Here is a 53328-nt window from a genome sequence, read left to right on the forward strand (position 1 = left end):
ATCTCTCTGTTGAGCAAGCAAATTCTATCACTTTTGTGTTGTCTCGGATGAAACTTTTTAAAAGTTATCCCCATGAAATGATGGATAGGCTGTTTCACAAAATCTTGGCCATTCTCCAGGGTGATGGTTTTAATGCTTTATTCAATGCAGCAAAAGATTCTCTATCTCAAGACTTGCGAGAAGCAGCCTTTGCAGTAGCCACTGATTTTGTCTTAGCTGAAGGGATTGTAGCTGAAGAAGAAAAAAACTTCTTAAACGATCTATATCAAGCTTTAGACGTTTCTAGTGAGAGAGCAATGCAAATTGTGCAAGTAATCTTAATTAAAAACCGGGGATAGAGCGATAAAATATATGCTTAATTAAACTATATAAATAGCTTATAAACAAAGTGTGCCAAAGAAGTTAAACTTCTTTGGCATTATTTTTGATGTTCTTGTGGCTAGGCTTAGATTCGCAACTTTTTCGAGAAGTTACAAATTTAGGAATTAGGCACAATATATTCCCCAACCCCTTAAAAACGAGGATCTAGGTTTCAGATTTTCAGTGCGTAAATCCTGAAATCTTGTTGTTCAATGTACTATTGTGTCATAATCCGATTTTCTAATTTTGAACTTTAAATTGTAAATTACTTATGCATTGTTCTGCTACCCTAACCCAACTGCTTGAAGTTCTTTTGGCCAGTCCGATAAACCTATCTGAAACTGCTTTAATACAAGTAAGTAGCGGTATACAAACAGATAGCCGCGCCCTAAAGCCGGGTGAAGTATTTTTAGCTTTGCGAGGCGATAAATTTGATGGACATGAATTTGTGCCAATTGCGATCGCAAAGGGTGCAATCGCTGCAATTGTAGATTTTGAATACGAAAATCCCGGTTTACCGGTATTACAGGTAAAAGACACCCTCAAGGCATATCAGCAAATTGCTAGATGGTGGCGCGATCGCTTTAATATTCCTGTAATTGGTGTAACAGGTTCCGTGGGTAAAACTACAACCAAAGAATTGATCGCCGCAGTTTTAGGAACAAAGGGGCGAGTTCACAAAACTTATGGAAATTACAACAACGAAATTGGTGTCCCAAAAACTCTTTTAGAAATTGGTGCAGAAAATGACTACGCCGTGATTGAAATGGCGATGCGGGGTAGGGGACAAATTGCCGAACTAACCCAAATAGCGCGTCCAACAATTGGAGTAATTACCAATGTGGGGACGGCACATATTGAATTACTGGGTTCTGAAGAAGCGATCGCTGAGGCAAAATGTGAGTTGTTAGTCGAAATGTCTGCTGATAGTGTGGCAATTCTCAACCACGACAATCCTTTATTAATGGCCACGGCGGCAAAAGTTTGGCACGGAGAAGTTTTAACTTATGGCTTTTCTGGTGGGGATATTCAAGGACAATTAATTGATAACGATCGGGTGGAAGTTGCCGGAATCCAACTACCTCTACCGCTACCCGGTCGTCACAATGCGACTAATTTCTTAGCAGCTTTAGCGGTGGCAAAGGTGTTGGAGATCGATTGGGCAACCCTTAAAGCAGGTGTGGAGGTGGATATGCCCACAGGACGATCGCAGCGATTTAACTTAGCTAATGATGTGATAATCTTAGATGAAACTTATAATGCTGCACCAGAAGCTATGATGGCAGCGTTGCAATTATTGGCAGATACACCCGGAAAGCGGAAGATTGCCGTGTTGGGTGCGATGAAAGAATTAGGGGAGCGATCGCAGCAGTTGCACCAGCGAGTGGGAGAAACAGTACGAAAATTGAATTTAGACGGTTTGTTGGTTTTGGTAGATGGAGAAGATGCCGAAGCGATCGCTCAAAGTGCCGAAGGTATCCCATCGGAGTGTTTTGCAACTCATACCGATTTGGTGGCTAGGTTAAAGACATTTGTGCAAACAGGCGATCGTTTATTATTCAAAGCCGCCCATTCTGTGGGGCTAGATCGGGTTGTCAATCAGTTACGTGCAGAATTTCCCAAATGAATCTACCGCTACAAACCCAACGTCTCATACTACGAGGGTTTGTAGTAAGCACTTTAGTGCTTGGAAAAAAGAACTCAAGTCCTTTACTACAAACTTGGTTATCCATCAATTTAAACTTGACAGACTACTAGCTGTTTATCAATACGCTAGCGATCGTGAGCATGAATGGAGGAGTCTAGATTTTAGGCGTTGTTGGAAAGACTAGGGCTGTTAGTATAGTGTCTTTGGTAAAGAATTGCTCCCAAATTAGTCACCAAACACGTAATTGCTAGCCACAGCAAGATGTAAGTAGGAGCCATAACCACGCCAATCATGAACCAAGTATATACGTGCAGGATCATTACAGAAGCGAAAAACCCGGCAATTCCAGCAGATTGCCACACTTGATAGGATGGGCGACGTAAGGCTACCAGACCAATTGTTAAAATTGTGACAAGTAAGTTTGCTGGTACGAGAAACGCACAAATACCTATGCAGTTCCCACGAGAGAACTCTACTAAGGTGTTAAAATCGAGCATTAATTTTTCGGGATAGATGTTAGGTTTTTAGGAACTTAATTTATTTTAAAATAACTAAATTTACATTAACAGATGAGTGAGTACTCACATTGCAAACATAACATAAATTAAAACATTGAGTCGCGTTTTGATACTACTCAATAGTTAGTTAATTATAAAGATTTTGGATAAGTAGGGTGGATGTTTTCCACCCTGGCTGAATTAACCGGGTAAAATCACGGTATCGATAACGTGTACTACGCCATTATCAGCTTCGATATCTGCTGCTAAAACTGTGGCATTTTTAACTTCAAAACCATCTGAAGAATGAATTTTAATAGGTGAACCTTCCACAGAATTAACCGTACCGAGTTCTGCCAAATCAGCCTTTAGCAGCTTTCCTGGAACGACATGATACTTTAATATCCGCGTTAGCTGGGGAATATTCTGCAACAGAGTTTGGATAGTTCCGGCTGGTAATTTGGCAAAAGCATCGTCATTTGGTGCAAAGACAGTGAACGGGCCAGGACTTTTTAATGTTTCTACTAAACCAGCAGCTTGTACAGCCGCTACTAGTGTTTTGAAAGACTCAGCCGTAACTGCAATATCAACAATATCAGCCATATATGTTACCTAAATTTCTGCAAAATATTTTAAAGGATAATAAACCTATTTGAAGTTTTATTAAACAAAATAAATTTAAAATCAGGCGTTGAATAAACCTGACGTAGACGCATACTTCACAGTCAGACATCATCTTATGATGTTTATATAAAAATTCCTATTTGGTTAAACACCCGATCCATGAAGTGGCAGCAGGGAATTATTAGCGATCGCGTCCTTCAAACAATGCTCGGTTATCCTATCCAGATGAAGCCTTACCGCCCAGCATAAAAATTGACTACACGAAGCAGTCTAGGATAAAACTCATCACTTCGCAAGTCAAGTAAGTAGGTCGGTGTAATTAAAGCGGTAGTGGGGGCTGTCATTTGTCCTTTGTCATTGTTGATTAGTAAGAGTTTCAAACCTGTTTACGTTTCGTAACATAGTTTGATTTATTTCCGCCGACTTACTTACGGATGTTTGACAAACACGCCTTTGCTAGCCCTCTATCGAGGAAACTGAACTACCTAACTCTAACTGTTTTCTATCTCTTCATCAGCAGTACTAAGTAAATTTGGGTAGTATAAATAATAAAAGTTTGCCTTTCCTTGTTATTCAAGGTGAAGCGAATAATCTTGCTAAATCCTTGACCCCAGTACGTTTCATACAAAATAAAAAAATAGTATTCATCCCATTCTAGTGTAAATGATGACACCATTACCAAAATGAGTTACAAATGAGCAGTTATTGACTTGGAAAGTGAACATCTAGTCAAAAGACACTAGAACTATTTGTTGGGAAAAATTCTTTTCATCGAAAGGCAGTACTTGCAGCGAGGGTTATTCATGCCCTGGCTACTCTGTGATTTTCATATTCGCATCAAACAAACAGCAACATCTTTAGGAGACACTAACTGATGGACTATCAAAGCCCTTTAAGCAAAAATTCCTCTCGCCGTGCGCTAATAGTGAGTGGGGCAGTCGGTGGTATGGCGACTGCATTGGGTTTGCCGATGATTGCCCAAAAAGCTGATGCTCGGACAACAACTTCTGGACGAAACGATGCAAAAATTCTGAACAATGCTCTTTATTACGAACACCAGGCGATTTGGGCTTATGGCGCTGCTGCTGGCAAGCTAACTAGTACTGAGGTTGGTAAAGCTGTTTTGGCTTTAGCGCTCCGCAACCAAGCGGATCATAAAAACCATCGGGATGCTCTAGCAGCTACTATCACCAGTTTGGGTGGAACTCCAGTAAAAGCAAAATCTAGCTATGATCTTTCATCATACATCAAAAAGGGTGAGGGAAACTTGGATAGCGATGTGAATATTGCCAAGCTAGCTTTAGCTTTGGAGACTGATGCTGCGATCGCCTATAGCCAAGAAATTGCTAAGTTGAAAACTCCAAAATTGATTACTATCGGGGCGAGTATCGGCTCTACTGAAACTGCCCATGCTGCGGCTATTCGTGCCACTTTCAAAGCCCTTGGAGTAAATGTCGAAATTGTACCAGCGCCTTTTCTTAGCATTGAAAATCGTGAAGCCTGGGTGTTGAAAGTATAGATGGGGAGCAGAGGGCAGAGGGGCAAAAGATAAAAGTTAAATTCTTTCCCAATGCCCAATGCCCATTAATTCTGATTAGCTTTCCAGTTTGCTAGATCGGTTAAAGAGCGATCGCGGTAACGTCCATAACGCTCTGGTTTACTTTTGATTTTCATTCCTAAATCGGGAAAAATCCCAAAATTGGGCGGCATTGGTTGGAAATGCTTCGGCGAAGCGGAACTTATAAATTCCACTAACGCACCCATCATTGTTGTTGCTGGTAAAACCAAAGCTTCTTTACCCAAAGCTAGCCGCGCTGCATTAATTCCCGCCAAGCAGCCACCCGCCGCCGCCGCAGTGTAGCCTTCAGTACCAATCAACTGTCCAGCAGCTAACAATGTCGGACGCTCTTTAAATTGCAGAGTTGGATGCATTAGCTGAGGTGCATTAAGAAAAGTATTGCGGTGCATCACTCCCAACCGGACAAACTCCGCCTTTTCCAAACTGGGAATTAGCTGAAATATCCGCTTTTGCTCACCCCAACGCAGATTAGTTTGAAACCCTACCATATTCCACAGTTGACCGGCTTTATCTTCTTGTCGCAACTGCACCACAGCATAAGGACGTTCCCCGGTGCGAGTATCTGACAATCCTACTGGTTTTAAGGGGCCGTAACGCATGGTATCTTCGCCACGCTGTGCTAGTTCTTCAATGGGTAAACAGGCTTCAAAAAATTTCGCCGTTTCCCGTTCAAAACCCTTGAGTTCTGTTTGTTCCGCTTTGCAAAGTTCTTCCCGAAAGTGCAAATACTGCTCTTTATTCATTGGGCAGTTGAGATAAGCGGCTTCACCTTTGTCATAACGTGATGCCATAAAAGCAACGTCACGGTTAATCGATTCTCCCACAATTATCGGACTCGCGGCATCAAAAAAGCTCAGGTATTCCATCCCCGTAAAGCGCTGCAAATCTTCGGCTAAGTCGGGACTGGTTAAAGGCCCAGTTGCCAAAACCACAATTCCTTCGGGAATGGCAGATACTTCACCCCGGCGAAATTCAATTAAAGGATGGCTGGCTAAAGTTTGAGTCAAGTCTTGGCCAAATTGTCCCCTATCGACGGCTAGCGCCCCACCAGCAGGTACGGCGTGTTCATCAGCTTTAGAAATGACGATAGAACCTAGTTGACGTAATTCTTCGTGTAATAATCCCGCCGCGCGATCGCTTGCCATTGCCCCAAAGGAGTTACTACACACTAATTCTGCCAAATGTTCTGTATGATGAGCAGGGCTAAAACGTTTTGGACGCATTTCATGGAGAATTACCGGTACTCCAGCTTGGGCTATTTGCCAAGCTGCCTCTGTCCCAGCTAGTCCACCTCCAATTACTTGTATCGGTTGTTGTTCCATAGTTAAATTTTTAGTTTCTATATCAATAAGTATCACAGAAGTAAAATTAAATAAAAAAAGGCTAACTTATGACTACTTCTGTAAATACGACAGCAGCAATTACAAATTATCTGTATCAATTCCTTTTTCTTGGAGTTTAGCTAGCAATTCTTGATAGCGCTCGCGCTCTTTTTCTAATTCTTGTAAAGCCGCTTCCTTTGCTAGTGAAGCCGCTTCTAATTCTTGTAAAGCCGCTTCCTTTGCTTGACATTCCCGTTCTGCACGTTGGCGTTCTTGTTCCCGTAACTGGTCAATTTCTCCGGGGCTTAAAAACTTTTGTCCGGTGGAAGAAACAATTTCCAGGGTATCCGGTGTTAGTGTAAAATGGATTCCCAAACGCGGACTTACCCAGCCATTCATCTCTTCGATAACTTCAAAACTATCCTCAGAATGGAGTAAGCCATTTAAATCATTCTTATCGGGATCATAAATATAATATTCTTCAACGCCGTAACGCTGGTAAAACTGCAATTTTTTAGCCATTTCTTTGAGGGTGTTACCTGGCGATAGAATTTCAAATACTACCTGTGGTGGTATATTATCTTCATTCCACTGTAAATAGGAACTCCGTTTTCCTTTTGGTCTGCCAAAAACTACCATCGTATCGGGCGCTTGTTTAATATTAGGGTTTCCTTGAACTGGATACCAAAACAAATCTCCGGCGATAAATACATCAGCTGGCGATGGAAATAGGATTTCTAAATTTTCTTTAATTTTGACAATCCATGCAAATTGTTCTGTATTATCCGCTATTGGCTGTCCGTCGCTTTCTGGGTAGATGACTGCGATTGTGGTTTCTGGTGTGACTTGTTGTACCATTGCTGCACCTCAAAATATGGGGTTTTTAGCTGATATTTCTAGTTTAGATAGCGAGACACAAAGCGGCTTGTCGGCAGAGATCGCTTTGTCTGAACTTATTCACATAGAGGCTTTTGCTGTACTACTTGCTGGACTTGTGCAACATCCAAATCTAACGCCTGTGCGATCTGTTCCACACTTAAACCCAGTGCTAACAGTTTAGGTACAGCTTCTAACTTTGCCTCAAAACGACCTTCTTGTTTGCCTTCTTCTTTACCTTCTTGTTTACCTTCTTCTTTGCCTTCTTGTTTAGCTTCTTGATAAACCCGTGTTTGCTTCAACTCACTTAATCCAAACATCGCCTCTATCTCCTCTCGACTTATGTTAGGCAATTTATAAACCAGAATCGTCTCTATTAATTCTAGTAATTGTTTTTGTGGCAGTTGCAAATTTACCGCTTGTTTTGTACGGTTAATTAATTCTCTGGCAGTGGCAATAGTTGTATCTTCATTCTCAATTACTAATTTTAAGGTAGCAATACCTATTGGTAGTGATGCTGCTTCGCCTAGTTCATCCAAGTAAATTATACTAATACGATCGCTGTTGAAGAATTCGTGGCAATCTTGTCGTTCACCAGTATCTATACTCCTTCTGGGATAAATCACCACTCCTCGCCAAGAATTTTTAGATTTCTTTTGCCGCAAATAGAGAAATGTTTCTGAAACTAGGCGCAAATAAATATCTGAGTCTGGTTGAAATTGGACTTCAACGAAATAAAGCGGATTTTCTTCGTCTTGAGTGGGAAGAAATACACCATCTATTCTAAAAGCTGTTTGTTTGATTTCAACTGAAGAGAATTGATAGGTATTTGCAGTTTCGGGAGGATTCCCAATCAGTTCAAAGAAGATACTGGGAAATTCTTGAAATAAGCGATAAAATATGCTGTCAGTTTTCACTCTGGATGTTGTAGCACAGTTTTTAACTTCAGTAATTTTATAATGCGCGGCTCTCTGATTGCCTAAATTATCCCAGATGAAAAACTAGCTATTTGGCAGCTTTTTGTATTTTTTGATCGTAAATTCCATGTTTATGGAAATTTGCGATCGCGCACTTCTACAGCATAATCTTGTACAGCTTTAGTAATCGTCTCCCGCAAATTGGTGTAAACCTTAGCAAATGGTGGATGCTTCTCGGCAAGTCCGATTACATCTGAGGTAACTAAAACCTGTCCATCGCAGTGAGTTCCTGCACCGATACCAATTGTCGGAATCGTCAGTTTTTGTGTAATCTGCATTGCCAAATCTGCGGGGATATGCTCTAAAACTAGAGAAAATACACCTGCTTGTTCAAGAGCGATCGCTTCTTGTAGAATTCTCTCACCCGCTTCTTGGCTTTTCCCTTGTTGTCGCAAACCGAGTTGATGTACTGATTGCGGTGTCAAACCTACATGACCCATTACTGGGATTCCAGCTTCTACCAAACGAGTAATAGTTTCTGCGATCGCTGGATAACCACCTTCCAATTTTACCGCTTGAGCGCCCGTTTCCTTCAGTACCCGCCCAGCCGAGTGCATTGCTTGTTGGAGACTTTCTTGATACGTCAAAAATGGTAAATCTACAACTACCAATGCCCGTTTAACCCCACGACGCACAGATTTGGCGTGGTAGATCATCTCATCCAAAGTTATCGGCAGTGTTGTTTCATACCCTAGAACTACTGCCATAGAGTCACCCACAAGGATTAAGTCTACACCAGCTGCATCGATGAGTTGAGCGATCGCATAATCCCAGGCGGTCAATGCCACAATTGAACGTCCCTGTTGTTTCCATTGAATTAATTGCTGGGTAGTGATTGCCATTTTTAATTAGGGGATAGGGGATAGGGGATAGGTGATAGGGGATAAGTGATAGGGATAGGTGATTAGCTATTAGAAAGAATTCAGTTCCCTGTACCCTGTAACCTGTCCCCTAATCCCTACTTAACAGCGCGACTGAAAGCAATATGGGGTTTTGCACTGTTCGTTTTGGGCATTAACCAAGCTAGACCTTCACTAGTGCCGATCCATAATTTACTAGCGATATCAGGTACAAGGGCAAGAACTCGACTAGAAGGAAGTCCAGCAACTTCTGCATCTAACACAGCGCCTGTATTTGGATTTAATCGTAACAAACCATTGTTAGTTCCAACCCAGACACTACCATCTTTAGCAAAACGCACCACCTTCACGTCACGCCCACGTAAACGAGTTACAGACCGTAACACTGCGCCAGTTTTTGGGTTAATAACTAACAAATTATTCGGCATTCCCGCCCAAATTAATCCTTCTGGACCGATAGCTAAAGCTTGGACAGTTGTCCCTGGCAAATCGGCAATCCGCTTCATAATCCCAGCAGTAGCGGTATTTACCCGCACCAATCCATCAAGAGTGCCAACCCACAGTTGACCTTCAGCATCTAAGGTTAGAGTGTTAGCGCTGACACCAGGCAGATTTTTTACTGTTGTCATAATCAAGCCTTGGTCGGGACTAATTAGAGCTAAACCGCTATCAGTTCCAGTCCACAAATAACCCCGTTTGTCAAGTAACAATGACAAAACCCTTTTGGAAGGCAAAAATAAATTCTGCGCGGTTATTTCGCTAGTGCGGGGGTCTACTCGGAACAATCCCTCATAACTTCCCACCCACAAACGTCCTACTTTATCTTGGGCTAAAGCACCAATGGCAACATTCGGTAAGCTAACACGAGAAATAATTTTGCCGGTTTTAGGATCGATCCGCGACAATCCCCGCCAAGAACCTACCCAAAGATTGCCTGTAAAATCTTCCAGCAAGTTACCGACACGATAATCAGTTACTGGCGAATTTTCTTGCACTCGACGCTCATCGGGTAATGGTTCTACTCGCGGTGGCGGTGCAGAAGGTGGGTAAGCAGGGGTTAGATCGGATGAATTAATGTCAGGGGTTTTTTGTGCCCATCCCATACCTGGCACAGCTATCAACCCCAGCAAGATAGAAGTAATCAATAAACTAGTACGCTTGCAAAACAATACCACGGTGACATTTCCTTTGGAGACAATACCCATAGCCGTTACCTAAACTGGCTTTGGGTTAATTTCAGTGTTCCCTTAGCTGAGATTTTTTAAACGTCATCTGGAATTTTTCTCAAATTTTATAAGTTTTGGGGATTGGGGACTAGGGATGAGTTTTGCTAACCCAATACCCAGTATCCAATCCCCAATCCCTTCACTACATTGATTGATGACACTTTGTAAAGTATTTGTAACAAAATGTTTAAATCTTTATGTAATAACAAAATTAAATAGATAAGTTAAAAACTTTCAAAGAATAACTTATCGAATTATTGATATATTGTGAGACAAGTTACAAATTTAAGTGGCGTGCAATTTTTTATCTTTAGCTCACCACTCTGCTAAATCTCTGTCAAGTAAATTCTTTTATGGTATCTTTTCCATCAACGGGGAAGATAAAAGGAGTATAAAAGCGGAAATGTGTGCCAGCCAGCCCAGTTCCCTGAATACCTCCATTTGTAGGGAAATTATCTAAATGCTAACCGCGAAAAGCGGAAGTTTTGGTGAAATTGAGAAGGTTTAGTCGGGTGCAAAGAAGAGGTAAAAAAGAATTTTGATTTGTAACAAGAGGAAACAGTAGAAGCGCTAGGTCGTGTACCCCTAGAAGGGGATAGCACTGGTGACGAGGGCTACCACCGCTACCAAAGTGTGCGCCGCAAAAAAACTGCTACCTTTTGCCAAAGACAACCCCTAACAAAAATTTTTCCTGAATCTTCCTCTCACTTAAGGGGGGAGAGAAGCGGGTGGGGGGAAGTTGCACAAAACATGATTTGATAATTAACAAGAGTGATTTCAGGGAAGGATAAAATATGTCTTACGCTCAAACGAAGACTCAGAGCAAATCTGGGTATAAAGCCGGGGTTCAAGATTACAGACTAACTTATTACACACCCGATTACACACCAAAAGATACCGATCTTCTAGCTGCGTTCCGTATGACACCTCAGCCTGGTGTTCCTCCCGAAGAAGCAGGTGCGGCTGTAGCGGCTGAGTCTTCCACAGGTACTTGGACAACTGTGTGGACAGACTTGCTCACCGACCTCGATCGCTACAAAGGTCGTTGCTATGACATCGAACCAGTTCCCGGCGAAGACAACCAGTACATTTGTTACGTTGCCTATCCTTTGGACTTGTTTGAAGAAGGTTCTGTAACCAACGTATTGACCTCAATTGTCGGTAACGTATTTGGTTTCAAAGCTCTGCGGGCACTGCGTCTAGAAGACATCCGTTTCCCAGTAGCTTATATCAAAACTTTCCAAGGGCCTCCTCACGGTATCCAAGTTGAGCGCGACAAGTTAAACAAATACGGTCGTCCTTTGTTGGGTTGTACCATTAAGCCCAAATTGGGTCTTTCTGCTAAGAACTACGGACGCGCTGTATACGAGTGCTTACGCGGTGGTTTGGACTTCACCAAAGACGACGAAAACATCAACTCCGCACCATTCCAAAGATGGCGCGATCGCTTTTTGTTCGTAGCTGAAGCTATCAACAAAGCTCAAGCAGAAACCGGTGAAATCAAAGGTCACTACCTAAACGTCACCGCTCCCACCTGCGAACAAATGTTGCAACGGGCTGAGTACGCTAAAGAACTCAAAATGCCCATCATCATGCATGACTACCTCACCGCAGGTTTCACCGCTAACACCACATTGTCTCGTTGGTGCCGCGATAACGGTATCTTGCTACACATTCACCGGGCGATGCACGCTGTAATCGACCGTCAAAAGAACCACGGTATCCACTTCCGTGTATTGGCTAAAGCCCTACGTTTGTCTGGTGGCGATCACATCCACACTGGTACAGTAGTTGGTAAGTTGGAAGGTGAGCGCGGCATCACAATGGGCTTCGTTGACCTGTTGCGTGAAAACTACATTGAGCAAGACAAGTCTCGTGGTATCTACTTTACCCAAGACTGGGCTTCTCTACCTGGTGTAATGGCAGTTGCTTCTGGTGGTATCCACGTATGGCACATGCCCGCGCTGGTAGAAATCTTTGGTGATGACTCCGTACTACAATTCGGTGGTGGTACTCTGGGACACCCTTGGGGTAACGCTCCTGGTGCAACCGCTAACCGCGTCGCCTTGGAAGCCGTTGTTCAAGCTCGTAACGAAGGCCGTAACTTGGCTCGTGAAGGTAACGATATCATCCGCGAAGCAGCCAAGTGGTCTCCTGAACTGGCTGTTGCTTGCGAACTGTGGAAAGAAATCAAGTTCGAGTTTGAAGCAATGGATACCGTCTGATCTGGGTTAACAGTTAAGAGTTAAGAGTTAGAAGTAGAGACGCGATGAATCGCGTCTGTACAGGAGTTAGGATTTGCATTAATTCATAACTCATAACTCATAACTCATAACTCTTCAGGGCTGGGGTCAAGCATGAATCTTAAGCAAATTGCGAAGGACACAGCCAAAACTCTCCAAAGCTATCTGACTTATCAGGCTCTAAGGACAGTATTGGCACAGCTAGGCGAAACGAATCCGCCATTAGAACTTTGGTTGCATAACTTTTCGTCTGGCAAAATTCAAAATGGTGAGTCATTCATTGAGCAACTGCTGAGAGAAAAACCAGATTTGGCTTTGCGAATCATGACTGTCAGAGAACACATTGCGGAAGAAATAACGGAATTTTTACCGGAAATGGTTCGCACTGGCATTCAGCAAAGCAACATGGAACAGCGTCGCCAGCATTTAGAACGCATCACACGAATAGACACATCTAACCCCAGTCTGCAACCAGAACAGCAAGCAACTTCAGATCCGAATTTGGATAACTTATCCAATTAGTTCGATCAATTTAGTAGTAAAAAATCGCAACCCATTATCAAAAGCTATGCAAACTTTACCAAAAGAGCGTCGTTACGAAACCCTTTCTTATCTGCCCCCCCTGACTGATGCTCAAATTGCCAAGCAGATCCAGTACATTTTGAATCAAGGTTACATTCCAGCGATCGAGTTCAATGAAACTTCTGAGCCAACAGAATTGTATTGGACAATGTGGAAGTTGCCTTTGTTCGGTGCTAAATCCACTCAAGAAGTATTGAGCGAAGTTCAAGGATGCCGTTCTCAATTCAACACCAGCTATATCCGTGTTGTGGGTTTTGATAACATCAAGCAGTGCCAAATTCTCAGCTTTCTTGTTCACAAACCTAACAAAGCTAACAGATACTAAAGCTAGGGAGCTTTCAGTAATTTAGTTTATCGCCGTAGGAGAGGTAGAATCATCTGCCTCTCCTATTTGCTAGATTTTTTTTGAAATGCAGAGGGACGCGGAGTTATTCTCTATGTACCTCTACGTTTTTTAAGAGAGTAATAATGCTACAAGAAGTAAGAATTTGTTTTGTTGGTGACTCCTTTGTTAACGGCACTGGCGATCAAGAATTTCTTGGTTGGACAGGGAGAATATGTGTTAATGCTAATAAAAAAGGTTATGACATTACCTACTATAATTTAGGAATTAGGCGTGATACTAGTACTGATATAGCAAACCGTTGGTTACAAGAAGTATCACTGCGATTACCCAAAGAATATGATGGCAGAGTTGTGTTTTCTTTTGGATTGAATGACACAACATTAGAAAATGGTAAAACTCGTGTGGATTTGGCAGATTCACTCAAAAATGCCTATGAAATTTTAAGGGAAGCTCAAAAGTTATATCCTGTTTTGATGGTTGGCCCAGCAGCATACGTAGAACAAGAAGATCCTCAAAGAAAGCAGAGAACTATAGATTTATCCAACCAATATGCTTTGATTTGTAAAGGATTAAATGTACCTTATTTAGACGTTTTTCCGATATTAGAAAAATCAAATATCTGGATTAATGAAGCAAGAGCTAATGATGGTGTTCATCCAAAAGCAGGCGGTTATGCAGAATTTGCCCAAATCGTGGAGAATTGGGACGCTTGGTTAAATTGGTTTCCTCTGAACTTAATTGATAATTCAAAGTTAGGATAGTGGTAGCACCTGATTTTTATATCCAAAGGTGGTAACTATGCAGCAAATTACTCTAGCTGAAGCATCTCAAAACTTACCCAAATTAATTGAAGCAGCACTCAGTGGTGAGGAAATTATCATCATCAAAGATAATCAACCTTTGGTAAAGTTAACTCCTGTGTCGCCAGTTAAACATCGTCCTAAGTATGGTAGTGCCAAGGGACTTGTGACAATATCTGATGACTTTGATGAACCACTAGAAGATTTTAAGGAATATATGTAATGAGGCAACTACTGGACACTCATATTTTTATTTGGTTTGTGATGGGTGATCCAAGAATCAGCGTTACTTTGCGATGGCGTAACCGCCCGCTGGAAGCGATCGCAGATTGAAAATAATGAAAATCTACTGAGTACTGCTAGCGTTTGGGAAATGGCAATCAAGCACAGCATTGGTAAACTCAACTTTGGTCTGGCTTTTAACGAGTTTATCGAACAGCAAATAATTAGGAATGGTATCGAATTACTGCCAATTACTATAGACCATATTACTGTTGTTGCTACACTACCTTTACATCATCGTGACCCATTCGACCGAATTTTAATTGCACAATCAATAGTGGAAAATATACCTTTACTGAGTGCCGATAAAATTTTTGATGCATATCCAATAAGACGTATGTGGTAGGTAGCGTTGCTTTTCTACCAAAAGATAAATAAACAGTTATCACCAAAAAAACTTAACATTACTTTAAGCAGTGCTAGGCAAAGATAATTATTATGGGTTACTACATCGCTCCCCGCTTTCTGGACAAACTGGCTGTTCACATCACTAAAAATTTCTTGAAACTTCCTGGCGTGCGAGTCCCGGTGATTTTGGGTATTCACGGACGCAAAGGTGAAGGCAAAACTTTTCAATGTCAATTAGTCTTCGAGAAAATGGGTATCGAAGTGACTAATATCTCTGGCGGCGAATTGGAAAGTCCAGATGCGGGAGATCCGGCGCGGTTGATTCGGCTGCGCTATCGGGAAACAGCAGAACTGATCAAAGTACGCGGCAAAATGTGCGTACTGATGATTAATGATTTAGATGCGGGGGCTGGACGCTTTGATGAAGGTACTCAATATACTGTAAATACGCAGTTGGTGAATGCCACACTGATGAATATTGCTGATAATCCCACAGATGTGCAGTTGCCTGGAAGCTATGATTCCACGCCTTTAAATCGTGTGCCGATTATTGTCACAGGTAATGATTTTTCTACTCTCTATGCACCGTTAATTCGGGATGGACGGATGGAGAAATTTTACTGGGAACCAGACAGAGACGACAAAGTGGGAATTGTCAAAGGTATTTTTGAACAGGATGGACTGTCACAGAAAGAAGTTGAACAGCTAGTTGATACTTTTGTCAATCAGTCAATTGACTTTTTTAGCGCTTTGCGATCGCGCATTTATGACGAACAAATCCGCAACTACATCCATAAAGTCGGTTTTGAGCGGGTATCTTTGAGTGTGGTTAACAGCACTGAAGGTCCACCAGAATTTAAAAAGCCAGATTTCAGACTGTCTCACTTAATCGAGTCTGGTAACTTCCTGGTTGGCGAACAAAAACGGGTGGAAAATTCCCATTTGGTGGATGATTACAATCGACTCAATCGGGGTAGAAATTCTCAATCTGCACCACCTGCTGCTGTAAAACCAATTAATCAGCCTTCAAGCAATGGTGCAACTCAAGAAGCAAAAACTAATGGATTCCAGAAACAGGAAGCATTTAGTAGCCATTTAACCCTAGATACACAAGCTCAAATTAGGCAATTATTGTCTCAAGGTTACAAAATTAGCATTGAACACGTAGATGAGCGCCGCTTCCGCATGGGTTCTTGGCAAACTTGTGTTCATAGCCACATAGATGCAGAGTCTGATGCAATATCAAATTTGGAAGCAACTCTGGCAGAATATAGCGGTGAATATGTGCGGTTGGTAGGTATCGATCCAAAAGCCAAGCGGCGGGTGGTAGAGACGATTATTCAGCGTCCAGATGGGAAAAATTAGGAGTAGATAATTGACAAAGAGCGATCGCACTGAAAATATCAAGAGCGATCGCTTTTGTCAATTCTCAAACAACTAGAAAAAATAGACTTCCTCGATTTGATAGCTGAATCCTTACCCTTTAACTACAAGTAGCAGCTGAAGCCGAGTTAACCTTTGTTAAATCGCCAGTGAATACTGCTGTGTATATATAAGGTGATGAACCAGTGCAAGTCATGGAGTTGGTATTAGTCCGACGGGGAGTCCACCATGACTTTGCCTGCACAGTTAAATTTGTCCCATTCCATGATAGGGTTTGGACAACTAAAGAGTTTGTATTTCCATTATCCGCCTTTTTCGCAGATAAAAATGTGGCATAGTTAACCTCCCCATTGGCTGGATTAATCCGGGCTATAACTGCAACTTTTGGCCCGCCTCCACTACCATAGCTAGACAACCAACGCCCAGTTGCAAAGCGGCGAAAATCATTACCAGTCTGACTGCCGGTGGAAGAGTAAACGCCATATAAAACATCCCCACCATTCCAATACAATCCGTAACCTGTACCGTCGTCATTCGTTGTTTCGTAATCAGTCCGACACCATGATTTAATACTATTGTTAAAACGGATAGTTACAGGGTTTTTGTTATTAGATGAGACTTGCTGATAACCAATGTAAAAGGCTGAACTTCCATTAACTACTCTGGGGCCATTTTTAGCTTTAATTGTCGCTTCACTATCATTACAACTGAATGTCACAGCACTACCAATAGATGAATTGATAGTTTCAGCAAAAGCCGGACGAACTTTTTGTGCGATTACTAAATCAGCTACTAGTAATACAGACAAAGAGAAACCTGCCAAATACTTCTGTAATTTGGGAGAAAAAATCATGGTATAAACTTGCCGAGAAATTGTAAGGAAAAACACCGTATTACTATAAACTCTAATGACAGTTTAAACAAGCAATTGTTTTGAAAGTCCCAGATTGCAGCATTTTCAATATCAGGAAAAATGATATTACACTACAAAATGTATAAGCTAACATGCATGATATGGCATGATATTATCTGAATTCTTCTTCAATAAATGGCATCTCAGGAATCATGAAAATTACTAAATCATAGATTTGGTGGAGATGCAAAAACTTAGTTTATTCAGGCCATTTTTTGGTCAGAATTAATTTTAAATTCTGACGAATAGCACCAATATCGCTGTTTGATAAATTGCGATGTCTACGCCTACGCACTAGTTTGCAACAAATAGTTTTAATGAACAATTAGCATTTGCTCATTCTCTATATCTATTGTTAGAAGCTTTAATCCATATTTGAATCAGTTGTTTTCTGTCCATCGGATCTAAATTCAGCTTTTCCTAGAACATAGATATATTTGTTAGAGAGGGTTCTAGAGTTAGTTTGGCTTAGTAAAGCTGTTTTCTGGTTCAGTAATATTCGTGAATAATTTTATTTTTATGAAACCAATACATACATCTGAGTAATTTCTCTTAATTCAGAGACTGCATCTGGTTTTTTGGACGATTGCTTTAACGTTAGTGATTCATCATAATGGCTTCTAATGGAAGCGCATAGACACATTGCGGTTTGCCATCATCATCTACGAGGTCTAACTTCAAAATGGAAGAGAACTAGAGTCATAGTAAGTATTTATACTGACAAAAATATTGATAATGACAAGTTTAAAAAAAGGGTGAATGACCTTTTTAAGTAGGATTTAAAGTTTTTGAGACATCAGCCACTATTTAGAAAAAGTTCTCTTAATTGATTAGATTTTTTCAGCAGATAAATGCTGCTTTAATACATCTAAACGCGAACAATTCCAATAATCGACGTGAGAGACAATCAAACCATCAGAGTTAAGACCTAATTCACTCCTACCAGGAATAGAAATTCGTGGCTTCCAGGGAAGAGGAGTATTCCAACTGAGTGTCCACTCAGTTTTTATTGTGTCTCCTAAACATTGAATATTATGTAAGTCCATCTTGGGATCTAAAAACCAACTTTGGATAAAATTAATCATTTCTTTATAACGTTTAACACCACGGAATTTATTCAATGGATCTTGAAAATAAACGTCTGGAGCGTAAATAGTATAAGTTTGATTGATTGGGAATCGTTGATAGTCTTCTTTGAGGATTTCAATGATATCCATGATAAATAGATATATCAGTAAATTACTTTAATATGTAAACGTGGTGTGGATATAAATCCCGATTAAAAGTTGAAATCAACCTTCATTCCATAAGCGTTCTAACTGATGCCGCCAAGCAGCTAGAACTTCTTCTCGCGCCTCCGAACTTTGATTGATTTCACCCATAAACCCTTCTGCATAAAAGCGTTCTAAGCTTTGCATAGTAGCTTGGAGAGATTGTCCTTGCTGTTTTGCTGCCTGAATAATTTGCCGGATGCGGCTTTCAATTAGTCGATTAAAAACATTATTTAATCTAGCCTGATAGAGAGATACAAGTCGGTTGATTGCATTGGACAAATCTGCACTCACTAAAGTACCACTATTATGTTGAAATACCCCCCAAATTACTCCTTCATACAAAGCGTAACGTACTTCTTGAGTGTCATCAAAGTTAGCTTCTAGGAACTGTCCTAAAAATGGTTGCCCTTCTTCTACGGATACAATAGGCAGTAAAACTCGTAGCCAAGTATTATCTTCGGAAAGTAGCACCAACAGCCGAAAAGTTGAAGTGTCTATTTGCCACGATCCTGGCTCGATCGCACTAACAGCCGATGTGCCAAATAATTCTGTTAACGTATCCGCAATTTCTTCAACTGTCATAAGCCTTTGTTTACAACATATAGCTTCTAGATTAGCGCAGAGATGCATCAGCTTATTCACTAAAACTCTGTGGTGCTGCTGCAAAACTTCTTGTTGTAAAAAAGTTTCAGTTCCCTTGAACGCGCAGTGGGGGCATACAGCTAAGTGTAAGCCCCCACAAATAATGTATTCCACTAAATTGAAATGATTTTATTTAGATCGTTGAATTGCTCAAAAACACGATACCGATCGCACACAAAGCGAAGCCAGCAATGCTAATTTTCCAGGGTAAAGTTCGATTTATTTCTCCCATACCCATTGCAACACCAATTTCTCTGGCACTCATGGCAACCGCAAATAGAGTTAAGGTCATACCTACTATATAGGCTATTAGTGGTATCGTTCCTGCCCCAATAATAGATTCAGCAACAGTGTAACCTTGAAATAAACCAGCACTGATGCCCATGAGAGCAAGTACCACAAAATTTGGTTGATTTGGCATCATCAGCATAGTACCAAAAACGATGGTAGAAATGGCGATCGCTATTTCTATGCCTGGTAAATTTAGCTGGAATAGATGAATTAAAATGCCCAAGATTGCTGCTAAGACAAAACATCCAGCGATCGCAGCGCCACGAACAAACATAGATGACAGTAAGCCAATAGCAATAATACCCACTAAACAATCCAAACCAATTACTGGATCTGCTAATCCCCAGACAAAGCCTTCCCAGCAGTTAGTGATGGTATGGTTAAGTGGTGTTCCACTTAATGAACTCAGTAAGCTAATTAAAATTAAAGCTGCGATCGCTCCAATATGGCGATCCATGAACTTTGAGGTCTTAAGTTCCCCCCAAGCACGGGATTCTGATAATTTAGTCTTGAACATCGCTATATACCAAATTAGTTTTTTAGGTAATTTATACTACCCAGCTATCCCAAAAAACTAACGTGGTAATTACGCTGAATCGTACTAACTTCATAAAGTTATGTAAAGCGGCAGTGTTAGAAAAAGTTATCTCGTAAGCAAGTAGGATCGGGTTATTGATGTTGAGATTCAAGATGCGATCGCTAATCAAGAATCAGCCCAAAACTGCTGACAATACAACTAAATTATAAAAATGAATTTAAAGTACGGTGAATTCGATATATTGGAGCGAGAACTAGAAGCTCTTCCGCCTATGCATCGAGTGGCGTTTGCGGCAGCTTGTTGCGAGAGATTGTTTCCACACTATGATATTTACTTGCGAGCAGCTAGAGAAGATGATTGGGATGGAGAAGATTTATTTAGAGTAGCACTCGATGAAATCTGGGAATTTTTGGCAGGAAAAAAGGTTGATGTGGCAAGATTTCGTCAACTTTATTCTGATTCCGACCAAAGCTACCCCGACTATGAAAACGTAGAAACTCCAGAAGCACAGAGAGCCGCAGGTGCAATTCTTAATACTTTAGAACTTTGTTTAGATCCAAGCGTACAGCAGACTATTTCAGTAGCAAAAGAAATACATGAAACTCTTTTTGAGTATATAGATTATTTATGCCAGTGTGAAGACGAATACTCGGCAGACATTTCCCACGAAGAACTAGTAGAAATAGTTTCCAACCATCCGTTTACAGTACGAGAAATGGCAAAACAAAGCGAAGATTTGCAGCGCTTGCGAGAAACTCCCACCTTAACGGGTGAGTTTTTACAGTGGCTGCGTACTTCTTCTAAAAATGGTGGTAAAAGTCTGCTAGATTTAAGTTGAGAAAACAATCGTGAAGGGTGCGACTAAAAAACCTCAAGAAAACGCAGCGTCAAATTTGGATGCTGCAAAAATTAAATGGTTTCGCCACCATCTCTCTATATGGGGAACGCAAAACTTACGCGATTTTCCTTGGCGGCAGACTTGCGATTCTTACGCAATTCTCGTTGCAGAAAATCTGCTGCAAAAAACAGACGCAGTTATGGTTGTTCCTATTTACAAAGCATTTCTCTTTAAATATCCTACCCTCGAAAACTTAGCCAAGGCAAGCATTGATGAATTGAGCGAATTGCTCGTACCTTTAGGTCTTTACTTCCGAGCAGAAAGACTGTACCAGTGCGCTCGCATCATCTTAGAGCAGTATGGAGGAAAAATTCCCGATTCAGAAAAGCAGTTGCTTGAATTACCTGGAATTGGTAAATATACAGCTCGCGCTATTTGTTCTCAAGCCTTCAGTCAACCGCTAGCCGTACTCGATACTAACGTAGCTCGCATCCTCGAACGCTTCTTTGGCTTGCAAGGAGAAAGAGTGAAATCGCGCTGTAAAATTCTTTGGGGTGCGGCAGAAATAATTGCTCCTAATAAAGAAGTTGGCAAATGGAATCTAACCTTGCTAGACTTTGGAGCGATGGTTTGCAGGGCAAAAAATCCTCTTTGTAATGATTGCCCTCTCTCAGCAAAGTGCAATTATGTCCAAACGCAACGTACCTAAAATAAAAAAATATTGTTATAAAACTGCTTGCAGAATTTGAAGAATTAGCAATTAATTTATTTGCGCTCTTATTATCTTAGAGCAGTATAAAGGAAAAATCAATGAATCTAAAGTACGGTCAATTAGATATATTGGAGCAAGAACTGGAAACGCTTCTACCTATGCATCGAATAGCATTTGCGGCAGCTTGTTGCGAGAAATTGTATCCACACTATGATATTTTATTGCGAATAGTTAGAGAAGAAGGCTGGGATGGAGAAGATTTATTTAGAATAGCACTCGATGAAATCTGGCAATTTTTGGCAGGAAAAAAGGTTGATGTGACAAGATTTCGTCAACTGCATTTTGATTGCGACCAAAGCTACCCCAGTGATTATGAAAACGTAGACACTCCAGAAGGACAGAGAGCCGCAGGTGCAATTCTCTATACTGTTTCCAACCATCCGTTTACAGTACGAGAAATGGCAAAACAAAGCGAAGATTTGCAGCGCTTGCGAGAAACTCCCACCTTAACGGGTGAGTTTTTACAGTGGCTGCGTACTTCTTCTAAAAATGGTGGTAAAAGTCTGCTAGATTTAAGTTGAGAAAACAATCGTGAAGGGTGCGACTAAAAAACCTCAAGAAAACGCAGCGTCAAATTTGGATGCTGCAAAAATTAAATGGTTTCGCCACCATCTCTCTATATGGGGAACGCAAAACTTACGCGATTTTCCTTGGCGGCAGACTTGCGATTCTTACGCAATTCTCGTTGCAGAAAATCTGCTGCAAAAAACAGACGCAGTTATGGTTGTTCCTATTTACAAAGCATTTCTCTTTAAATATCCTACCCTCGAAAACTTAGCCAAGGCAAGCATTGATGAATTGAGCGAATTGCTCGTACCTTTAGGTCTTTACTTCCGAGCAGAAAGACTGTACCAGTGCGCTCGCATCATCTTAGAGCAGTATGGAGGAAAAATTCCCGATTCAGAAAAGCAGTTGCTTGAATTACCTGGAATTGGTAAATATACAGCTCGCGCTATTTGTTCTCAAGCCTTCAGTCAACCGCTAGCCGTACTCGATACTAACGTAGCTCGCATCCTCGAACGCTTCTTTGGCTTGCAAGGAGAAAGAGTGAAATCGCGCTGTAAAATTCTTTGGGGTGCGGCAGAAATAATTGCTCCTAATAAAGAAGTTGGCAAATGGAATCTAACCTTGCTAGACTTTGGAGCGATGGTTTGCAGGGCAAAAAATCCTCTTTGTAATGATTGCCCTCTCTCAGCAAAGTGCAATTATGTCCAAACGCAACGTACCTAAAATAAAAAAATATTGTTATAAAACTGCTTGCAGAATTTGAAGAATTAGCAATTAATTTATTTGCGCTCTTATTATCTTAGAGCAGTATAAAGGAAAAATCAATGAATCTAAAGTACGGTCAATTAGATATATTGGAGCAAGAACTGGAAACGCTTCTACCTATGCATCGAATAGCATTTGCGGCAGCTTGTTGCGAGAAATTGTATCCACACTATGATATTTTATTGCGAATAGTTAGAGAAGAAGGCTGGGATGGAGAAGATTTATTTAGAATAGCACTCGATGAAATCTGGCAATTTTTGGCAGGAAAAAAGGTTGATGTGACAAGATTTCGTCAACTGCATTTTGATTGCGACCAAAGCTACCCCAGTGATTATGAAAACGTAGACACTCCAGAAGGACAGAGAGCCGCAGGTGCAATTCTCTATACTTTAGAACTTTGTTTAGCTCCAAGCGTACAACAGACCATTTCAGTAGCAGAAGAAATACATGAAACTCTTTTTGAGTATATAGATTATTTAAGATGCGAGTCTGAAGACGAATACTCGGAAGACATTTCCCACGAAGAACTAGTAGAAATAGTTTCCAACCATCCGTTTACAGTACGAGAAATGGCAAAACAAAGCGAAGACTTGCAGCACTTACAAGAAACTCCCACCTTAACTACTGAGTTTTTGCAGCGGCTGCGTACTTCTTGTCAAAATGGTGGTAAAAGTTTGCTAGATTTAAGTTAACAAAACAATAAAATCCCAGTTTTAAGAATTTTCTTAAAACTATTTATGAGCTAGTATCATTGTTGCTACCACTGCTAAATGAAGATTTTTCCAATAGGTTAAACCTTTACCTAACCTAAAACTTTTCTTAACTGAACTTTATTAAAAAGAAGACTAATCTAGAAAGTAACTTCATTGGAAGAGAGAATGAAATTCATCAAATTTCAACTACTTAGTGTTGCTCTCATCTTCTTTGTATGGATTAGTCCACTACACGCTAGTCCAATAGCTCAATTGCCAACTTCTTTACTTCCAGTTTCACAACAGGAAACAACATCTCTGAAAAATTCACAGGATGTATTGACTGTTGCAACTTTTAATGTCGAGAATTTAGACCCGAAAGATCGACGCTTTGATAATATTGCCAAAATTATTGGCAATAATTTGAACGCACCAGATGTCATCAGTTTGGTTGAAGTTCAAGATAACAACGGGCCAGTTGATGATGACGTTGTGGATGCAAATGAGACTTACCAAAAACTGATTGCTGCGCTCAAAAATATCGGTAGTCCAGCATACAATTTTGTTGAGATTGCGCCCAGCGATGACCAAGATGGTGGAGAACCTGGAGGTAATATCCGTGTCGGTTTATTATTTCAACCCAGCCGAGTAACTCTAGCAAAACTGCCTAGAAAAGGCGGTTCATTAGATGCTGTGGCTATTACTCAAGGTGCAAATGGTCTTGACCTTTCGCTCAATCCAGGTCGGATTGACCCTACCAATAGTGCTTTCGAGGCAAGCCGTAAACCACTGGCGACAGAATTTATATTTAACGGTCAAAAAGTGTTTATCATTGCTAATCACTTTGTTTCTAAAAAGGGAGGTTCGCCTACCGATGTGAAACGAGTCAAACAAGCCGAAATCGTTAATGAATTCGTAGGACAAATACTAGAAGCTGACCAGCAAGCGAAAGTAATTGTACTGGGTGACTTAAACGATTTACCAGATTCTCTACCTCTGAAGGCATTGGAGGGTAACATTCTGGAGAATCTGACAGATAGTTTACCTGCTAGCGATCGCTTTACTTTCAAATTCAAGGGAAATCCTCAACTCATTGACCATTTGTTAGTCAGTGAAAATCTTTCTCGTCTTGCTCAACCGAAAATTGACATTGTGCATGTCAACGTTGGCTTTACTAAGCCTGTCAGCGACCACGATCCTGTGATTGCAGCATTTACATTACCTGCGAACCAGTCCAATGACACAATTCCTCCTGTTGTTCAACCTACTCCCACTCCCGTAAGTGATTCGGCAATTATATTGCCTCAATTATCGAAAGTCGCTTTAGTTGAAGAACTAGCTAAGGAGTATGCACCCAGCAAAACTTTGAACTACGATCGCGCCAGAGACGAAATGTTTGGCATTATTGACAACCAAGCAGGGATTGTGACAGATATCTATGCTAATTACCAAATTCGTCTAAATGGTAATGGCGATCCTAGTCAGGAAGCTGACAAGTTAGGACTGAATACCGAACACGTTTGGCCACAAAGTAAAGGGGCTGAAAACGGTAATGCCAAAAGTGACCTGCACCATCTATTTCCGGCACGCGAAGATATTAATAGCGAGCGAGGAAATAAACCCTTCGACGATATAGCCGACACCAAGACTAAAAAATGGTATCGAAATGATACTGTTCAATCTACAATTCCTACAAGTGCAATTGACGAGTTTAGCGAATCGGCATCTGCTAAATTTGAACCTAGAGAGAAGGTAAAAGGGGATATAGCTAGGGCAGTTTTCTACTTTTACACTATTTATCGGAATCAGGCTGAGAAAGTAGACCGAAATTACTTTCAAAATCAGCGTCAGACTTTGTGTAAATGGAATCAGCAAGACCCACCTGATATTACTGAAATAGAACGCAGTCGGGCGATCGCTAAATTTCAAGGTAATGACAATCCATTTGTGCTAGATGTCACATTAGCAGAACGCGCATACTGTAATTCTTAATGGGTTTAGCAATCCTATTTGATTGGTAAGCATTGTAACCCCAAGATTCCCTACTTCTGAAAGAAAAAAGTAGGGAATCTTGTTTCTACGATTTTTATTCAAGATTTCTATAGACCAAATTTAGTATCAAATAGACTTTATCTGAATTGGAATCTGGATGATGAACTCCGTCCCTTGAAGCGGTACAGAAATACACTTTATTTGACCACCATGCTTGTTGATAATTTGGTAGCTAATCGACATCCCTAAACCTGTACCTGAACCAACAGGTTTAGTTGTAAAAAATGGATCAAAAATTTTTCGCGTTATTTCTTCTGTCATTCCACAGCCATTATCAGTAATCCGAATTATGACTTGATTGGTATCTAAAACTTCAGTACAAATACGAATCTGAGGATTGTAATTTATCAGTTCTTGGTTGTTAGTTATTTTTAGCTTTACCACTGATAAATTACACCCAATTCCTGATTCTTTCAAAGTATCAATAGAATTATTCAAGATATTCATAAAGACTTGATTGAGTTGTCCAGGATAACACTCGATTTTAGGTAAATTGCCGTATTGTTTTATAATTTGAATATCTGGATAATTTCCTTCGGTTTCCAAGCGATTTTGCAAAATTAAGAGAGTGCTATCAAGACCTTCGTGAATATCAACTTCTTTTTTTTCCGCTTCATCTAGCCGTGAGAAGTTACGCAAGGATAAGACTAGCTTGGAAATGCGGTTGGCTCCCATTTTTATGGAAGATAAGATTTTCGGTAAGTCTTCTTGAATAAAATCAAGGTCAATTTCTTCAATATAAGCTTTAATTTTTAATGGTAAATGGCGATCGCCTTCTTGATAAAGCGCAATCAAATTGAATAAATTCTTAGTATATTCATTGACAATAAAGACATTCCCATCAATAAAACTCACCGGATTATTAATTTCATGGGCAATCCCCGCAACTAATTGTCCTAATGAAGACATTTTTTCAGTTTGAATCAGTTGAGCTTGCGTATTTTCAAGTTCCTTTAAAGTCAGTTTTAGTTGAGAATTAGCTGCTTCTAGTTGTGCTGGACTTGGCAAAGCTATAGCCTGGGGAATGATTGGTAAAAGTGCGATCGCTGTATATAGTGAAATAATCGCCGTAATACATTTAATAAAAGTGGACAGCCAGTAAGTTGGATGCCAAAGCGTCCATACATCCATCAGATGGGTTGTACCACAAGAGACAATAAAAGCTCCAAATAATAAAAGTATCCATTTAAAGGGGAAATCCTTTCGCTTGTGGACAAAGTAAACAAGGGCGATGGGAATAGAATAATACACCAAAGCAATCAAAGAATCTGAGATGATGTTTAGCCACACTAAGCTCGGCTTCCAGAGGTAACAATGTCCATGTGGAATAAATAAGCTGTCAGTCAAAAAATCTTGTCCCAGGTTATGCATATAACTATGAAATTGTCAATAACTAAACGACAAATTCAGCAATTCTCATTTTAAGATTTCATTACATAAAAACCCTTGTTATGCAAGGGTTTAACAATTCTTAATAATTTCATTGAGCGCTCAAATGACGCAAACTGGTTTCAAAATGAGAATTGCTGCGACAAATTATACACGCTGTATCATAAATTGTCCTTAATGTTAAATGTTGTAAGCTAAAACACATTTAAGTTGCATATTTAAATTTGCTCAATATCTTGTGGGGATGGGCATCTTGCCCGCCCTGATTATGCAACTTAAATGCCGATTAGCTTACTAATGCAGTAATTCTTCAACTTGATGCTGGCTCCACAAAGTTCTGTATAAACCCTGTTGTTGTAAAAGTTCTAAGTGATTTCCAATCTGAACAATTTTTCCCTTTTCCATGACAAAAATTCTGTCTGCCGCCGCCGCCGCCGATAACTGATGGGTAATGAAAATTACTGTTTTGCGCTCAGTACCACCGGAAAGATTTTTGAGAATTTGTGTGGCTGTTTGATTATCCACACTAGAGAGAGCATCATCCAAAATTAACACTGGAGCATTAACCAGCATCGCCCTAGCCAAAGCAGTCCGTTGTCGTTGACCGCCAGAAAGAGTGATACCGCGTTCCCCAACAAGAGTTTCATATTGCTGGGGAAAATTCTGAATTTCTGATTCAATTTGGGCAAGTTTGGCAACAGATCCTATCTGCTCTTGTTCGCTAATTGGATCGCCATAGCGGATATTATTTTTGATTGTAGTGCTAAATAGAAAACTATCTTGAGGAACGTAAGCGATCGCACCTCGTAAATCTGCCAAAGCTATTTTAGTAATATCCAGCCCATCTAAAAACAATTGTCCCGATCCAATATCCAACAAGCGCGGTAAAGCATTGGCTAAAGTGGATTTCCCCGAACCAATTGCCCCAACAATGGCCACGGTTTCTCCCGGAGCAATGGTAAAGTTAACATTTTCTAAAGCTGGCGTATTGGAACCAGGGTAAATGTAGGTGAGATTTTTAGCTGTCACTTCCCCTTTAAGTTCAGCCACTGGAAGGTGTATGGCATCATCTGCATCTTTAATTTTCGGTGTGACAGAGAGAATTGATTCCAGCCGGTCGATACTAACTTCACCCCGTTGGTAGGTAGTAATTGTGAATCCTAAAATGGCTGTGGGGAAAACTAGACGCTCTACAAAGATTAACAGTGCTAAAAAATCGCCAATCGTAAGCGCCCCAGAAGACATCCGCGCCGCCCCTAGCCAGATGATTACTAGTAAACTGATATTAGCTAGCCCACCAATTAGCCCAAACAGTGTATTTCGGATTTTTGCCAGTTCTAGGTTAGCAGTCAATAGCTGCTGATTTTTCTTAGCGAAGGCTCGACGCTCATTTGCTTCTTGGGCATAGATTTTAATTAAGGCAATGCCACTAATATCCTCCTGGATGAGTTCGCTGATGTCAGAGAGTTGCTCTTGGACTGCTGCTTGTTGTTTGCGTAAGCGATTGCTAAACAGACTCACCAACAAGAGCATAAAAGGGTAAACTGCCAGAGACGCTAGTGTGAGATCCACACTAATCGCCAACATTACTGGCAGTGTCAGGGCGTAGGCAAACACCGTATTTGCCAAACTCAAAACTGCAAAACCCAATAACCGTTTGATATTGTCCACATCACTGGTAGCGCGACTAATTAAATCACCAGCAGTATTACTGGCAAAATAAGCCGGCTCCAGCTTGAGTAAGTGTTCAAAAATCCGTTGTTTCAGGTCAAATTCCACCTGACGACCCACCCCAAATAGCCAAATGCGTGATGCCATCCGCATTAGCCACATTGCCGAACTGAGTAAGACAATAATTACTACGTAATGTAGTATTTGGTAGTTGAAGGTTGTCGAGAGTTTGTCAATACCAGCACGAATCCACAAGGGGATATAAACGCCCAGAGCATTGACAGACAATAAAGCAAGAATGCCTAAAGACACATCCCGCCAATAAGGTCGTAGGTAAGCACCGAGTTTAGCAATTCGTCGAGATTTTGCCATTAAAGCAATTTTGCAACTTTATCATCCTAGATTAACTGCTACTCCAAGAAGGCAGCTATGTAGAGAGAATATGGCTTCTAAAATTAACAAGAAAGAATTCAGGAGTCAGGAGCCAGAATACCCTTTCAGGGAAGCAAGCTACAGAATTCAACTCTGTACAACAGCTAGGACGAGCGTCACCCGTTCGCTCTTAGCTTTCCCACAGGGTAGGGTGAATGAAAAAACGGGTTTAAGTCCCCCACCAAATTTTGAATTTGGTGGAATGCAAGACCCTTGCGGACTCACATTCTGAATTCTGTATTCTGACTTCTGACTTCTCTGTTACTTTATTACCGTTGAACACGCAAGAACCTGTAAATTTCAAAGAGATAACTTTCCCAAGTTCTTGTTGTCAATTGCAACGTTTCCGCATTCGGTACAAAGTCTTCAAGTCGTAAACCGCGTGTGCGAATATCTTGAGGACTTCCTTGTAATAGGTAGGGAGGCACTCTCAAATTATAAGAAAGAATGCTATCCCCTGTTACATCTGAGATGTTCGGTGCGGTGGTTGGTTGCCCTAATGCCACCAGTGTCCCCGATGTTGGTGTAGCAGTTGCTACAGAGGTTTCACCTGTCATTGCTAGAGGTGCCCTATAAAGGAAATAAGCGACTGCTGGTGTACTTGCCAACAGCAAAATCGTCAGTGCCCAACCTACCAAGTATCCTCCTGGTTTGTCTATCCCACCTCCTTTGATTCTCTGAGATGCAAAAATCATCAGTAAAACAGAGGCTCCTAGGGGCTTGAGTGGAAAAGACAGTAACCTCGACAACGACGCTACAGCTGGTTCATTAGGGTTAACAAATGATAGGGCAATGATTACCAAGATAACGACTAAGATCAATCGCCCTACAAAAGTTCCAGAGGGATAAAATCTCTGAAACAGAGAATATACGATAGTGCCAATCAGCAGCCACAGCAGTACCCGGCTTAGCAATAGAAACATAGATTAACTCTCAAATTTTCTGGTGCGGTGAGCCAGTGTGGTGTTCAGACAGTCAGCTTTACTAGGGGTTTTCATGCCCCAGGATGAACTGTCCTGCATGGTTTCCCTGTATAAAACAACCAGTGACTTCTTAGCCGCGACGCTAGAAGCGTCCTGCGTAAGGGTCAACCTAGAGGTTTCGGGAAATGGATTTATTTTATTGTCAAATTGTAATCGCACTGTTTGACTTAAAATACCTCAAACCTCACACCCAAAGACTACCGTCGTAGTGATTTTAGTTCAAATTTTTAACACTGCGTCTATTATTTATAATTTTCCAGAAGAGTAATGTGGCACCGGTAAACTAAATTAATTGAGTAATCCACTTAAAAGGAAAAACTATGTCGCCTGAAAAGCCTACTATTTTGGTAACGGGGGGAGCTGGATATATTGGTTCTCATACGGTGCTTGCTTTGAAGGAAGCGGGTTATAACGTTGTCATACTTGATAATCTGGTCTATGGGCATCGCGACCTAGTAGAAAAGGTTTTACAGGTAGAACTGATCGTAGGGGATACAGGCGATCGCGCTTTGCTAGATCGTCTATTTAAAACCCGTGATATTACTGCCGTAATGCACTTTTCTGCCTACGCCTACGTAGGAGAATCGGTGACTGACCCAGCTAAATATTACCGCAATAACGTCCTTGGTACTTTCACGCTGTTAGAAGCGATGCTGACAGCATCTGTAAAGAAATTTGTCTTTTCTTCTACCTGTGCTACCTATGGCGTACCGGAATTTGTACCGATTCCAGAAAACCATCCCCAAAATCCGATTAATCCTTATGGCGCTACAAAGTTGATGGTAGAGCGGATTCTTGCTGATTTTGATGCTGCTTATGGTTTTCAATCAGTGCGTTTCCGCTATTTTAATGCTGCTGGTGCTAATCCTAATGGCTTACTGGGCGAGGATCACAAACCAGAAACTCATTTGATTCCCTTGGTGTTGATGACAGCTTTAGGCAAACGAGAATCTATCTCAATTTTCGGCACCGATTACCCCACGCCCGATGGTACTTGTATTCGCGATTATATTCATGTTAATGACTTAGCAGATGCCCATATTTTGGGATTGGAATATTTATTAAAAGGTGGCGATAGCGAAGTTTTTAATTTAGGTAATGGTAGCGGCTTCTCCGTCAGAGAAGTGATTGCAGCAGTCGAACAGGTGACAGGAACTTCCATAGCAGTAGAAGAACGCGATCGCCGTCCTGGAGATCCCCCAATTCTCATTGGCAGCAGCGATAAAGCCAGAGCAATCTTAGGCTGGCAACCTCAGTATCCATCCATCGAAGATATTGTCACTCATGCGTGGCAGTGGCATCAACAGCGACATAAATAGGAGGGAATGGGGATGAGGAAGAATAATTATTCGCTTGCTTCCTCATCTCTCCCTATTCCCTATTCCCTACTCCCTACTCTCCTCCCTCTCTCATGCTTCGCAGTACGAAGACTAAGATGCCGATAAATCCGAAGATTGGAAGTGCGATCGCCCAAATTGGTAATTTCTGAGAATCACCCTCTACTAAATCACTATTGCTATTGACATCTCGCAGATTTTGTGGATTCTGTGTAGATCCACCTGCCACAGTAACTTCAAACTTGAACTCAAAGGGTTTGAATCTTGCCCCAGACACTGGTTTACCATTTAGCTGCAACTCATAAATCCCTGGCTTGGGAAAGGTAATTTCTGCACCTGGAATACCTTGATAGCGTTCAGCTGCCACAGGTTCTAACTGTGGTTCTAAAAGTGGTGGTTCTCCGGCTGCATAAGGTTCGGCATAAACAGCCAACCGACAATTACACTGTGCCAAGGGAATGACTTTTCCACCTCTGCGGGTAAGTGCAAACCAAGTTTGCGAAGGTTCTCCAGCGCGGGGATTATCATTTGGTTCAATGTGGATTGTGCCACCAACATCTCCAGCGACTTCCACCTTATGAGCAGATGCCGGGTAAAGATTAGTTATTGATATAACTAAGCAACTCAGGAATAATAAATACTTTATTTTTCCTGGATGCAAGGATTTGCCTTTGAGTAGGTAATGCCTCTGTTTTTGACTCGTTGGGATGGAGCCAGAAAATAAGGATGATTTACCGCGATTTGGTTGGGGGAACATAAAACTTTTCTAAGGCTAACTTTGACCAAAAAAAGCGCGAACGTGCTAGCAATACACCAAGGGTAATAATTCCTATCAGTACTGCCGCTAATTTATTTCCCCAAGTTGATTGCGAGGAACCCAGATAATGGGAACCAATCAACACAGCATGAATGGCGCTCAAGAGCAAGGCTGGCACACCCAATAGATGAATCTGTCGCCAACGCTTGCCCAAAGATTTCTGCAACGATTCCCAACTCGTAAAAGCGGCGGGGGACATTAATATCAATGCTACAGCACCCGCAGCCATACCCCACTGAAATTCTGGCGGCAGGAAAAAAAAGGCGGCAAACTTCCACTGCAATGAATGTTCTATCATGTGGAAGGTGTGAACCACAGAAAGCACAAAAGATCCTACTCCCAAACCCCGGCGGTAGCGTAGTGGTGAAGCCCACAAGCCACTAATGGGGCGGGCAATTAGCGCCAAAATTAAGCAGATTAACGCTGCGTGTCCGGTGTAATCTACCATTGTGTCACCAGTCCGCAACAAGGTAATGATGCCAATGGTGAGCGTCACCCAACCGCCTAATCGAAACAACTGACTGCGCCTGTCTTTGCTTACCAACGATGTGGAAACGCCTACACCTAGCATCGTGGGTAGAGTTCCCAAACCAAAAGCCAGCATTGTTGCCCCACCCATCCATAAATTGCCAGTTTCAGCAGCTTTTATTTGGGCAGCATATAGGAAACCACAGGGCATTAAACCCCAAGTCATCCCCAAAAGCATTGGTGTCCACCATTTGGTTTTAAAGGAAAGCTTAACCATTCCGGCGCTGAGGCGATCGTGTAAACTTCCTTGCAATAAGGGGTGTAACACAGGAATGCGTGGCAGCAAATCGGGTTTTACTTGTCCTAAGCCAAACCAAATCAGCATTACACCAGTCAGAATTGCCATCCAGCGCCGGAAGTCGCTGCCAATACCTGCTAGCTGTCCACCTTGCAGCAATACCGAACCCAGCGCCCCAATGCCAGCACCGACTAGAGCATAGCTCAACATCCGCCCCAGGTTTAGCAGGATATGAAATTTTAATTGCTGTTGCCAAGTGTCGGACTTTTCTAAGGTTGATGTCCGTCCCAAAGAAGCCGTTTGTGAAATTTTCGGTTGATGAGACAGGGAAAACGCCACTGTCAGAGGGCCACACATCCCAAAGCAATGCCCAAAACTCCCCAGGAACCCGACAATTGCGATCAGCAACAAATCTACCATAAAAAAAGTCCTGAGTTCTGAGTCATGAGTTCTGAGTGTTGGAATAAAGATTTTGAAGAACCTAAGAAGAAATTGTTTTCTCTTCTTTGCTCAGTACTCAGCACTCCTCTAGTGGGGCACTCTAAATAAAGTTGTGTTCTCTGTCAAAAGACAAACCGTCAAACTTTGTGTCCAATTGACCAGCATCTGCCGGAAGTTCAGCCTAAGCTGCCCGATCGGGAATTGGCTAAGTACAGGATTTTGCAAATTCATAATGAAGTATAAGCCTTTTGAGTGCAATTCACTAGACTTTAGATATGCTACAAATTGATGAAATGCTGTACTAGCTAGGAGTAGATTTCGATAGCATATTTGTTAATAAGTGTGATATTAGACCTTTGAATATTGATGTTAATCTGTGGTTCCCTTTTCGCTTATTTGCATTTTTGCAATAAGTCTACTGATTACACGTTCTTAGGATTTTTTGAATGCCTTTTGTTTACAGGGTGTATGCAAGTAGAGTATCTATAACAGGACAACATTTTTTTTCACCAGTGTTTTTGAAGTCTAGCACCATTGAAATCAATACGATTTGAGTTGGCAATAGTTAGATGTTTATTTAATTCATTCTGGCTGGGGATTTGCGCTACCTTAAGTCAGGAAGCCAAGGATAAATCACATGAAAAAATGGATTTGGCTGATGCTGTTGCTGCTAGTGGCAGTTGCTGTGGTGGGTAGTAGAGGTAGCACGTTTTTAGAACAGCATCCGTCACCGGCAATTGTTGAGCGCATTCCAGTGGAAACACCCCAACCACAGCCAGAGTCTCAGGAAGTTGACAGTGCGCCACAAGTGTCTACTGACAAGCTGTTAACCCATATCCAAAAGTTAAATTTTCAGCGCTACACTACAAAAGAGCGATCGCTTACTCGCACTTATATCACAACTGAACTCAGAAAATTCGGCTGGAAACCCAAATTAGAAAAGTTCTCTGAGGGTGTGAATATTTTTGCTGAACGTCTAGGAACTGACAAAGCAGCTAAAGCAATTCTCGTCGCAGCACATTACGATACTGTTGCCTTATCCCCTGGTGCTGATGATAACGCCAGTGGTGTAGCTGTAGTGCTGGAAGTAGCGCGGTTGCTCGGTTCTCGTCCCACACCACGGACGTTACAGCTAGCTTTTTTTGACCAGGAGGAAACAGGACTTTTAGGTAGTCAGGCTTTTGTGAGCAAAACAGCACGCTTGCAAAACTTGGGCGGAGCGATCGTTATGGATATGGTAGGTTATGCTTGTTACACTCCTGGGTGTCAGAAATACCCTGCCGGATTGCCTGTTACACCACCTAGCGACAAGGGCGATTTTTTGGCAGTAGTTGGTGATACAGAACATTTATCTTTGCTGAATGCTTTTCAAAGCTCACAGATGCTTCGCTCAACGGCTCTGAATAAACAAGAATCAAATCTGCCAGCAGTTCTGACACTACCAATTCCTTTTAAAGGTTTACTGACACCAGATACCCTACGCAGCGATCATGCACCATTTTGGTATCAAGGCGTGGGTGCTGTATTGGTGACGGATACCGCAAATTTACGAACTCCGCACTATCATCAACCTAGCGATGTTCCAGCAACTATCGAGCGATCGTTTTTCACAGGAGCGGCACAGATTGTAGTTAATGCTACTAGCGCTTTGTTGCAGAAAAATGAGGTTTTGGAAACTCAACCACCAAGCTAGGAAAATTGGAAAATGTGTTAGACAAATTACCATTTCAAATATGAAGCTTCAATTCCCTGCTCACGGCGAATTTTGCCATCTTTTTCAAACCATGCAATTACTTGTGGCGCTGTCAAATCTTCAATAGCAACACCATATTCTTGGGCAATATGCTTCAAAAGTTTCAGTGATGAAATTGTTAATCTTGTTAAAAACTTTTCTGGAGAAGACAACAAAGCCGCATCTACTTTTGCTGACTCTTCCAGAGTTAAAAATTGTGCTGATGGTTGCTGTGGTAATACGTCCATAAACTCTATTTCAAACTTAGTTGATTATTGGAAATTGGGAAGTAGTTTTCACAAATGACTAATGACTAATGACTAATGACTAATGACTAATGACTAATGACTAATGACTAATGACTAATGACTAATGACTANATGACGAATTTGTACCAAATAACCACAACGATGTTCGCCATCAATAATCCAGTGGGTGCGTTCTACGGTACAATCAGGTAAGACGGCTGCAAACATTTCTAATTCGTGACCACAAATGCTGGGGAAAGACTCGGCAACGTTTGAAATAGCGCAGTTATGCTCCATTAAGATAAAGCGATCGCTCTCAAAGCAGTCATTGACATCAACAGGGTGATACTCCGCCATGAAGCCTTCCGCTTTTCTCAACTCGACTAAGTTGGCTACACGTTCTCGCAGCGAACCATTACCCACGCGATCGCGATATTCTTTAGCTTTGCGCTGCCATTGTTTCTCTAAAATCGATTTAAATTGATCGTGTCCCATCGTTTCGGCTAAGGTGTCTAGCAGCGAAACCGCAAAATTTCCGCTTGCATCACCAAAGCGATCGCTCATTGTTCGATGCAAGCGATCGCGTCCTTGACGACTCAGCTGATAAAGATGCTGCGGACGCCCCATCCCCGCCGCCTGCACTGCTGTCGAATACAAAACTAGCTCCTCCGTCTCCAAATCTTTCAGATGGCGACGAATAGCTTGGGGGGTAACGTCTAAAAGTTCAGCTAGCTCCAAAGCCGTTGCTTTTTCGTGTTTGTGCAGATATTCTAGGATATCTTGCTTGCTTGAGGACTTGTGGGTAGTCGCCATCTTCATTTGGTGCGAGACGTTCAGCGAACGTCCCAAAAATTTCTTTGAAAATTTGACTTTGACAACATTGTTGTTGTTAATCTAGCGTAAAATGAAGATAGGTTAAACAACAAAGCTGTTGTTTTAGTCTCCACCACTATTCTAGCAGCCGTGTAACCATTGCGTAACCTGATATGGGAATCGACTAAAGATAAAGTCCGTCTCCAATCCTAAAACGAGTTCAGAACACGAGAGATTATTACTGATGAGTGCCACTGTCAAAACCTTAGTCAACCAACCCTACAAGTACGGCTTTATTACAGATATTGAAGCCGACACAATTGAGCGTGGACTAGACGAGGACGTTGTTCGCTTGATCTCTTCTAAGAAGAACGAGCCGCAGTTCATGCTCGACTTTCGCCTCAGAGCTTATCGCCAGTGGCAAAAAATGACGGAACCAACTTGGCCGAATGTCAAGTATCCGCCAATCAATTATCAGGATATCATTTACTACTCAGCGCCGAAACGTAAAAAAGAAAAACTAAATAGTCTGGATGAAGTCGATCCCACTCTTTTAGAAACCTTTGAAAAGTTAGGCATTTCCCTATCTGAACAGAAGCGACTGGCAAACGTCGCCGTTGATGCAATTTTCGATAGCGTTTCTGTCGCTACTACATTTAAAGAAAAGCTAGCGGAAGATGGTGTTATTTTCTGCTCCTTTTCAGAAGCGATGCAAGAACACCCAGAACTGATTAAAAAATATTTGGGTAGCGTTGTTCCCATCGCTGATAATTATTTTGCCGCCTTGAACGCCGCCGTATTTAGCGATGGTTCTTTTGTCTATATTCCTAAAGGCGTAAAATGCCCAATGGAACTATCTACCTACTTCCGCATCAACTCTGGTGATACGGGACAATTTGAGCGGACTTTGATTGTCGCTGAAGAAGGTAGTTATGTTTCTTACCTTGAAGGTTGCACCGCACCGATGTATGATAGCAACCAGTTGCACGCCGCCGTTGTGGAACTCGTCGCCCTCGACAACGCCGAAATTAAATACTCCACCGTCCAAAACTGGTACGCTGGCGATGCAAACGGTAAAGGCGGTATTTACAACTTTGTCACCAAGCGCGGTTTGTGTCAGGGCGTAAATTCCAAGATTTCCTGGACTCAAGTAGAAACAGGTTCGGCGATTACTTGGAAATATCCTAGCTGTGTGTTGGTGGGTGATAACTCTGTGGGTGAGTTCTACTCGGTAGCGCTGACAAATCATCAGCAGCAAGCTGATACTGGCAGCAAGATGATTCATGTGGGTAAAAATACCCGTAGTACAATTATTTCTAAAGGAATCTCCGCAGGTAATTCTAGTAACAGCTACCGGGGTTTGGTGAAAGTTAATCCGACAGCGAAAGGGGCGAGAAATTATTCTCAATGTGACTCAATGCTGATTGGGGATAATGCCCATGCCAACACTTTCCCTTATATCCAGGTACAAAATAACGGTGCGAAGGTGGAGCATGAAGCTTCTACTTCTAAGATTGGGGAAGATCAGTTATTTTACTTTGCTCAACGGGGTATTTCTTCGGAAGATGCTATTTCGATGATGATTAGCGGCTTTTGTAAGGATGTTTTTAATCAGCTACCGATGGAGTTTGCTGTGGAAGCTGATAAGTTGTTGAGTTTGAAGTTGGAAGGCAGTGTTGGATAAATGGAAGCAAGGATAAACACAGAACGCCGATGTCTCTGTGTTTATCTATTGGAAGAATGACGAACCGCAGAGGCGCAGAGAGCGCAGAGAAGGGAGAGAAGATGATTATTGAAAATAGTGAAGTTGTGCTGTCGGTAAGGAATCTGACGGCTAATGTTAATGGAACACCGATTCTGAAGGGTGTAAATCTTGAGGTGCGATCGGGTGAAATTCATGCGATTATGGGGCCGAATGGTTCTGGTAAGAGTACCTTTTCTAAGGTGTTGGCTGGGCATCCGGCGTATGAAGTGACTGGTGGTGAGGTGATTTTTCAAGGGCAGAATTTACTGGAGTTGGAGCCGGAGGAACGAGCCAGAAGTGGTGTATTTTTGGCGTTTCAGTATCCGTTAGAAATTCCGGGTGTGAGCAATTTGGATTTCTTGCGGGTGGCGTACAATTCCCGGCGTAAGGCGCAAGGTTTAGAGGAAATAGACGCTTTTGATTTTGACGATTTGATTGAGGAAAAGCTGGATGTGGTGAAGATGAATCCCAGTTTTCTCAGTCGGAGTTTGAATGAAGGGTTTTCTGGTGGCGAGAAGAAGCGGAATGAAATTCTGCAAATGGCTTTGCTAGAACCAAAGTTGGGAATTTTGGATGAGACTGATTCGGGTTTGGATATTGACGCGCTCCGAATTGTGGCGAATGGGGTAAATCAACTGGCAAGTCCAGAAAATTCTACAATTTTGATTACCCACTATCAACGATTACTTGATTATATTGCGCCAGATTTTGTCCATGTGATGGCACAGGGGCGAATTATTACGAGTGGTGGTAAAGAACTGGCGCTGGAATTAGAGTCTCGCGGTTATGACTGGGTGCTGGAAGAATTTGCATCTGAGGTGGGTGTGTAATGAATATTCAAGTATCCCCTAGTCCAATACCTAATTCAAATACAGTTAGTTTGACATCGATGTTAGATAGAGATGATTATCTGACTGGGTTGTTAAATCAAGTAATTGCAACTAAAACAGAAGGTTGGTTGCAGGAATTACGCCAAAGTGCTGCTAATTGGGTACGCCACTCGATTATCCCGACTACCCGCGAGGAAGAATGGCGATTTACTGATTTGTCGTCTCTACGAAAGGTGCAATTTAATGTAGAGACGGTAAATTATGCATCTCTACAATTTGATATTTTGCCAGAGGCGGCTAATAGTCGTTTGGTATTTGTGAATGGCGTTTTTGCGCCGGAGTTATCCGCAGTTTCAGATTTGCCAGATGGAATTGTGGTGAGTAATTTGGCTGGTTTGTCTGCGGTTGAGCAGGAGGGTGTACGGCAGTATTTAGCTCAAGCTGAGGGAGCGCAGGAGGTTTTTACTGCTCTCAATACGGCTGGGATAACTGATGCAGCTGTGGTTTGGGTGAAGAAGAATGTGGTAGTTGAAACGCCTATTCATTTGGTGTTTATTTCGGTTGCGGGGGAGACTGCGACGATTTCGCAGCCGCGTTGTTTGGTGGTGGCGGAAAGTGGTTCGCAGGTGACGTTGGTTGAAGAATATACGAACCGCAGAGGCGCAGAGAGCGCAGAGGAAGGAGTTTACTTAACTAATGCGGTTACGGAAGTTTGGGTTGGTGACAATGCCCAGGTGAGTCACACTAGGGTTGAGCGAGAAGGTGCAGAGGCTTTTCATATTGGGAAAACTGCGATCGCACAGGCTCGTGATAGTCGATATACTTGTCATGCCATAACTTTAGGTGCGAAGTTGTCGCGGCACAATTTGGAGATTTTGCAAACTGGTGAGCAGACACAAACTACTCTCAATGGGTTAACGGTGATTTCTGGTAAGCAGTTGTCTGATACTCACAGTGCGATCGCACTCAACTATCCTCACGGTACAAGTGACCAATTGCATAAATGTATTGTAGGCGATCGCGCTCATGCGGTATTCAATGGTAAAGTTTTTGTACCAAAACTAGCGCAGTTGACAAATGCAGCCCAGTTGAATCGCAATTTGCTACTATCATCGAAAGCCAGAGTTGATACCAAACCCCAATTGGAAATTACAGCAGATAATGTCAAATGCGCTCACGGTGCTACCGTTAGCCAATTGGAAGATGATGAAATATTTTATCTGCAAAGTAGGGGAATTGATGAAAACGATGCTCGAAAGTTATTAATTAACGCCTTCGCTGCTGAAGTTATCAACAAAATACCAGTTTCTTCTCTGCGAGAAATCCTTTTAAACACAGTGAATAATCTCAAGTCCCTGACTAATGAGTAATAACGTAATCTACCAATGACTTTTACTCCTACCAAAACCCTTGCTGATAAAGTTCGCGCTGACTTCCCGATATTGCATCAGGAAGTCAACGGTAAACCTCTGGTTTATCTTGATAATGCGGCGACATCGCAAAAGCCTTTGTTTGTATTAAATACCCTACGGGATTATTACGAGCAATATAATGCTAACGTACATCGCGGTGCCCATACCCTAAGTGCTAAAGCTACCGATGCTTATGAAGGTACTAGAGATAAAATTGCCAAATTCATCAATGCTACATCGCGTCAGGAAATTGTCTACACCCGCAACGCAACTGAGGCAATTAACCTAGTAGCCTATAGTTGGGGAATGAATAATTTGCAGCCTGGGGATGAAATTATTCTGTCGGTGATGGAACACCACAGTAATATTGTGCCTTGGCAATTGGTGGCACAAAAAACGGGTGCAGTACTGAAATTCGTCGAACTTACACCAGAAGAAACTTTTGATTTGTCACAGTTTAAACAACTGATTTCTGACAAAACAAAATTGGTGTCGGTGGTGCATATTTCTAATACTTTGGGTTGTGTTAACCCAGTAGAAGAAATTGCTGCGATCGCTCACCAATACGGTGCTAAATCCTTAGTTGATGCTTGCCAAAGTGTTCCTCACTACCCGATTGATGTACAGAAAATAGATTGTGACTGGTTAGTCGCTTCCGGTCATAAAATGTGTGCGCCAACTGGGATAGGATTTCTGTATGGCAAGTTGGAATTGTTAGAATCAATGCCACCGTTTTTTGGTGGTGGTGAGATGATTGCAGAGGTATATTTAGACCATTCCACCTACGCAGAATTACCACATAAATTTGAAGCTGGTACACCTGCAATTGGGGAAGCGATCGCACTTGGTGCTGCAATAGATTATCTTAGCAATATTGGCATGGATGAAATTCACGCCTACGAAGCAGAATTAACAGCTTATTTGTTCCAACAATTAGAGCAAATTCCCCAAATTAGAATTTACGGCCCCAAACCAAATGCAAAAGGTGAAGGTAGAGCCGCTCTTGCGTCGTTCACAGCCGGAGAAGTCCACGCTAACGACTTATCTACATTATTAGATCAAGAAGGCGTTGCTATCCGTTCTGGACACCACTGTACTCAACCATTACACCGTTACTTAGGTCTTGCTGCAACCGCACGAGCAAGTCTATCTTTCTACAACACCCGCGAGGAAATTGATGTTTTCATCAAAGCCCTGAAAGAAACTCTAGACTTTTTTGCAGGTTTCCTTGCTTAAATTTAAAAAATATTCAGAAACTGATTGTGCCAAATATCAGCAACATATCTTGCTAATAATTGGCACAATTTATTATCTGGATTCTTTACAGGAGTAACTAAAGTGTCATACAGTGACTTTACTTTAGACAGAGTTAGAAAAACCTTTGGCTTAACTATTTCTGATAAAATTGATATATTTGCATCTGTAGACGAAGTAGAGTGTCCACCATTACTTGAAGAACTATTGCGGGAAAATGTACCTTTAGCTCTTGCTAGTAATACAGAAAAATCACGTTCAGAGATGATTATTGCGCCTATTTTAATTGCTGTAAGGAAATATTTAAATAATCAAATAAGTTTATTTTCTGGTATTGACTTTACTGTTGATTCAGCACAAGGTTTAAATGGAAATTGTGATTTTATTATTAGCCGTTCACCAGAGTTACTAATTCTGAATGCACCAGTTATCACAATTGTAGAAGCTAAGAAAGAAAATATCAATGCAGGATTAGGTCAGTGTGTAGCAGAGATGTTAGCAGCTAAATTGTTTAATGAACGTGAGGGTAATAACATTCAGGCAATTTATGGAACTGTCACTACTGGAACTAACTGGAAGTTTTTGAAACTTATTGGTCAAGTGATTGAAATTGACTTGAGCGAATATTATATTAATGACATAGGTAAAATTATCGGGATTTTATCTAACATCCTGACAGAAGAAGTATTGTAATATGCTTGTCAAGTCAACGCTTGCGGAACAAAGAACAGTCCTACACAACGTTAGTTGGGAAACCTTTGAAGCCTTACTGAGAGATACAGGTGAGCATAGAGGTTCTCGTTTTGCTTATGACTGCGGTGTTTTAGAAATCATGACTCCACTTTTTGAACACGAAAATCCTAAAATTCAGTTTGACCGATTAATATTCGCTTTAGCAGTGGAATTAAAAACTAAAATTAGAAGTGCTGGTTCTACAACATTAAAACGTAAAACAATAACAAAGGGAATAGAACCCGATACTTGCTATTATATTCAAAATGAGCCAGCAATTAGAGGTAAGCAAGAATTAGATTTAAAAACAGACCCAGCACCGGATTTAGCAGTTGAAATTGATATTACTAGCAGCTCTGTTAATAAGCTTAATATTTATGCGGCTTTAGGTGTAGCAGAATTATGGAGATATGACGGTGAAGTTTTAAAATTTTATCAACTAGTAGCAAGTGAATATATTGAAATTAAGTCGAGTATCGCTTTCCCTTTAATTTCTGTTAGTGAAATGAATAGATTTATCCAGCAAAGTAAAATTATGGATGAAATTGATTTGGTGCAATCCTTCCGCGCTTGGGTGCAGGGGAAGATAGGGTAAAGTGTACCTCATTGATAAATATAATTACTGGCTTATTTTTTTAATCTATGCTTGTCAAGTCACTGGTTGGTGAACAAAGAACAGTGCTACAGAACATTAGCTGGGAAACCTTTGAAGCCTTGCTGAGAGATACAGGTGAAGATAGAGGTTCTCGCTTTGCTTATGAGTGCGGTGTTTTAGAAATCATGACTCCACTTTTTGAACACGAAAACCCCAAAAGTAATTTTGGTAATTTTATTATTGCTTTAGCTGAAGAATTAGGAATTGAAGTGAGAAGTGCTGGTTCAACAACATTGAAGCGAAAAATATCAAAGCGAGGAATAGAACCAGATACTTGCTACTATATCCAGAATGAACTAGCTATTAGGGGTAAGCAAACTTTAGATTTAGAAAATGATCCGCCGCCTGACTTAGCAATTGAGATTGACATTACCAGTAGTTCAGTTAACAAATTGGGGATTTATTCAGCGTTGGGTGTAACTGAACTTTGGAGATATGATGGGCAAAATTTAAAATTTTATCAGTTGATAGAGGGGCAATATGTCGAGTGTAAGTTTAGTATTGCCTTCCCTATAGTATCAGTGAGTGAGATAAGCAGATTTATTGAGCAGAGTAAATGTATGGGAGAAATTGCTTTGCTCAAATCTTTTCGCGCTTGGGTAAGGGAGAAGATTAAGATAGAATGATTTTTTAATTATATTTTCACCATCCTATTTATGAGTCACTATCAAAATTGTGGGATATTTCCTTAATAGAGCCTAGATGACCATATTTCATAATAATATCCCATTCTTGCACCATTTCTTCAGCGACTATGTAACTACATTTATCCTGAAGTTTAAGCTTCTTAAAAGTAGGACGTTTCAGTTCATCCTTCACTTTATTAATACGTGATTCTGGAACTACTATATAAAGTGGAAAATTTAAGTTTGGACAAAGCGTTACTAAATCTGCCATCCTTAGCAAACCGGAGTAAACAGGTGTAGTCATTTCAACTTCAAATGCCGCAGTAATTTGATTACTACCAGTGAGCCAAATGACATCAATGTACTGAACTGTTGATCGTTCATCATCACCAATTCCTAGTGGCGGCAAAGAATCAATACTCAAGCTTCCCAATTTTTCTTTCTCCCACACATCTGAACTGTCAGTAATATCAATCCATATCGAACCACAAAACTTTTTACCTAACTTAGCTAATATCCATTGTATTTGGGTGTGTTGTATTTCGTTAAAAGTTTCAGCACTACTAATCATTTTGATAGCAGCATTTACACTTTTGTTATTTAATGTCTTTCGTAATGCCTCTGCTTTGTCAAAATTTCCGGCTATAATTGCCTCATCAATAGCTGATACAACTTTACGAGCCTTTTCATAATTAATACCACTTCCTATACCAACTCTCTTCGCTACAACATCCCTAGTACTTCCCACGCCAGATCCTTTACTTCCCTGACGCTGACGAGAGTTAGCTCGCTCAATAGCTTCCCAAGTTAATCCTTCTCGGCATTTTTGCTCTCTAGATTTTTCTCTGTTAGCATTCTCCAGTAAGAGAGCTTCTAATTCAGCGATTTCATCAGTAAACTCTTTTTCTTCAATGGGAACTGTTACCCAACCTAGATATGACACCGCTTTCCAACGCCGATGTCCACTGATAATTGTACCTTCTGGTGTAACAATAAGCGGTTTGACCCATTTAGACCTTTCAATATCCTGAGCTAGTTGCTCAATATCTTCGTCGCCGTAAATACCTTCATTTTTTGGATGGGGATGAAGTTCAACAATCTTGCGTTCTTTAATCTGAATGTTTGCCATTTAGTCTAATTACGAAGTCACACTGTGTCTGATGTACTACTCTAATCTAACAGTGGTATTAATGTATCAAAAAGAGCAAAGAATCAAAATATATTGCTTGTTTGAGTCTAAAAGGCGATCGCATAAGATTATCTATATTGAGCAACTATTTGAACAACAACCATGCACCCCATATTAAAAATCGATATTTCCGAACTAAGTGTATCTGAACGTATACAGCTTGCCGAGGAATTATGGGATAGCATTCTTACTACACCGGATGAAGTTCCTCTCAACGATGAGCAAAAACTCGAATTAGATAGACGCTTGGAGATGCATCGCCAAAACCCAAACCAAGGTTCAACCTGGCAATCTGTCAAGCAAAGACTAGGTTTATCTGAATGAACCAAATCAACTCAAAGAATCTGGATCTATCTCCAACTTTCGCAATTCTTGCGCCAGCCTGTCGGCGCGTTGTTCGGCAGCGATCGCTCGTTCTTCTGGTGTTAAATATCTGACTCCTTGTTTGTCATACCAATACAACCAATCCCGCGTAATTCCCTGATAGGTTCCTCGTTCATAACCAATTGCTAAACCTATCTCTGACAACCAAACTAAGTTTCCTGGCTGCAATACATATTCACCATTTACAAAGCGATAAACTTCTAAAGGTGGTTTTCTCCGGCGTTGGGGATTGTAGACGACATAATACAAAATCTCCATATCCGCATAAAGTTTCTTTTTGCTGGTGTATTCCCCACGCCGTCTGTGAGAAACAACTTCTAATGCCATAATCGGCATCACTTTTTCTTCCCACAACACATAACTTAAACGCAAGTTCTCATCAAAAACTCGCTCGACTCCTAAACTTAAAAACCCATCAGGCACAATCGGCGGTAATTCGGGATCGTAATATATCCCCATATCAACGCCGAAAAACCAATCCATCCGGTTTGTCCACAGCCAAGCTAAGATGGCTTCTAGCAAGCCCGGAATCAAATGTTGTAGTTGATTATCCACAGGTTCATCGTCAGAATCGGGCAGATCCTCGGCGGAGGGTAAGCAGTGCAATGGGTTGTAATTTAACATGGTGCGTGCGATCGCATATTCATAGCAAACTTATAATATTGATGATATCTATCCACCTCTGACTTTTTATTGCGATAATTCCCAAGGGGGACGCGCTCTCCACTGTTAGTCAAAGGGGGATAGATGACACTCAAGCGGTTAATTTTAATTTTTATACTGACACCGATCGCAGTTCTGTTGGCAGTTTCGCAATTATTTGCTAGTTGGCAAGAACCTCAGTTCCAAAGTCGCCTAGAATTATACCAAACTAATATTGCTCTCCAAGCCCAAGCTTGGCAATCAAAAGATAGCAGCGATGACAATCTCCAGGCGATTCGGGAAGCGATACTTGGCGATCAACCCCTGGAAAGCTCCACAAAGCAGTATGAGGAGGCGCGTCAATCAGTTCAAGCTAATTTGGACAAAGTTAATAGCAAACTTGCACAATTAAGCTCTCAACCTGAAATAACTCCCACACTTCCGAAACCTCTACCTGACGCTCCTCCCACAACTAAAACCTCTAAACAGGGACAGAAACAGTTACAGCAGTCCCTCAAACAACTCCAGAAATTACTGGCTGAATTAGACTTGCGCCTGGGAATTTTACAAGCACAGCAAGGACAAACGGATACAGCCCTCAAAACTTGGAGCGAATTACAACAACGCTCAAATATCAATCCAGAATTTGGGGAAACGGCCTCTGTATTAAGTGGACTGTGGAGCAATCCTCCCCGTCTGCTGCAAAATGCTCAAGAACGGATTCAAAAGAATTTAGAAGGTTGGTTTCGTTCAAATGCTTTAGTTAAGCTATACCAACTCCAGCAACGAGAAGACGCTTTATCAGCAGTTAAAGCTGCACAACAAGAATCTGCGGCTCAAGCAGTATTGAAATTAGCTGTTATTGGGACTATTCCCACTTTGGCAGCTTTAATTGGTCTAATACTGCTGATTTTATTATTTGCTCAACGCTTGTTGAAAGGAAAAACCTCGTTATTAGCTCAAAATGCTAATGTCCCTTGGTCAACGCCTTGGGATGGTGAAACGGTTTTGCAGGTTTTTATTGTAGGCTTTTTCTTTATGGGGCAAATTTTTGTGCCCTTGGTGATATCGGTGTTACCCATCCCGCGTCCTATTGTTGATGTCCGACTTCAGGCGTTTTCTGTTTTGGTTAGTTACCTATTGGTGGCGTTAGGTGCGCTGTTAGTGCTGTATTTCTCTCTGAAGCCGTTTTTCCCGTTACCAGAATTTTGGTTTCGCTTCCGTTTTCAAGATAACTGGTTTTGGTGGGGACTGGGAGGCTATTGCACGGCTTTACCTATAGTTGTGGTGGTATCTTTGATTAATCAACAGCTATGGCAAGGACAGGGTGGTAGTAACCCCCTGTTGCAACTAGCTCTAGAAAGCCGAGATGGTATAGCACTAGGCATATTTTTCTCCACAGCCGCGATCGCAGCTCCATTTTTTGAAGAAATCCTATTTCGTGGCTTTTTGTTACCCTCTCTAACTCGCTACTTACCCGTGTGGGGATCGATTTTGATTAGTAGTTTGTTGTTTGCGATCGCTCACCTTAGCTTGTCGGAAATTCTTCCCCTGACTGCATTAGGGATTGTTTTAGGGGTCGTTTACACGCGATCGCGCAATCTCCTTGCCCCTATGCTCCTTCACAGCCTCTGGAATAGTGGTACATTATTAAGTTTGTTTGTTTTAGGTAGCAATTAACACTATAAAACTACTGTTGCCAAATCTGAAAATATCTGATTTTATCTGCTTATGTAAGAACAACTTTCTAGTAATAATTGGTCATAAGCATAAATACTATCTGAAAAGCCAATGTCAGATAATGGCAAAAGCAAATCAAAGAATGCTGTTAACATAGACAATCAAAATATCTAGTTAAGCATTTATTCTCATCCGAATGATTTTAGCCAGTAACTGGTTTCATCATTGGTGCGATAGTATTTCACGCCTACTGGAAGCCATCGGAAAAAAAATCCGGAAATAATACTGATGGACTTGTAAAAAGTGGTGTAGTAGTTTTTGCTGATTATTGAGGTTCATTCTTCTCAAGAAAAATGTCTTATCTAAAAATCTGCAAAACTGCTGCACCAGGGTTTGCGATCGTCAAATCCAGCAAAATTTATTAAGGAACGCCAGATTTTCAGGCTATGCCGCAAAATATTTTAGCGTTCCCTCTAAAGTATAAGTACGCTGATTTTGGCTATTTGTCTTGGGGCTTACTTGTACTGAAAAATTAAAAATCTATTTATTAGGTGAGTAACTATACTTACTCTTATTTCCATAAAGACTTTATTTTTTACCTCACTTAACCAGGAGCAGCACTTAATATGGCAAATCTCAACCCCACTCACCCTACCAAACAACTTCTAGCTGGTTACTGTGGCATTATCCTGGGAGGATTTGGGGTTCATAAATTTATTCTAGGATACGCTCCAGAAGGCTTTATTATGTTGGTGATTTCTTTAGTCGGGGGTTCTTTTACCTACGGCATTGCCTTGGTAATTATGCTACTTGTGGGTTTAATTGAAGGGATGATCTACTTGAATAAGTCGCCTGAAGAATTTGTAAATACCTACTTTGTGAATAAACAGGGCTGGTTCTAGTGCAAGAAGGCTGTTATTGCAGGAGATAGCAGTAGTTCGCCACTTCTACTTCTGATTATTTATTTTTATTGATATGCTCATTTTCAAACCTAAACAGCTTAACTGGGCAATGTTCTTCTTGTTGGGCATAGGGTATTTCAGCGTTATGTCTCATTTGGAAATCAACTATTTCTTAAAAAGCCTGATTGCGATCGCGCCAATGCAAGTGGTAGCTATTATCTATGTGACTTATTTACGTTGGAGCCGTCATTGACCTTCAGCGAAGTACGATAAATTAAGAAATTTAATAGGGTTGACATACAGTCGTAGTTCCATATTTCGCCTACGCTCAAATTAGAGACGCTTTTTGTCAGGCGTTGAATTTCTGTAGCGAATCTAAACACAAGCCATGCAACTTGTCCCAAAAACTAAGCTAGGCCCAGAACTTGACCCAATCCTAGAGAAAATTATTCTCGATGTTGGGGGCATGAAGTGTGCTGGGTGTGTGAATGCGGTAGAACGACAGCTAACCCAACATCCAGGAGTCAAGAGTGCCTGTGTGAACCTGGCCACAGAGGTAGCAGTTGTAGAGTCAGAAACTGGTGCGGTAGATGCAGATGCACTAGCACAGCGATTAACAGCCGTTGGATTCCCGACTCAACCCCGAAAAGCTAGGGGCACAGTAGTAGGCGAGATGTCTACCTTATCAGACCCAGCAGAACGACAACGCCGAGAAATGCAGTCTTCTTTAAGGCAGTTGGCGATCGCTGCAATATTGCTGTTATTGTCGGGAAGTGGACATTTTGGTAATCTTGGTAGCTCAGTGCTGCCACTACTAAATAACATCTGGTTTCACTGTGGACTGGCGACAGTGGCGCTACTAATTCCCGGTCGCCCGATTTTAGTGGACGGCTGGCTAGGCTGGCGGCGAAATGCGCCCAACATGAACACCCTGATCGGATTAGGAACGCTGACTGCCTACATTGCTAGTTTAGTAGCGCTGCTGTTTCCCCAATTGGGTTGGGAGTGCTTCTTTGACGAACCAGTAATGATGCTGGGCTTTATTATTTTAGGAAAGACATTAGAACAACAAGCTAGAGGTCGCGCTGCTGCTGCATTTAGAAAATTGCTAGCACTCCAGCCACAGGTAGCGCGATTGATTGCTAACCCAGAAAAAGACGGAGTGGGATCTTCTAGTGTAGAGATTCCTGCTGAACAGGTGCGGGTTGGTGAATGGTTAAAAGTGCTGCCTGGTGATAAAATCCCTGTCGATGGTGAAGTCGTGGTTGGTCAAACAACAGTCGATGAATCCATGTTGACTGGGGAAGCCGTGCCAGTAATTAAGCAACCAGGAGATTTGGTGACAGGGGGGACAATAAATCAGTCAGGAGCGATCGCTATTCAGACAACCCGGACTGGAAGTGATACAACTCTAGCTCAAATTGTCGCTTTAGTAGAAGCCGCCCAAACTCGGAAAGCCCCAGTACAGAAATTAGCGGATACAGTAGCTGGTTACTTTACCTACGGGGTATTGACAGCATCTGCAATCACATTTGTCTTTTGGTACTTTTTTGGCACTCACATCTGGACTGATATCACCATGTCTGGTGGTATGGAAATGATGGGTCACGCTACACATCAAGTTCCCCACTCTCCCCTATTAATCAGCTTAAAACTAGCGATCGCAGTTATGGTGGTCGCCTGTCCCTGCGCTTTAGGACTTGCCACCCCAACAGCCATTCTGGTCGGGACTGCTATGGGCGCAGAGAGGGGTTTGTTAATCAAAGGCGGCGATGTTTTAGAAAAAGTCCACCAGTTAGACACTGTAGTATTTGATAAAACTGGCACTCTGACCACAGGTAATCCCATCGTTACAGATTGTCTGTTAATTGAGGGATCGGCGACTGGGGACTGGGGACTGAGGACTAGGAATTCCCAATCTCTATTACAACTAGCAGCAGCTGTAGAAAACGGTACTCATCACCCGTTAGCAAAAGCGATTCAGCAAGAAGCACTACGGCAACAGTTATCTATTCCAGAGGCTGTGGACTTTCACACGGAACCAGGATTGGGAATCTCTGCTGTAGTAGAGAACACGGTTGTATTGTTAGGTAACTGGGACTGGTTGAGTTGGCACGGCATTGACATTAGCGAAACAGCACAACAGGTAGCACAGGATTTAGCAACGGATGGTAAAACAGTCGTTTGCGTAGCTGTTGGGGGAACTTTAGCTGGGCTAATTGCTGTTTCCGATCCCCTCAGACCAGATGCCCAATCGACTGTAGACAAGTTGCGCCAGATGGGTCTACGGGTAATGTTGCTCAGTGGCGATCGCAAAGAAGCAGCTAGCGCCATAGCCAAACAACTAGGATTAGACAGCGCTGATGTAATCGCGGGTGTACCCCCAGCTAAAAAAGCGGCGGCAATCCAGTCTCTCCAGAAAGAGGGATTGGGGACTAGGGACTGGCGACTAGGAAAAATTCTGCCTAATGCCCAATCCCCAATATCCAATCCCCAGTCCGTTGTGGCAATGGTCGGAGATGGAATCAATGATGCTCCTGCTTTATCCCAAGCAGATGTAGGAATTGCTTTACACTCCGGGACAGATGTGGCGATGGAAACTGCTGAAATTATCCTAATGCGCGATCGCTTAAACGATGTCGTCGAATCAATTCAGCTTAGTCGCGCCACCTTCAAAAAAATCCGCCAAAATTTATTCTGGGCTTTTGCATATAATACAGTTGGCATTCCTTTAGCAGCAGGTGTTTTGTTCCCTAGTCTGGGTTTTGTCCTTAACCCATCTAGTGCTGCTGCATTAATGGCTTTTAGCTCTGTTAGCGTCGTCACAAACTCAATATTATTACGGCGATTAGCTCATCAGCCTTAGAATACTTTTTTGGATCTAAAATTTCCCCTCACAAATCTTAGTTATTCCGATCTCAAGTTAACAATTCGTAATTCGTAGTGACGTTCTTTACGAGATACTGCCTGTAGAGAACGTCATTACGAATTAGTTATTAGCAAATTTTGTTAAACTTACACAAATCACAAAGCCTGTTGAGGCACCTACAAAAGCTATCATAGCTACTGGTAGTAGAACGACCGAGTTCTACTCTTTCAAGGTATTATGCAATTTTAAAGCTTATCTAGATTAGCACCACAGACTGACGGTGCGCGAAAATGGCAAAATACGATACTAAACAAATCTTGATATATCACAGTTCCACCGATTTGTCAATGGCAGCAGAAACTAATGAAAACCATCTACTGATTATTGAAGACGATCAAGGTCGCAAAGAATTTTCTCTGGAGCAACCCGTCTACTCTATAGGTAGAGACCGCGAATGTAATATCCGTTTGATGTCGCAGTTTGTCTCCCGCCGCCATGCCACATTAGTGAGATTGCCACGAGAGCATAATAGCCATAGCTACTATTACCGGATTGTAGATGGCGATGCCAAAGGTAAAGCTAGTTCCAACGGTTTGATGATTAATGGACGTAAGATACCAACCCACGATCTCAGAAATGAAGACGAGATCGTTTTTGGCCCTCAAGTCCGTGCCATTTATTACCTTTTAAAAAACACTCAGCGTTTGGGACAAACGGATTCGAGCGAGTACGACATTACACTAATAAACCCCGGTATGGCCGAGGATTTGGAGGATCTGGGAGATTAAATTTTAACTAGCAATCAAATTCTGACACTCTCACGGCTGAAAGCCGTGGGATTGTCAATTCAATTACCAAAGCTATCCTGCAAGACTTTCAATCAAATGCCAATGGCGGCTATTTTCAATAGTCTGCTTGATAAATTCAAACATTTGTCGGCAGTAATTATCTAGTTGGAGTGGTAATTCTTCATTTTTAATCACAATACTCATTTTGGTTTCTGTTTCAGTAGATTTTGATTTATCAATCAATACTTCTACTGTAATCAATTTAGGAAAAGGCACATTACCAGGAGTCTGACGAGCGATAATGTAATCGCCCGTGTGGTATTGAATATCCAACTGACAGTCCTGTAGAAGTTCTACAAGTAACGGCTGGAGATGGTCACTAGCAACAGAAAGAATAAACGAACACGTATAGCGAGCCATAATAGCCCCACGCCTTGCAACACTCCGTCCATCCTATAATACCGAAGCATCTAAACGAAAAGTGATTAAAAAAGCAAAGTTTTTGAGTTTTGAGATCGGGTATTACAGCATCGTCTTTAATAGAGGGTGTGCAGCCGTCGGGCAGACAGTCAAGATGCTTGCTGTTCCCGCTTCGCGTCTTCTCTTGGAAGAGGGTAAATTTATTGGAATCCCTATGAAGCAAGAATCTCACGGCTTTTTGTTAAATTGAGCGAACCGAAGAGTTTAACAGCTGTGGGAGTGTCAAAATAAAGGTTTGGCTGAGATAGAAAATGAAAGTAGCAATTACTGGAGCAACAGGATTTGTCGGTAGTCTTCTGGTACAACGACTCCACGGGAAAGGTCATCAAATAGTAGTATTAACTCGGAACACCGCTTTTGCTCAAAAGGTTTTTCCATCTGAGGCTTTCGCCAATGTAGAAATTGTTCCCTACACACCAAACGCCTCCGGTTCTTGGCAAAGTGTCATTGCTAGTTGTGATGGTGTAGTGAATCTAGCAGGAGAACCCATTGGTGAAGGACGCTGGACACCAGAACGCAAACAAGAAATCCTCAATAGCCGAAAGTTAGGTACACAAAAAATAGTTGAAGCAATAACCAACGCTAACCCCAAGACAGAAGTCGCTACAACGGGGAGCCACCCCCTTGCGGAGGTTCCTTCCGTTGAGGGGAGTGGCGTGGGAACCCCTGCAACGCGCCGTCTCCCAACTGTGTTAATTAACGCTTCGGCTATTGGCTACTACGGCACCAGTGAAACGGCAACCTTTGATGAAACAAGCCCATCTGGTAACGATTTTCTCGCCCAAGTCTGCCAAGTCTGGGAAGCAGAAGCAAGAAAGGTAAAAGATGCTGGTGTACGGCTGGTCATTCTGCGTTTTGGGGTTATTCTAGGCAATGGTGGTGCTTTAGGTAAAATGATTCCACCTTTCAAACTCTTTGCTGGTGGCCCCATTGGTAGTGGTCGCCAGTGGTTCTCATGGATTCATGTAGACGATGTAGTTAACTTGATTATGCAAGCTTTAACTAAACCGGAAATAGAAGGCGTATACAATGCCACTGCCCCTAACCCAGTGCGAATGGCAGATTTAAGTCAAACTTTGGGACAAGTAATGAATCGCCCTTCTTGGTTGCCTGTTCCGGGTTTTGCGATCGAAGCTCTTTTAGGAGACGGGGCTATAGTAGTTTTAGAAGGTCAGCAAGTCCTTCCGAAGCGCACCGTGGAAACAGGATTTGAGTACAAATATCCTAATTTACAGTCAGCACTAAGACAAATTCTGAATTAGAAGGGAGCAGGGG

Annotated in this window: 53 protein-coding genes (1 of these 53 cut by a window edge); 32 read left to right on the forward strand and 21 right to left on the reverse strand. The window is 41.7% G+C overall.

Annotated features, from left to right (window positions below; all coding sequences use genetic code 11):
* Both CDG77_RS03010 and CDG77_RS03015 read left to right on the forward strand, forming a co-directional pair.
* Window positions 1-338, forward strand: the 3' portion of a protein-coding gene (locus tag CDG77_RS03010; RefSeq protein ID WP_094327864.1) for a tellurite resistance TerB family protein. Its footprint begins 109 nt before the window's first position; 338 of the gene's 447 nt are visible here — the last part of the coding sequence; its start codon lies beyond the left edge, outside the window; the stop codon is at window positions 336-338.
* Between the two features lie 293 nt (window positions 339-631).
* Window positions 632-1987 carry a UDP-N-acetylmuramoyl-tripeptide--D-alanyl-D-alanine ligase gene (locus CDG77_RS03015; protein ID WP_094327866.1) on the forward strand — a complete coding sequence of 452 codons (1356 nt, stop codon included), beginning with the start codon at window positions 632-634 and terminating at the stop codon, window positions 1985-1987.
* Window positions 1988-2169: 182 nt separating this feature from the next.
* Here the strand turns inward: CDG77_RS03015 and CDG77_RS03020 are convergent, their stop codons facing one another.
* Entirely contained in the window at window positions 2170-2505 is a 336-nt protein-coding gene (locus CDG77_RS03020) for a hypothetical protein (RefSeq protein WP_094327868.1), read from the reverse strand.
* Between the two features lie 201 nt (window positions 2506-2706).
* The gene (locus CDG77_RS03025; RefSeq protein WP_094327870.1) at window positions 2707-3108 is read right to left on the reverse strand and encodes a fasciclin domain-containing protein; all 402 of its coding nucleotides are present in this window, start codon (window positions 3106-3108) and stop codon (window positions 2707-2709) included.
* A gap of 895 nt (window positions 3109-4003) precedes the next feature.
* Here CDG77_RS03025 and CDG77_RS03030 point away from each other — a divergent pair.
* Window positions 4004-4648 (forward strand): ferritin-like domain-containing protein, encoded by a 645-nt coding sequence (locus CDG77_RS03030; RefSeq protein WP_094327872.1) that lies wholly within the window; start codon window positions 4004-4006, stop codon window positions 4646-4648.
* A gap of 65 nt (window positions 4649-4713) precedes the next feature.
* Here CDG77_RS03030 and trmFO read toward each other — a convergent pair whose 3' ends face one another.
* The 5 genes from trmFO to CDG77_RS03055 form a co-directional block, all read right to left on the reverse strand.
* The gene (gene trmFO / locus CDG77_RS03035; protein WP_094327874.1) at window positions 4714-6030 is read right to left on the reverse strand and encodes an FADH(2)-oxidizing methylenetetrahydrofolate--tRNA-(uracil(54)-C(5))-methyltransferase TrmFO; all 1317 of its coding nucleotides are present in this window, start codon (window positions 6028-6030) and stop codon (window positions 4714-4716) included.
* Between the two features lie 99 nt (window positions 6031-6129).
* A complete protein-coding gene (locus CDG77_RS03040; RefSeq protein WP_094327876.1) occupies window positions 6130-6888 on the reverse strand; it encodes a Uma2 family endonuclease in 759 nt (252 codons plus the stop codon).
* 95 nt (window positions 6889-6983) lie between these two features.
* Complete coding sequence (locus CDG77_RS03045) at window positions 6984-7823, reverse strand: Rpn family recombination-promoting nuclease/putative transposase (protein WP_094327877.1); 840 nt, start codon at window positions 7821-7823, stop codon at window positions 6984-6986.
* 131 nt (window positions 7824-7954) lie between these two features.
* On the reverse strand, window positions 7955-8725 hold the full coding sequence (panB, locus tag CDG77_RS03050; protein ID WP_094327878.1) for a 3-methyl-2-oxobutanoate hydroxymethyltransferase: 771 nt from the start codon (window positions 8723-8725) through the stop codon (window positions 7955-7957).
* A gap of 116 nt (window positions 8726-8841) precedes the next feature.
* A complete protein-coding gene (locus tag CDG77_RS03055; protein ID WP_094327880.1) occupies window positions 8842-9948 on the reverse strand; it encodes a ligand-binding sensor domain-containing protein in 1107 nt (368 codons plus the stop codon).
* A gap of 815 nt (window positions 9949-10763) precedes the next feature.
* Between CDG77_RS03055 and CDG77_RS03060 the strand changes: the two genes are divergently transcribed.
* From CDG77_RS03060 to CDG77_RS03090, 7 genes are all read left to right on the forward strand, one after another.
* On the forward strand, window positions 10764-12194 hold the full coding sequence (locus CDG77_RS03060; protein WP_094327882.1) for a form I ribulose bisphosphate carboxylase large subunit: 1431 nt from the start codon (window positions 10764-10766) through the stop codon (window positions 12192-12194).
* Between the two features lie 132 nt (window positions 12195-12326).
* The gene (gene rcbX / locus CDG77_RS03065; protein WP_094327884.1) at window positions 12327-12734 is read left to right on the forward strand and encodes a RuBisCO chaperone RbcX; all 408 of its coding nucleotides are present in this window, start codon (window positions 12327-12329) and stop codon (window positions 12732-12734) included.
* Between the two features lie 46 nt (window positions 12735-12780).
* A complete protein-coding gene (locus CDG77_RS03070) occupies window positions 12781-13119 on the forward strand; it encodes a ribulose bisphosphate carboxylase small subunit (protein ID WP_094327886.1) in 339 nt (112 codons plus the stop codon).
* A 143-nt stretch (window positions 13120-13262) separates the two neighbouring features.
* Window positions 13263-13901 carry a GDSL-type esterase/lipase family protein gene (locus CDG77_RS03075; RefSeq protein ID WP_094327887.1) on the forward strand — a complete coding sequence of 213 codons (639 nt, stop codon included), beginning with the start codon at window positions 13263-13265 and terminating at the stop codon, window positions 13899-13901.
* Between the two features lie 37 nt (window positions 13902-13938).
* Window positions 13939-14163 carry a type II toxin-antitoxin system Phd/YefM family antitoxin gene (locus CDG77_RS03080; protein WP_094327889.1) on the forward strand — a complete coding sequence of 75 codons (225 nt, stop codon included), beginning with the start codon at window positions 13939-13941 and terminating at the stop codon, window positions 14161-14163.
* A 45-nt stretch (window positions 14164-14208) separates the two neighbouring features.
* Entirely contained in the window at window positions 14209-14568 is a 360-nt protein-coding gene (locus CDG77_RS03085) for a type II toxin-antitoxin system VapC family toxin (RefSeq protein ID WP_223269698.1), read from the forward strand.
* Between the two features lie 92 nt (window positions 14569-14660).
* Window positions 14661-15935 carry a ribulose bisphosphate carboxylase small subunit gene (locus CDG77_RS03090; RefSeq protein WP_094327890.1) on the forward strand — a complete coding sequence of 425 codons (1275 nt, stop codon included), beginning with the start codon at window positions 14661-14663 and terminating at the stop codon, window positions 15933-15935.
* A gap of 118 nt (window positions 15936-16053) precedes the next feature.
* Here the strand turns inward: CDG77_RS03090 and CDG77_RS03095 are convergent, their stop codons facing one another.
* The 4 genes from CDG77_RS03095 to CDG77_RS03110 all read right to left on the reverse strand — a co-directional run bounded on the left by CDG77_RS03095 (window position 16054) and on the right by CDG77_RS03110 (window position 19590).
* On the reverse strand, window positions 16054-16806 hold the full coding sequence (locus CDG77_RS03095; RefSeq protein WP_094327892.1) for a hypothetical protein: 753 nt from the start codon (window positions 16804-16806) through the stop codon (window positions 16054-16056).
* An 890-nt stretch (window positions 16807-17696) separates the two neighbouring features.
* Window positions 17697-18083 (reverse strand): DUF2358 domain-containing protein, encoded by a 387-nt coding sequence (locus tag CDG77_RS03100; protein WP_094327893.1) that lies wholly within the window; start codon window positions 18081-18083, stop codon window positions 17697-17699.
* Between the two features lie 75 nt (window positions 18084-18158).
* Entirely contained in the window at window positions 18159-18722 is a 564-nt protein-coding gene (locus CDG77_RS03105; RefSeq protein ID WP_094327964.1) for a leucine zipper domain-containing protein, read from the reverse strand.
* A 193-nt stretch (window positions 18723-18915) separates the two neighbouring features.
* The gene (locus CDG77_RS03110) at window positions 18916-19590 is read right to left on the reverse strand and encodes a HupE/UreJ family protein (protein WP_094327895.1); all 675 of its coding nucleotides are present in this window, start codon (window positions 19588-19590) and stop codon (window positions 18916-18918) included.
* 232 nt (window positions 19591-19822) lie between these two features.
* Between CDG77_RS03110 and CDG77_RS03115 the strand changes: the two genes are divergently transcribed.
* From CDG77_RS03115 to CDG77_RS03140, 6 genes are all read left to right on the forward strand, one after another.
* Complete coding sequence (locus CDG77_RS03115) at window positions 19823-20449, forward strand: DUF416 family protein (RefSeq protein ID WP_094327897.1); 627 nt, start codon at window positions 19823-19825, stop codon at window positions 20447-20449.
* 10 nt (window positions 20450-20459) lie between these two features.
* A complete protein-coding gene (locus tag CDG77_RS03120) occupies window positions 20460-21158 on the forward strand; it encodes a helix-hairpin-helix domain-containing protein (RefSeq protein WP_094327898.1) in 699 nt (232 codons plus the stop codon).
* A gap of 101 nt (window positions 21159-21259) precedes the next feature.
* On the forward strand, window positions 21260-21742 hold the full coding sequence (locus CDG77_RS03125) for a DUF416 family protein (protein ID WP_094327900.1): 483 nt from the start codon (window positions 21260-21262) through the stop codon (window positions 21740-21742).
* Window positions 21743-21752: 10 nt separating this feature from the next.
* Window positions 21753-22451, forward strand: a complete 699-nt coding sequence (locus CDG77_RS03130) for a helix-hairpin-helix domain-containing protein (protein WP_094327898.1) — start codon at window positions 21753-21755, stop codon at window positions 22449-22451.
* A 101-nt stretch (window positions 22452-22552) separates the two neighbouring features.
* Entirely contained in the window at window positions 22553-23185 is a 633-nt protein-coding gene (locus CDG77_RS03135) for a DUF416 family protein (protein ID WP_094327901.1), read from the forward strand.
* Between the two features lie 186 nt (window positions 23186-23371).
* Window positions 23372-25177 (forward strand): endonuclease, encoded by a 1806-nt coding sequence (locus CDG77_RS03140; RefSeq protein ID WP_094327902.1) that lies wholly within the window; start codon window positions 23372-23374, stop codon window positions 25175-25177.
* Between the two features lie 126 nt (window positions 25178-25303).
* Here the strand turns inward: CDG77_RS03140 and CDG77_RS03145 are convergent, their stop codons facing one another.
* The 3 genes from CDG77_RS03145 to CDG77_RS03160 form a co-directional block, all read right to left on the reverse strand.
* A complete protein-coding gene (locus CDG77_RS03145) occupies window positions 25304-26608 on the reverse strand; it encodes a sensor histidine kinase (RefSeq protein WP_094327904.1) in 1305 nt (434 codons plus the stop codon).
* A 312-nt stretch (window positions 26609-26920) separates the two neighbouring features.
* Window positions 26921-28669 (reverse strand): ABC transporter ATP-binding protein, encoded by a 1749-nt coding sequence (locus CDG77_RS03150; RefSeq protein WP_094327906.1) that lies wholly within the window; start codon window positions 28667-28669, stop codon window positions 26921-26923.
* Window positions 28670-28998: 329 nt separating this feature from the next.
* Window positions 28999-29652 carry a hypothetical protein gene (locus CDG77_RS03160; RefSeq protein ID WP_094327909.1) on the reverse strand — a complete coding sequence of 218 codons (654 nt, stop codon included), beginning with the start codon at window positions 29650-29652 and terminating at the stop codon, window positions 28999-29001.
* A 380-nt stretch (window positions 29653-30032) separates the two neighbouring features.
* On the opposite strand from CDG77_RS03160, the gene galE reads away from it, so the two are divergent.
* Window positions 30033-31031 carry a UDP-glucose 4-epimerase GalE gene (galE, locus tag CDG77_RS03165; protein ID WP_094327911.1) on the forward strand — a complete coding sequence of 333 codons (999 nt, stop codon included), beginning with the start codon at window positions 30033-30035 and terminating at the stop codon, window positions 31029-31031.
* Window positions 31032-31104: 73 nt separating this feature from the next.
* Here the strand turns inward: galE and CDG77_RS03170 are convergent, their stop codons facing one another.
* Together CDG77_RS03170 and CDG77_RS03175 are read right to left on the reverse strand one after the other, a co-directional pair.
* On the reverse strand, window positions 31105-31806 hold the full coding sequence (locus CDG77_RS03170) for a FixH family protein (protein ID WP_223269699.1): 702 nt from the start codon (window positions 31804-31806) through the stop codon (window positions 31105-31107).
* The gene (locus tag CDG77_RS03175; RefSeq protein WP_094327913.1) at window positions 31781-33052 is read right to left on the reverse strand and encodes an urease accessory protein UreH domain-containing protein; all 1272 of its coding nucleotides are present in this window, start codon (window positions 33050-33052) and stop codon (window positions 31781-31783) included. Before CDG77_RS03175 ends, CDG77_RS03170 begins: the two co-directional genes overlap by 26 nt.
* 658 nt (window positions 33053-33710) lie before the next feature.
* Here CDG77_RS03175 and CDG77_RS03180 point away from each other — a divergent pair.
* Window positions 33711-34766 carry a M28 family peptidase gene (locus CDG77_RS03180; protein ID WP_094327916.1) on the forward strand — a complete coding sequence of 352 codons (1056 nt, stop codon included), beginning with the start codon at window positions 33711-33713 and terminating at the stop codon, window positions 34764-34766.
* A gap of 26 nt (window positions 34767-34792) precedes the next feature.
* On the opposite strand, the gene CDG77_RS03185 is transcribed toward CDG77_RS03180, so the two are convergent.
* Window positions 34793-35053, reverse strand: coding sequence for a hypothetical protein (locus CDG77_RS03185; RefSeq protein ID WP_094327918.1), 261 nt, complete (start codon window positions 35051-35053; stop codon window positions 34793-34795).
* A gap of 114 nt (window positions 35054-35167) precedes the next feature.
* Window positions 35168-35866, reverse strand: coding sequence for an iron-sulfur cluster biosynthesis transcriptional regulator SufR (sufR, locus tag CDG77_RS03190; protein WP_094327921.1), 699 nt, complete (start codon window positions 35864-35866; stop codon window positions 35168-35170).
* Between the two features lie 244 nt (window positions 35867-36110).
* Here sufR and sufB point away from each other — a divergent pair, with 244 nt between their 5' ends.
* The 7 genes from sufB to CDG77_RS03225 all read left to right on the forward strand — a co-directional run bounded on the left by sufB (window position 36111) and on the right by CDG77_RS03225 (window position 43119).
* The gene (gene sufB / locus CDG77_RS03195) at window positions 36111-37550 is read left to right on the forward strand and encodes a Fe-S cluster assembly protein SufB (RefSeq protein WP_094327923.1); all 1440 of its coding nucleotides are present in this window, start codon (window positions 36111-36113) and stop codon (window positions 37548-37550) included.
* Between the two features lie 101 nt (window positions 37551-37651).
* Window positions 37652-38440, forward strand: coding sequence for a Fe-S cluster assembly ATPase SufC (sufC, locus tag CDG77_RS03200; RefSeq protein ID WP_094327925.1), 789 nt, complete (start codon window positions 37652-37654; stop codon window positions 38438-38440).
* Complete coding sequence (gene sufD / locus CDG77_RS03205; protein ID WP_094327927.1) at window positions 38440-39810, forward strand: Fe-S cluster assembly protein SufD; 1371 nt, start codon at window positions 38440-38442, stop codon at window positions 39808-39810. The genes sufC and sufD overlap by 1 nt, the downstream gene beginning before the upstream one ends.
* 15 nt (window positions 39811-39825) lie before the next feature.
* Window positions 39826-41088: a cysteine desulfurase gene (locus CDG77_RS03210; RefSeq protein ID WP_094327929.1), complete on the forward strand. Its 1263-nt coding sequence runs from the start codon at window positions 39826-39828 to the stop codon at window positions 41086-41088.
* 102 nt (window positions 41089-41190) lie between these two features.
* Window positions 41191-41799: a hypothetical protein gene (locus tag CDG77_RS03215; RefSeq protein WP_094327931.1), complete on the forward strand. Its 609-nt coding sequence runs from the start codon at window positions 41191-41193 to the stop codon at window positions 41797-41799.
* A 1-nt stretch (window position 41800) separates the two neighbouring features.
* Entirely contained in the window at window positions 41801-42433 is a 633-nt protein-coding gene (locus CDG77_RS03220) for a Uma2 family endonuclease (protein ID WP_094327933.1), read from the forward strand.
* Window positions 42434-42480: 47 nt separating this feature from the next.
* Window positions 42481-43119: a Uma2 family endonuclease gene (locus tag CDG77_RS03225; protein ID WP_094327935.1), complete on the forward strand. Its 639-nt coding sequence runs from the start codon at window positions 42481-42483 to the stop codon at window positions 43117-43119.
* 28 nt (window positions 43120-43147) lie between these two features.
* Here the strand turns inward: CDG77_RS03225 and CDG77_RS03230 are convergent, their stop codons facing one another.
* Window positions 43148-44248: a ParB/RepB/Spo0J family partition protein gene (locus CDG77_RS03230; RefSeq protein WP_094327937.1), complete on the reverse strand. Its 1101-nt coding sequence runs from the start codon at window positions 44246-44248 to the stop codon at window positions 43148-43150.
* 162 nt (window positions 44249-44410) lie between these two features.
* Here CDG77_RS03230 and CDG77_RS03235 point away from each other — a divergent pair, with 162 nt between their 5' ends.
* The gene (locus tag CDG77_RS03235) at window positions 44411-44632 is read left to right on the forward strand and encodes an addiction module protein (RefSeq protein ID WP_094327939.1); all 222 of its coding nucleotides are present in this window, start codon (window positions 44411-44413) and stop codon (window positions 44630-44632) included.
* 6 nt (window positions 44633-44638) lie between these two features.
* On the opposite strand, the gene CDG77_RS03240 is transcribed toward CDG77_RS03235, so the two are convergent.
* Window positions 44639-45316, reverse strand: a complete 678-nt coding sequence (locus CDG77_RS03240; protein ID WP_094327941.1) for a Uma2 family endonuclease — start codon at window positions 45314-45316, stop codon at window positions 44639-44641.
* Window positions 45317-45439: 123 nt separating this feature from the next.
* On the opposite strand from CDG77_RS03240, the gene CDG77_RS03245 reads away from it, so the two are divergent.
* From CDG77_RS03245 to CDG77_RS03265, 5 genes are all read left to right on the forward strand, one after another.
* On the forward strand, window positions 45440-47014 hold the full coding sequence (locus CDG77_RS03245) for a CPBP family glutamic-type intramembrane protease (protein WP_094327943.1): 1575 nt from the start codon (window positions 45440-45442) through the stop codon (window positions 47012-47014).
* Window positions 47015-47640: 626 nt separating this feature from the next.
* Entirely contained in the window at window positions 47641-47916 is a 276-nt protein-coding gene (locus CDG77_RS03250; protein WP_094327945.1) for a TM2 domain-containing protein, read from the forward strand.
* A 73-nt stretch (window positions 47917-47989) separates the two neighbouring features.
* Window positions 47990-48169: a hypothetical protein gene (locus CDG77_RS03255; RefSeq protein ID WP_094327947.1), complete on the forward strand. Its 180-nt coding sequence runs from the start codon at window positions 47990-47992 to the stop codon at window positions 48167-48169.
* 135 nt (window positions 48170-48304) lie between these two features.
* On the forward strand, window positions 48305-50782 hold the full coding sequence (locus tag CDG77_RS03260; RefSeq protein ID WP_094327949.1) for a heavy metal translocating P-type ATPase: 2478 nt from the start codon (window positions 48305-48307) through the stop codon (window positions 50780-50782).
* A 293-nt stretch (window positions 50783-51075) separates the two neighbouring features.
* On the forward strand, window positions 51076-51573 hold the full coding sequence (locus tag CDG77_RS03265; protein ID WP_094327951.1) for an FHA domain-containing protein: 498 nt from the start codon (window positions 51076-51078) through the stop codon (window positions 51571-51573).
* Window positions 51574-51645: 72 nt separating this feature from the next.
* Here the strand turns inward: CDG77_RS03265 and CDG77_RS03270 are convergent, their stop codons facing one another.
* The gene (locus CDG77_RS03270) at window positions 51646-51993 is read right to left on the reverse strand and encodes a hypothetical protein (RefSeq protein ID WP_094327953.1); all 348 of its coding nucleotides are present in this window, start codon (window positions 51991-51993) and stop codon (window positions 51646-51648) included.
* A gap of 311 nt (window positions 51994-52304) precedes the next feature.
* On the opposite strand from CDG77_RS03270, the gene CDG77_RS03280 reads away from it, so the two are divergent.
* The gene (locus CDG77_RS03280; protein WP_094327958.1) at window positions 52305-53315 is read left to right on the forward strand and encodes a TIGR01777 family oxidoreductase; all 1011 of its coding nucleotides are present in this window, start codon (window positions 52305-52307) and stop codon (window positions 53313-53315) included.
* Window positions 53316-53328: the final 13 nt, after the last annotated feature.

The sequence above is a fragment of the Nostoc sp. 'Peltigera membranacea cyanobiont' 213 genome (assembly GCF_002245975.1).
Lineage (GTDB): Bacteria > Cyanobacteriota > Cyanobacteriia > Cyanobacteriales > Nostocaceae > Nostoc.

Coding starts and splice junctions, on each gene's coding strand:
- CDG77_RS03015 (WP_094327866.1), top strand. CDS start 632: ATGCATTGTTCTGCTACCCTAACCCAACTGCTTGAAGTTCTTTTGGCC.
- CDG77_RS03020 (WP_094327868.1), bottom strand. CDS start 2,505: ATGCTCGATTTTAACACCTTAGTAGAGTTCTCTCGTGGGAACTGCATA.
- CDG77_RS03025 (WP_094327870.1), bottom strand. CDS start 3,108: ATGGCTGATATTGTTGATATTGCAGTTACGGCTGAGTCTTTCAAAACA.
- CDG77_RS03030 (WP_094327872.1), top strand. CDS start 4,004: ATGGACTATCAAAGCCCTTTAAGCAAAAATTCCTCTCGCCGTGCGCTA.
- trmFO (WP_094327874.1), bottom strand. CDS start 6,030: ATGGAACAACAACCGATACAAGTAATTGGAGGTGGACTAGCTGGGACA.
- CDG77_RS03040 (WP_094327876.1), bottom strand. CDS start 6,888: ATGGTACAACAAGTCACACCAGAAACCACAATCGCAGTCATCTACCCA.
- panB (WP_094327878.1), bottom strand. CDS start 8,725: ATGGCAATCACTACCCAGCAATTAATTCAATGGAAACAACAGGGACGT.
- CDG77_RS03055 (WP_094327880.1), bottom strand. CDS start 9,948: ATGGGTATTGTCTCCAAAGGAAATGTCACCGTGGTATTGTTTTGCAAG.
- CDG77_RS03060 (WP_094327882.1), top strand. CDS start 10,764: ATGTCTTACGCTCAAACGAAGACTCAGAGCAAATCTGGGTATAAAGCC.
- rcbX (WP_094327884.1), top strand. CDS start 12,327: ATGAATCTTAAGCAAATTGCGAAGGACACAGCCAAAACTCTCCAAAGC.
- CDG77_RS03070 (WP_094327886.1), top strand. CDS start 12,781: ATGCAAACTTTACCAAAAGAGCGTCGTTACGAAACCCTTTCTTATCTG.
- CDG77_RS03075 (WP_094327887.1), top strand. CDS start 13,263: ATGCTACAAGAAGTAAGAATTTGTTTTGTTGGTGACTCCTTTGTTAAC.
- CDG77_RS03080 (WP_094327889.1), top strand. CDS start 13,939: ATGCAGCAAATTACTCTAGCTGAAGCATCTCAAAACTTACCCAAATTA.
- CDG77_RS03090 (WP_094327890.1), top strand. CDS start 14,661: ATGGGTTACTACATCGCTCCCCGCTTTCTGGACAAACTGGCTGTTCAC.
- CDG77_RS03095 (WP_094327892.1), bottom strand. CDS start 16,806: ATGATTTTTTCTCCCAAATTACAGAAGTATTTGGCAGGTTTCTCTTTG.
- CDG77_RS03100 (WP_094327893.1), bottom strand. CDS start 18,083: ATGGATATCATTGAAATCCTCAAAGAAGACTATCAACGATTCCCAATC.
- CDG77_RS03105 (WP_094327964.1), bottom strand. CDS start 18,722: ATGACAGTTGAAGAAATTGCGGATACGTTAACAGAATTATTTGGCACA.
- CDG77_RS03110 (WP_094327895.1), bottom strand. CDS start 19,590: ATGTTCAAGACTAAATTATCAGAATCCCGTGCTTGGGGGGAACTTAAG.
- CDG77_RS03115 (WP_094327897.1), top strand. CDS start 19,823: ATGAATTTAAAGTACGGTGAATTCGATATATTGGAGCGAGAACTAGAA.
- CDG77_RS03125 (WP_094327900.1), top strand. CDS start 21,260: ATGAATCTAAAGTACGGTCAATTAGATATATTGGAGCAAGAACTGGAA.
- CDG77_RS03135 (WP_094327901.1), top strand. CDS start 22,553: ATGAATCTAAAGTACGGTCAATTAGATATATTGGAGCAAGAACTGGAA.
- CDG77_RS03140 (WP_094327902.1), top strand. CDS start 23,372: ATGAAATTCATCAAATTTCAACTACTTAGTGTTGCTCTCATCTTCTTT.
- CDG77_RS03145 (WP_094327904.1), bottom strand. CDS start 26,608: ATGCATAACCTGGGACAAGATTTTTTGACTGACAGCTTATTTATTCCA.
- CDG77_RS03150 (WP_094327906.1), bottom strand. CDS start 28,669: ATGGCAAAATCTCGACGAATTGCTAAACTCGGTGCTTACCTACGACCT.
- CDG77_RS03160 (WP_094327909.1), bottom strand. CDS start 29,652: ATGTTTCTATTGCTAAGCCGGGTACTGCTGTGGCTGCTGATTGGCACT.
- galE (WP_094327911.1), top strand. CDS start 30,033: ATGTCGCCTGAAAAGCCTACTATTTTGGTAACGGGGGGAGCTGGATAT.
- CDG77_RS03170 (WP_223269699.1), bottom strand. CDS start 31,806: ATGTTCCCCCAACCAAATCGCGGTAAATCATCCTTATTTTCTGGCTCC.
- CDG77_RS03175 (WP_094327913.1), bottom strand. CDS start 33,052: ATGGTAGATTTGTTGCTGATCGCAATTGTCGGGTTCCTGGGGAGTTTT.
- CDG77_RS03180 (WP_094327916.1), top strand. CDS start 33,711: ATGAAAAAATGGATTTGGCTGATGCTGTTGCTGCTAGTGGCAGTTGCT.
- CDG77_RS03185 (WP_094327918.1), bottom strand. CDS start 35,053: ATGGACGTATTACCACAGCAACCATCAGCACAATTTTTAACTCTGGAA.
- sufB (WP_094327923.1), top strand. CDS start 36,111: ATGAGTGCCACTGTCAAAACCTTAGTCAACCAACCCTACAAGTACGGC.
- sufC (WP_094327925.1), top strand. CDS start 37,652: ATGATTATTGAAAATAGTGAAGTTGTGCTGTCGGTAAGGAATCTGACG.
- sufD (WP_094327927.1), top strand. CDS start 38,440: ATGAATATTCAAGTATCCCCTAGTCCAATACCTAATTCAAATACAGTT.
- CDG77_RS03210 (WP_094327929.1), top strand. CDS start 39,826: ATGACTTTTACTCCTACCAAAACCCTTGCTGATAAAGTTCGCGCTGAC.
- CDG77_RS03220 (WP_094327933.1), top strand. CDS start 41,801: ATGCTTGTCAAGTCAACGCTTGCGGAACAAAGAACAGTCCTACACAAC.
- CDG77_RS03225 (WP_094327935.1), top strand. CDS start 42,481: ATGCTTGTCAAGTCACTGGTTGGTGAACAAAGAACAGTGCTACAGAAC.
- CDG77_RS03230 (WP_094327937.1), bottom strand. CDS start 44,248: ATGGCAAACATTCAGATTAAAGAACGCAAGATTGTTGAACTTCATCCC.
- CDG77_RS03235 (WP_094327939.1), top strand. CDS start 44,411: ATGCACCCCATATTAAAAATCGATATTTCCGAACTAAGTGTATCTGAA.
- CDG77_RS03240 (WP_094327941.1), bottom strand. CDS start 45,316: ATGTTAAATTACAACCCATTGCACTGCTTACCCTCCGCCGAGGATCTG.
- CDG77_RS03245 (WP_094327943.1), top strand. CDS start 45,440: ATGACACTCAAGCGGTTAATTTTAATTTTTATACTGACACCGATCGCA.
- CDG77_RS03250 (WP_094327945.1), top strand. CDS start 47,641: ATGGCAAATCTCAACCCCACTCACCCTACCAAACAACTTCTAGCTGGT.
- CDG77_RS03255 (WP_094327947.1), top strand. CDS start 47,990: ATGCTCATTTTCAAACCTAAACAGCTTAACTGGGCAATGTTCTTCTTG.
- CDG77_RS03260 (WP_094327949.1), top strand. CDS start 48,305: ATGCAACTTGTCCCAAAAACTAAGCTAGGCCCAGAACTTGACCCAATC.
- CDG77_RS03265 (WP_094327951.1), top strand. CDS start 51,076: ATGGCAAAATACGATACTAAACAAATCTTGATATATCACAGTTCCACC.
- CDG77_RS03270 (WP_094327953.1), bottom strand. CDS start 51,993: ATGGCTCGCTATACGTGTTCGTTTATTCTTTCTGTTGCTAGTGACCAT.
- CDG77_RS03280 (WP_094327958.1), top strand. CDS start 52,305: ATGAAAGTAGCAATTACTGGAGCAACAGGATTTGTCGGTAGTCTTCTG.